Origin of the sequence: Ruegeria sp. R8_1 (assembly GCF_017743815.1) — a bacterium.
GTDB classification, from domain to species: domain Bacteria; phylum Pseudomonadota; class Alphaproteobacteria; order Rhodobacterales; family Rhodobacteraceae; genus Ruegeria; species Ruegeria lacuscaerulensis_A.
Genome location: NZ_JAGHRL010000001.1, coordinates 619,324 through 674,798 on the forward strand (window position 1 = coordinate 619,324; position 55,475 = coordinate 674,798).

At 59.4% G+C, this 55,475-nt stretch carries 59 protein-coding genes (2 of these 59 only partly in view); 30 read left to right on the forward strand and 29 right to left on the reverse strand.

Translation table 11 applies throughout. The features are described 5' to 3' along the window. The 3 genes from prfA to J7380_RS03145 form a co-directional block, all read left to right on the forward strand. A protein-coding gene (gene prfA, locus J7380_RS03135; protein ID WP_209194435.1) for a peptide chain release factor 1 crosses the window boundary here: on the forward strand, positions 1-374 show its 3' end. It extends 682 nt beyond the left edge of the window; 374 of the gene's 1,056 nt are visible here — the last part of the coding sequence; its start codon lies off the left edge, out of view; it ends in the stop codon at positions 372-374. Continuing rightward, complete coding sequence (prmC, locus tag J7380_RS03140) at positions 371-1,216, forward strand: peptide chain release factor N(5)-glutamine methyltransferase (RefSeq protein ID WP_209194436.1); 846 nt, start codon at positions 371-373, stop codon at positions 1,214-1,216. The genes prfA and prmC overlap by 4 nt, the downstream gene beginning before the upstream one ends. 238 nt (positions 1,217-1,454) lie before the next feature. Next, positions 1,455-2,024, forward strand: a complete 570-nt coding sequence (locus J7380_RS03145) for a DUF4167 domain-containing protein (RefSeq protein ID WP_209194437.1) — start codon at positions 1,455-1,457, stop codon at positions 2,022-2,024. A 56-nt stretch (positions 2,025-2,080) separates the two neighbouring features. Here J7380_RS03145 and rsmA read toward each other — a convergent pair whose 3' ends face one another. From rsmA to lptG, 5 genes are all read right to left on the reverse strand, one after another. After that, positions 2,081-2,923 (reverse strand): 16S rRNA (adenine(1518)-N(6)/adenine(1519)-N(6))-dimethyltransferase RsmA, encoded by an 843-nt coding sequence (rsmA, locus tag J7380_RS03150; RefSeq protein WP_209194438.1) that lies wholly within the window; start codon positions 2,921-2,923, stop codon positions 2,081-2,083. 81 nt (positions 2,924-3,004) lie between these two features. After that, positions 3,005-3,970 (reverse strand): 4-hydroxythreonine-4-phosphate dehydrogenase PdxA, encoded by a 966-nt coding sequence (pdxA, locus tag J7380_RS03155; RefSeq protein WP_209194439.1) that lies wholly within the window; start codon positions 3,968-3,970, stop codon positions 3,005-3,007. Further along, on the reverse strand, positions 3,967-5,217 hold the full coding sequence (locus J7380_RS03160) for a peptidylprolyl isomerase (RefSeq protein WP_209194440.1): 1,251 nt from the start codon (positions 5,215-5,217) through the stop codon (positions 3,967-3,969). Before J7380_RS03160 ends, pdxA begins: the two co-directional genes overlap by 4 nt. Continuing rightward, the gene (gene lptD, locus J7380_RS03165) at positions 5,208-7,370 is read right to left on the reverse strand and encodes an LPS assembly protein LptD (RefSeq protein WP_209194441.1); all 2,163 of its coding nucleotides are present in this window, start codon (positions 7,368-7,370) and stop codon (positions 5,208-5,210) included. Before lptD ends, J7380_RS03160 begins: the two co-directional genes overlap by 10 nt. Then, on the reverse strand, positions 7,370-8,470 hold the full coding sequence (gene lptG, locus J7380_RS03170; protein WP_209194442.1) for an LPS export ABC transporter permease LptG: 1,101 nt from the start codon (positions 8,468-8,470) through the stop codon (positions 7,370-7,372). Before lptG ends, lptD begins: the two co-directional genes overlap by 1 nt. Positions 8,471-8,710: 240 nt before the next feature. On the opposite strand from lptG, the gene J7380_RS03175 reads away from it, so the two are divergent. The 3 genes from J7380_RS03175 to J7380_RS03185 are packed head-to-tail and all read left to right on the forward strand — an operon-like array spanning position 8,711 to position 11,719. Then, positions 8,711-10,177: a leucyl aminopeptidase gene (locus tag J7380_RS03175; RefSeq protein WP_209194443.1), complete on the forward strand. Its 1,467-nt coding sequence runs from the start codon at positions 8,711-8,713 to the stop codon at positions 10,175-10,177. 4 nt (positions 10,178-10,181) lie between these two features. Continuing rightward, the gene (locus J7380_RS03180) at positions 10,182-10,640 is read left to right on the forward strand and encodes a DNA polymerase III subunit chi (RefSeq protein ID WP_209194444.1); all 459 of its coding nucleotides are present in this window, start codon (positions 10,182-10,184) and stop codon (positions 10,638-10,640) included. A gap of 32 nt (positions 10,641-10,672) precedes the next feature. Then, positions 10,673-11,719, forward strand: a complete 1,047-nt coding sequence (locus tag J7380_RS03185) for an aldo/keto reductase (RefSeq protein ID WP_209194445.1) — start codon at positions 10,673-10,675, stop codon at positions 11,717-11,719. Between the two features lie 93 nt (positions 11,720-11,812). Here the strand turns inward: J7380_RS03185 and J7380_RS03190 are convergent, their stop codons facing one another. Continuing rightward, on the reverse strand, positions 11,813-12,799 hold the full coding sequence (locus J7380_RS03190; RefSeq protein ID WP_209194446.1) for a GlxA family transcriptional regulator: 987 nt from the start codon (positions 12,797-12,799) through the stop codon (positions 11,813-11,815). Positions 12,800-12,930: 131 nt separating this feature from the next. Here J7380_RS03190 and J7380_RS03195 point away from each other — a divergent pair, with 131 nt between their 5' ends. The 3 genes from J7380_RS03195 to J7380_RS03205 all read left to right on the forward strand — a co-directional run bounded on the left by J7380_RS03195 (position 12,931) and on the right by J7380_RS03205 (position 16,169). Beyond that, complete coding sequence (locus J7380_RS03195; RefSeq protein ID WP_209194447.1) at positions 12,931-13,845, forward strand: 3-keto-5-aminohexanoate cleavage protein; 915 nt, start codon at positions 12,931-12,933, stop codon at positions 13,843-13,845. A gap of 84 nt (positions 13,846-13,929) precedes the next feature. Further along, positions 13,930-15,411 carry a carnitine 3-dehydrogenase gene (locus J7380_RS03200; protein WP_209194448.1) on the forward strand — a complete coding sequence of 494 codons (1,482 nt, stop codon included), beginning with the start codon at positions 13,930-13,932 and terminating at the stop codon, positions 15,409-15,411. Continuing rightward, on the forward strand, positions 15,408-16,169 hold the full coding sequence (locus J7380_RS03205; protein ID WP_209194449.1) for an SDR family oxidoreductase: 762 nt from the start codon (positions 15,408-15,410) through the stop codon (positions 16,167-16,169). Before J7380_RS03200 ends, J7380_RS03205 begins: the two co-directional genes overlap by 4 nt. On the opposite strand, the gene J7380_RS03210 is transcribed toward J7380_RS03205, so the two are convergent. Together J7380_RS03210 and J7380_RS03215 are read right to left on the reverse strand one after the other, a co-directional pair. After that, positions 16,166-16,348: a hypothetical protein gene (locus J7380_RS03210; protein WP_209194450.1), complete on the reverse strand. Its 183-nt coding sequence runs from the start codon at positions 16,346-16,348 to the stop codon at positions 16,166-16,168. The two genes, J7380_RS03205 and J7380_RS03210, sit on opposite strands and share 4 nt — an antisense overlap. A 71-nt stretch (positions 16,349-16,419) precedes the next feature. Beyond that, the gene (locus J7380_RS03215) at positions 16,420-17,280 is read right to left on the reverse strand and encodes a helix-turn-helix transcriptional regulator (protein WP_209194451.1); all 861 of its coding nucleotides are present in this window, start codon (positions 17,278-17,280) and stop codon (positions 16,420-16,422) included. A gap of 106 nt (positions 17,281-17,386) precedes the next feature. Between J7380_RS03215 and J7380_RS03220 the strand changes: the two genes are divergently transcribed. From J7380_RS03220 to J7380_RS03230, 3 genes are read left to right on the forward strand one after another with little or no spacing between them, the layout of a single operon-like run. Then, positions 17,387-17,590 (forward strand): DUF2061 domain-containing protein, encoded by a 204-nt coding sequence (locus J7380_RS03220; protein ID WP_209194452.1) that lies wholly within the window; start codon positions 17,387-17,389, stop codon positions 17,588-17,590. Next, the gene (locus J7380_RS03225; RefSeq protein WP_209194453.1) at positions 17,583-18,461 is read left to right on the forward strand and encodes a fatty acid desaturase; all 879 of its coding nucleotides are present in this window, start codon (positions 17,583-17,585) and stop codon (positions 18,459-18,461) included. Before J7380_RS03220 ends, J7380_RS03225 begins: the two co-directional genes overlap by 8 nt. Positions 18,462-18,482: 21 nt before the next feature. Then, positions 18,483-19,385 (forward strand): DMT family transporter, encoded by a 903-nt coding sequence (locus J7380_RS03230; protein ID WP_209194454.1) that lies wholly within the window; start codon positions 18,483-18,485, stop codon positions 19,383-19,385. Here J7380_RS03230 and J7380_RS03235 read toward each other — a convergent pair. From J7380_RS03235 to J7380_RS03245, 3 genes are all read right to left on the reverse strand, one after another. Next, on the reverse strand, positions 19,382-20,785 hold the full coding sequence (locus tag J7380_RS03235; RefSeq protein ID WP_209194455.1) for a DEAD/DEAH box helicase: 1,404 nt from the start codon (positions 20,783-20,785) through the stop codon (positions 19,382-19,384). The genes J7380_RS03230 and J7380_RS03235 overlap by 4 nt on opposite strands. 184 nt (positions 20,786-20,969) lie before the next feature. Next, positions 20,970-21,908 carry a glycosyltransferase family 2 protein gene (locus J7380_RS03240; protein ID WP_209194456.1) on the reverse strand — a complete coding sequence of 313 codons (939 nt, stop codon included), beginning with the start codon at positions 21,906-21,908 and terminating at the stop codon, positions 20,970-20,972. Positions 21,909-21,926: 18 nt separating this feature from the next. Beyond that, positions 21,927-23,531: a peptide chain release factor 3 gene (locus J7380_RS03245; protein WP_209194457.1), complete on the reverse strand. Its 1,605-nt coding sequence runs from the start codon at positions 23,529-23,531 to the stop codon at positions 21,927-21,929. A 109-nt stretch (positions 23,532-23,640) separates the two neighbouring features. Between J7380_RS03245 and J7380_RS03250 the strand changes: the two genes are divergently transcribed. The 8 genes from J7380_RS03250 (at position 23,641) to J7380_RS03285 (ending at position 31,057) form a co-directional block, all read left to right on the forward strand. After that, positions 23,641-24,003, forward strand: coding sequence for a nuclear transport factor 2 family protein (locus tag J7380_RS03250; RefSeq protein ID WP_209194458.1), 363 nt, complete (start codon positions 23,641-23,643; stop codon positions 24,001-24,003). A 70-nt stretch (positions 24,004-24,073) separates the two neighbouring features. After that, positions 24,074-24,853, forward strand: a complete 780-nt coding sequence (locus J7380_RS03255) for an SDR family oxidoreductase (protein ID WP_209194459.1) — start codon at positions 24,074-24,076, stop codon at positions 24,851-24,853. A 3-nt stretch (positions 24,854-24,856) separates the two neighbouring features. Further along, positions 24,857-25,966, forward strand: coding sequence for a hypothetical protein (locus J7380_RS03260; RefSeq protein ID WP_209194460.1), 1,110 nt, complete (start codon positions 24,857-24,859; stop codon positions 25,964-25,966). A gap of 87 nt (positions 25,967-26,053) precedes the next feature. Further along, positions 26,054-27,112, forward strand: a complete 1,059-nt coding sequence (locus tag J7380_RS03265; RefSeq protein WP_209194461.1) for a methyltransferase domain-containing protein — start codon at positions 26,054-26,056, stop codon at positions 27,110-27,112. 80 nt (positions 27,113-27,192) lie between these two features. Beyond that, positions 27,193-28,278, forward strand: a complete 1,086-nt coding sequence (locus J7380_RS03270) for an ABC transporter ATP-binding protein (RefSeq protein ID WP_209194462.1) — start codon at positions 27,193-27,195, stop codon at positions 28,276-28,278. 121 nt (positions 28,279-28,399) lie between these two features. Next, positions 28,400-29,182, forward strand: a complete 783-nt coding sequence (gene surE / locus J7380_RS03275) for a 5'/3'-nucleotidase SurE (RefSeq protein ID WP_209194463.1) — start codon at positions 28,400-28,402, stop codon at positions 29,180-29,182. Next, entirely contained in the window at positions 29,179-29,829 is a 651-nt protein-coding gene (locus J7380_RS03280; protein ID WP_170752802.1) for a protein-L-isoaspartate(D-aspartate) O-methyltransferase, read from the forward strand. Before surE ends, J7380_RS03280 begins: the two co-directional genes overlap by 4 nt. 64 nt (positions 29,830-29,893) lie before the next feature. Then, on the forward strand, positions 29,894-31,057 hold the full coding sequence (locus J7380_RS03285) for a M23 family metallopeptidase (RefSeq protein WP_209194464.1): 1,164 nt from the start codon (positions 29,894-29,896) through the stop codon (positions 31,055-31,057). Positions 31,058-31,118: 61 nt separating this feature from the next. Here J7380_RS03285 and J7380_RS03290 read toward each other — a convergent pair whose 3' ends face one another. Both J7380_RS03290 and J7380_RS03295 read right to left on the reverse strand, forming a co-directional pair. After that, complete coding sequence (locus J7380_RS03290) at positions 31,119-31,790, reverse strand: YafY family protein (protein ID WP_209194465.1); 672 nt, start codon at positions 31,788-31,790, stop codon at positions 31,119-31,121. Between the two features lie 21 nt (positions 31,791-31,811). Continuing rightward, positions 31,812-32,117, reverse strand: a complete 306-nt coding sequence (locus J7380_RS03295; RefSeq protein ID WP_209194466.1) for a hypothetical protein — start codon at positions 32,115-32,117, stop codon at positions 31,812-31,814. 219 nt (positions 32,118-32,336) lie between these two features. On the opposite strand from J7380_RS03295, the gene J7380_RS03300 reads away from it, so the two are divergent. The 4 genes from J7380_RS03300 to J7380_RS03315 all read left to right on the forward strand — a co-directional run bounded on the left by J7380_RS03300 (position 32,337) and on the right by J7380_RS03315 (position 34,840). Further along, positions 32,337-32,552: a twin-arginine translocase TatA/TatE family subunit gene (locus J7380_RS03300; protein ID WP_209194467.1), complete on the forward strand. Its 216-nt coding sequence runs from the start codon at positions 32,337-32,339 to the stop codon at positions 32,550-32,552. A gap of 6 nt (positions 32,553-32,558) precedes the next feature. Further along, on the forward strand, positions 32,559-33,017 hold the full coding sequence (gene tatB / locus J7380_RS03305; protein ID WP_209194468.1) for a Sec-independent protein translocase protein TatB: 459 nt from the start codon (positions 32,559-32,561) through the stop codon (positions 33,015-33,017). Continuing rightward, positions 33,014-33,886, forward strand: a complete 873-nt coding sequence (tatC, locus tag J7380_RS03310; RefSeq protein ID WP_209194469.1) for a twin-arginine translocase subunit TatC — start codon at positions 33,014-33,016, stop codon at positions 33,884-33,886. The genes tatB and tatC overlap by 4 nt, the downstream gene beginning before the upstream one ends. A gap of 111 nt (positions 33,887-33,997) precedes the next feature. Next, entirely contained in the window at positions 33,998-34,840 is an 843-nt protein-coding gene (locus J7380_RS03315) for an ATP-binding protein (RefSeq protein WP_209194470.1), read from the forward strand. Between the two features lie 63 nt (positions 34,841-34,903). Here J7380_RS03315 and J7380_RS03320 read toward each other — a convergent pair whose 3' ends face one another. The 7 genes from J7380_RS03320 to J7380_RS03350 form a co-directional block, all read right to left on the reverse strand. Further along, the gene (locus J7380_RS03320; RefSeq protein WP_170354364.1) at positions 34,904-35,548 is read right to left on the reverse strand and encodes an SDR family NAD(P)-dependent oxidoreductase; all 645 of its coding nucleotides are present in this window, start codon (positions 35,546-35,548) and stop codon (positions 34,904-34,906) included. A gap of 41 nt (positions 35,549-35,589) precedes the next feature. Next, positions 35,590-35,838 (reverse strand): hypothetical protein, encoded by a 249-nt coding sequence (locus J7380_RS03325; RefSeq protein WP_170354363.1) that lies wholly within the window; start codon positions 35,836-35,838, stop codon positions 35,590-35,592. A 265-nt stretch (positions 35,839-36,103) separates the two neighbouring features. After that, positions 36,104-37,627 carry an amidophosphoribosyltransferase gene (purF, locus tag J7380_RS03330; protein WP_209194471.1) on the reverse strand — a complete coding sequence of 508 codons (1,524 nt, stop codon included), beginning with the start codon at positions 37,625-37,627 and terminating at the stop codon, positions 36,104-36,106. 626 nt (positions 37,628-38,253) lie between these two features. Next, the gene (locus J7380_RS03335; RefSeq protein ID WP_209194472.1) at positions 38,254-38,850 is read right to left on the reverse strand and encodes a CvpA family protein; all 597 of its coding nucleotides are present in this window, start codon (positions 38,848-38,850) and stop codon (positions 38,254-38,256) included. Positions 38,851-38,891: 41 nt separating this feature from the next. Beyond that, the gene (radA, locus tag J7380_RS03340; protein WP_209194473.1) at positions 38,892-40,253 is read right to left on the reverse strand and encodes a DNA repair protein RadA; all 1,362 of its coding nucleotides are present in this window, start codon (positions 40,251-40,253) and stop codon (positions 38,892-38,894) included. Between the two features lie 121 nt (positions 40,254-40,374). Beyond that, complete coding sequence (locus J7380_RS03345) at positions 40,375-41,157, reverse strand: DNA repair protein (protein WP_209194474.1); 783 nt, start codon at positions 41,155-41,157, stop codon at positions 40,375-40,377. Positions 41,158-41,313: 156 nt separating this feature from the next. Continuing rightward, positions 41,314-41,760 (reverse strand): paraquat-inducible protein A, encoded by a 447-nt coding sequence (locus J7380_RS03350; protein WP_209194475.1) that lies wholly within the window; start codon positions 41,758-41,760, stop codon positions 41,314-41,316. Between the two features lie 129 nt (positions 41,761-41,889). Here J7380_RS03350 and J7380_RS03355 point away from each other — a divergent pair, with 129 nt between their 5' ends. After that, positions 41,890-42,300, forward strand: a complete 411-nt coding sequence (locus J7380_RS03355; protein WP_209194476.1) for a hypothetical protein — start codon at positions 41,890-41,892, stop codon at positions 42,298-42,300. Here J7380_RS03355 and J7380_RS03360 read toward each other — a convergent pair. From J7380_RS03360 to alr, 3 genes are read right to left on the reverse strand one after another with little or no spacing between them, the layout of a single operon-like run. After that, entirely contained in the window at positions 42,297-43,043 is a 747-nt protein-coding gene (locus J7380_RS03360) for an ATP-binding cassette domain-containing protein (protein ID WP_209194477.1), read from the reverse strand. The two genes, J7380_RS03355 and J7380_RS03360, sit on opposite strands and share 4 nt — an antisense overlap. Beyond that, positions 43,040-43,822 (reverse strand): ABC transporter permease, encoded by a 783-nt coding sequence (locus J7380_RS03365; RefSeq protein ID WP_209194478.1) that lies wholly within the window; start codon positions 43,820-43,822, stop codon positions 43,040-43,042. Before J7380_RS03365 ends, J7380_RS03360 begins: the two co-directional genes overlap by 4 nt. Continuing rightward, positions 43,819-44,853: an alanine racemase gene (gene alr / locus J7380_RS03370; protein ID WP_209194479.1), complete on the reverse strand. Its 1,035-nt coding sequence runs from the start codon at positions 44,851-44,853 to the stop codon at positions 43,819-43,821. Before alr ends, J7380_RS03365 begins: the two co-directional genes overlap by 4 nt. Positions 44,854-45,071: 218 nt before the next feature. Between alr and J7380_RS03375 the strand changes: the two genes are divergently transcribed. Further along, the gene (locus J7380_RS03375; RefSeq protein ID WP_209194480.1) at positions 45,072-45,611 is read left to right on the forward strand and encodes an N-acetyltransferase; all 540 of its coding nucleotides are present in this window, start codon (positions 45,072-45,074) and stop codon (positions 45,609-45,611) included. Between the two features lie 3 nt (positions 45,612-45,614). Here J7380_RS03375 and J7380_RS03380 read toward each other — a convergent pair whose 3' ends face one another. The 6 genes from J7380_RS03380 to J7380_RS03405 all read right to left on the reverse strand — a co-directional run bounded on the left by J7380_RS03380 (position 45,615) and on the right by J7380_RS03405 (position 51,570). Then, complete coding sequence (locus tag J7380_RS03380) at positions 45,615-47,105, reverse strand: replicative DNA helicase (protein ID WP_209194481.1); 1,491 nt, start codon at positions 47,103-47,105, stop codon at positions 45,615-45,617. Positions 47,106-47,329: 224 nt separating this feature from the next. Continuing rightward, complete coding sequence (locus J7380_RS03385) at positions 47,330-48,010, reverse strand: orotate phosphoribosyltransferase (RefSeq protein WP_209194482.1); 681 nt, start codon at positions 48,008-48,010, stop codon at positions 47,330-47,332. Between the two features lie 129 nt (positions 48,011-48,139). Then, positions 48,140-49,321 (reverse strand): ammonium transporter, encoded by a 1,182-nt coding sequence (locus J7380_RS03390; RefSeq protein WP_209194483.1) that lies wholly within the window; start codon positions 49,319-49,321, stop codon positions 48,140-48,142. 151 nt (positions 49,322-49,472) lie between these two features. Further along, positions 49,473-49,949, reverse strand: coding sequence for a CinA family protein (locus J7380_RS03395; protein ID WP_209194484.1), 477 nt, complete (start codon positions 49,947-49,949; stop codon positions 49,473-49,475). After that, positions 49,946-50,443: a phosphatidylglycerophosphatase A gene (locus J7380_RS03400; protein ID WP_209194485.1), complete on the reverse strand. Its 498-nt coding sequence runs from the start codon at positions 50,441-50,443 to the stop codon at positions 49,946-49,948. The genes J7380_RS03395 and J7380_RS03400 overlap by 4 nt, the downstream gene beginning before the upstream one ends. Further along, positions 50,440-51,570 carry a bifunctional 2-C-methyl-D-erythritol 4-phosphate cytidylyltransferase/2-C-methyl-D-erythritol 2,4-cyclodiphosphate synthase gene (locus J7380_RS03405; RefSeq protein ID WP_209194486.1) on the reverse strand — a complete coding sequence of 377 codons (1,131 nt, stop codon included), beginning with the start codon at positions 51,568-51,570 and terminating at the stop codon, positions 50,440-50,442. Before J7380_RS03405 ends, J7380_RS03400 begins: the two co-directional genes overlap by 4 nt. Before the next feature lie 183 nt (positions 51,571-51,753). Between J7380_RS03405 and dusB the strand changes: the two genes are divergently transcribed. The 4 genes from dusB to J7380_RS03425 form a co-directional block, all read left to right on the forward strand. Next, the gene (gene dusB / locus J7380_RS03410; protein ID WP_209194487.1) at positions 51,754-52,737 is read left to right on the forward strand and encodes a tRNA dihydrouridine synthase DusB; all 984 of its coding nucleotides are present in this window, start codon (positions 51,754-51,756) and stop codon (positions 52,735-52,737) included. Next, positions 52,734-53,801: an ATP-binding protein gene (locus tag J7380_RS03415; protein WP_170354346.1), complete on the forward strand. Its 1,068-nt coding sequence runs from the start codon at positions 52,734-52,736 to the stop codon at positions 53,799-53,801. The genes dusB and J7380_RS03415 overlap by 4 nt, the downstream gene beginning before the upstream one ends. A 34-nt stretch (positions 53,802-53,835) precedes the next feature. Next, positions 53,836-55,203 (forward strand): response regulator, encoded by a 1,368-nt coding sequence (locus J7380_RS03420; RefSeq protein ID WP_209194488.1) that lies wholly within the window; start codon positions 53,836-53,838, stop codon positions 55,201-55,203. Positions 55,204-55,302: 99 nt separating this feature from the next. After that, on the forward strand, positions 55,303-55,475 hold the 5' portion of the coding sequence (locus J7380_RS03425) for a PAS domain-containing sensor histidine kinase (RefSeq protein ID WP_209194489.1). Its footprint extends 2,116 nt past the window's final position; 173 of the gene's 2,289 nt are visible here — the first part of the coding sequence; its start codon is at positions 55,303-55,305; its stop codon lies beyond the right edge, outside the window.

Consider the following 55,475-nt stretch of genomic DNA (forward strand, 5'->3'; position numbering starts at 1 on the left):
GACAGCACGTGAACACCACCGACTCGGCGGTGCGGATCACTCACTTGCCGACAGGGCTGGTTGTGACCAGCTCCGAGAAATCGCAGCACCGCAACCGAGAGATTGCGATGCAGGTTCTGAAAACGCGCCTCTATGACCTGGAAAGGCAGAGAATCGACAGTGAACGCTCGGCTGACCGGGCCAGTCAGGTGGGGTCCGGGGACCGCTCCGAGCGGATCAGGACGTATAATTTCCCGCAGGGCCGTATGACCGATCACCGCATCAACCTGACCCTGTATAAGTTGGATCAGGTGATGCAGGGCGATCTGGATGAGGTGATCGACGCGCTGACCGCCGATGATCAGGCGCGCCTGCTGGCCGAGATGGCCCTATGAACGGTCTGCAAACAGCGGCTCAGGCGATGGTGGCAGCCACGTCTCGCCTGCGGGCTGCAGGGGTCGATGATCCGGCACGCGATGCGCGCGTCCTGCTGGCACACGCTGCCCGAATCGAAGCCAGCCGGGTCACCCTGATTGCGCCGGAAGAACTGTCGCACGAGATCGCCGAACGCTATGATCAGCTTATTTCGTTGCGCGCCATTCGCGTTCCCGTGTCGCATCTGCTGGGCGAACGTGAGTTTTATGGCCGCAGGTTTCGCGTAAGTCGTGATGTTCTGGATCCGCGCCCTGAAACCGAGATTCTGATCGAGGCCGCGTTGAGCGCACCGTTTGATCATCTGTTGGATCTTGGAACGGGTTCGGGCTGTATCCTGATCACACTGTTGGCCGAACGCGAAAGTGCTTCGGGTGTTGGAGTTGATCTAAGCGAGGCCGCCTGCCTGCAGGCGAGCGCCAATGCGGTTCAACATCAGGTCCAAACCCGAGCCGAGATACAGCAATCAGATTGGTTTGAGAGCATAGAGGGGCAATTTGACCTTATCGTCTCGAATCCGCCCTATATTTCGCTGACAGAGATGAATGATTTGTCACCCGAAGTCCGCGAGCACGAGCCGCGCATGGCGCTGACGGATGAAGGGGACGGGTTAGGAGCCTATCGTCGCATTGCTGCCGATGTCCCGGATTATCTGGTCCCCGGCGGTCGGGTGCTGGTGGAAATCGGCCCGACGCAGGGTCACGCGGTTGCCGCGCTATTTCAGGCGGCTGGGCTGGCAGAGACTCGGATTATTCCTGATCTGGATGGCCGTGACCGTGTTGTCTTGGCCAGAATGCCTGGGTGACGGCACGTACTGAGGCTGAAAAGCGCCGATTGATGTAAAAAAGCTGCGAATTTTGGGATAAAGCCCTTGTCTGAACGCGCAGGACATGTTTACTCAAGATTAGTCGGAGAGGTTGACGCTATTGCAGCGCACCCCTGACGCCAAGCCCAAAAAAGTCGACATCGCGTTCCGGCTAAAGCCTTTGAGCAATGCAAGATGCGACGTGATCGACAGTGAATGACAAGGCTGACGAAAGTAGATGAGATCTTCCAAATCCCGCTCGCGGGCCAAGAATAACCGCAATCGTCCTTCTGGCGGCAACGTTGTAAACCGGGTCTTTGACAGCTCGGGGCCGGAAGGCAAAGTGCGCGGCACGCCCCAGCAGATCATTGACAAGTACAACCAGCTTGCCCGCGACGCGCAGCTGTCCAACGACCGTGTGGCTGCTGAGAACTTTCAGCAACACGCCGAGCATTACCTGCGTTTGCTGAGCGAAGCGCAGCGTGAAATGGAAGCGCGTCGGGAAGAGCAGGAGCGCCAAAACCGCGAACGGCAGGCCGAACGCGACCGAGAACGCGCAGAGCGTCAGGAACGTGAAGCGGCCCGTCAGGCAGATCCAGCCGAAGCACCGCAACCAGACGTCATGGATTTCAACGCCGAAGCGACCCCGGAATCCGGTTTGGTGGAAACGCCCGAGGCCAAGGGGGCTGATGTTTCGGAAAAGAAAGAAAAGCCTGCTCGCAAACCGCGTGCGCGCAAGCCTAAACCAGCACCTGCCGCTGAAGAGGCCACCGCCAACAAAGGTGATGCACCTGAGGCGGCCGAGTAAGCTGCGTTGGATATAGAATGGAAAGCCCTGGTCAAGCGACTGGGGCTTTTTTGTTTTCAGCCCGCGCGGATTTGGCGCGCCAATGCGCAGAAGGCTTCTAGCGGGATTTGTTCAGCCCGCTCGGTTGGTTGAATACCGGCGGCCAATAGGCGGTCTTCGATATCGGAAGCGACCCCTTTCAACGAAGCGCGCAGCATCTTGCGGCGTTGGTTGAATGCGGCGGCGACGACACGCGACAGGGTTGCGGCATCCGCGGGATGCCGAGGTTCGGACAAGGCGGTCAGGTGGACAACGGCGCTTGAAACTTTCGGCGGCGGGGTGAAAGCCCCGGGCGGTAAAGACATGGCGATACGCGCATCTGCCCGCCATTGCGCCAGGATGGCCAGTCGGCCATATGCCTTGCTGCCGGGTTGGGCAACAATACGCTCGGCCACTTCGCGCTGAAACATCAGAGTCAGGCTTTGCCAGAATGGCGGCCACTGCGGAGGTGTCAGCCAGCGGACCAGCAGTTCGGTACCGACGTTATACGGCAAGTTGGCTGCAACTCGAATCGGCGGGCTGAGATGCGCCATGGGGTCGATTTCCAGCGCATCACCGTTGATGATTTCCAGGCGTTCGGGGTAGGCGGCAGCAATCTCGTTCAAAGCTGCGATACAGCGCGTGTCTTTTTCGACTGCCACAACCTTGCGCGCGCCCTCTGATAAAAGCCCACGGGTCAAACCGCCGGGGCCGGGGCCGATTTCGAGAACGTCACAGGCACTGAGATCACCGGCCTGCCGCGCGATTTTTGCCGTCAGGTTGAGATCCAGCAGGAAGTTCTGCCCCAACGACTTGCGGGCCGAAAGCTGGTGCGCGGCGATGACCTCGCGCAGGGGGGGGAGTGTGTCGATTGCGCTCATGATCCGATTACCGTGGCGCGGGCTGAGGTAAAGCGCCAGTTTTTTTGCCTCTGGCGGGGATATTTTTAGCCAGGTGAAGGATCAAGCGCTTTTTGCCATGCGTTGGGCCAGTTTAAGGGCTTCGATCATGCTGGATGGGTTGGCAATGCCTTTTCCGGCAATATCCAGCGCCGTGCCGTGATCCGGCGAGGTGCGTATGAACGGCAATCCCAGCGTGACATTCACGCCCCGGTCGAAATCGAGGGTCTTTATCGGGATAAGCGCCTGATCGTGATACATCGCAACTGCCGCGTCGTACCTGGCGCGGGCCGCTGCGTGAAACATCGTGTCGGCAGGATGCGGGCCGGTGACCGTGTAGTCATCTTGCGGCAAGGCCTGGATCAGCGGCGCGATCCAGTCAAGCTCCTCATGTCCCATTTTACCGCCTTCGCCTGCATGTGGATTCAGACCAGCCACACTGATGCGAGGTTTTCTAATGCCGAATTGTGCACGCAGACCTTGGGCTGTGATCTCGATCGTTTCGCGCAAAAGATCTGGTGTCAGAGCGGCAGGAACGCGAGACAGCGGGATGTGGATCGTGGCAGGCACCACTCTAAGTTGCTCACTGGCCAGCATCATAACGACGCGTTGCTGTCCTGCGAGGGCTGCAAGAAACTCGGTATGTCCGGGGTAAGCAAAGTCCGCGCCTTCCATCAGGGCCTTTTTATGGATCGGTGCCGTACAAAGCGCTGAGGCTCGACCGGACTGAACCATAGAAACGCCGAGTTCGATCGCGTCGACGACGCTGGGCGCGTTGGCCGCAACGGGTTGGCCTGGTGTGTTGGCAGACGGAAAATCAAGGTGCAGCACAGGCAAGGCCGTCGCGCAGATCGCGGTCGCCTCAGAAAAATCTGTGATCCTCTGAATGGGCGTACCGGTAGGAAGATGGTTGGCATCTCCAATGTAGACAAGGGGGCACGTTCCGCGTAGCTCGGCCCAGGCTTTTGCGGCGATCTCTGGGCCTATGCCTGCGGGATCGCCACAACTCAGCGCGATTGGGGCTATCATTGCTCGATGATCGTTGCGTCCGCACGCAATTGCTCGAGTAGGCTTTCGGCAAAGGCAGTCAGACGTTGCTGGGTCAGAGCATTGGCGACATCCGCGCGCGAAGTTTCCTCGCCCCGGTCCAGAGTACGTGTGCACAGCATCAGGAATTTCAGCGTCTGACCATTGTTGCCGGTCAGCGCCGTCGAGACCTCGTTCAAGTCCAGCTTCGACAATTCGAGTGCGACATCGCGAGGGATTTCCGACGGGCTGGCTTCAATCCGTTGCAGAACGTTTTCGGGTTGGTCTTTTGCAAGGCCATAGAGATCATCGCAAGTATCGATCTCTTCGCGCAGATCGGCAGCACGGGCCAGTGTTTCCGCGCTGCGGCCACCGGGAAGGTTGTAGATCGCGTAGTCGATTTTTGAATAGGTCGGAGTACCCGACGCAACTTCGCGCAGGCCCCGAAGCTGAAACAGAGCGACTGCGTTTGGCAAAGAAATGGGTTGCGTTATTTCGCCATTCTTCAGACCGATGATCACCGGTTGCAGGGCGGGTGGCAGGTCGGTCAGGTTCAGCCAGTCCAACTGCCCCCCGTTGGTCCGGGTACCTGCCGCAGAATACTGCGTCGCAGCTGCCGAGAACGCATCGAATCCTTCCAGAAGTGCGATCTCTTCAGCCAACAATTCGACCTGTGCAACCGTTTGCTGATTTACGGGGATAATGACTTCGGACAGCAGAACTTGCAGCCCGCCACTGCCCGATTGACCAAGAGCGCGGTTGACCTCGTCTTCTGATGGGCGCGCCTGCGACAGGAATCTCGCGCTGATAAAGTCGCGCCACGACAGTTGGTCGGCCACAAAATCGCGGACGGTCTCGCGCGAAACACCTGCCTCGGACAGAAGCTGAAGGAACTCATCCGTCGACAAGCGACCGCGGGCAGCAAATTCGTCAATGCCCAGTTGAACGGCCTCGGGGCTGGCAGATATTCCAGCCGCGCTCATGGCTTGTTTGCGCAGACGATCGTCGATCAGGGCTTGGCGCACCTCGGCGTCTGACGCTCCGGGCGCACCAAGAACGGTCAAAAACTGCTGGCGCTGCTCAAGTTCGTACCATGTGACGATATCCTGATTGACCTTGATGGCTGGGGAAAACAGGCTCTGGGCCAGGCCCGGCGACACGCTCAGACACAACGATACGACCGCAACATAGGCGATTGGCCTGATCACAGCGGATCGGATGAGATTGGAGAAACCTGAAATCAACTGCATCTTCTCTTGAACTCTTGGCCACCACCTTCAACGGAGTATCCCGTCAGGGCTACCGTAAAGCCGAATTCAGTGGAAGGCTCAATACTAGATGACGAAGTAAAACGTCTGCTGACGGTCATGTTAACCTGCACGCACTCATTCTGGTACGTAACACCCAAGCCATACCGAATGGGTTCGGACTCGCTCAGATCGTAACGGGCGGCGGCTTGGGTTAGCCAGTTCTGGTCGACCCTATAGCGCCCATCCAATCGAATTTCGGATATTTCATCGTCCACGTTCTCGTCTGGGTCTGGCTCCTGCCAGATATAGCTGCCCGACAACCCAACGGTTTCTTGCTGCCAGGCCGCGCGCATTTCGGCCTTGGCAAAGCTGAAATCTCCGTTCAGCAAGCCGCGGCCTGCAAGTGACCACCCATTTGCGGTTTGCAATTGACCTGCAAGCAGCAGATCCGACGATGTTCCCTGCAGTCCCGATGTCAGATTGAACTCTGGGTCGGGATCTGCGCGAAACACTTGCCCGACTGTGGCCAAAGCCCGGCGTCCGTTCGCTCCGTAGCGCGCCCAGTTGACACCAATGACGCCGGTTGCCCCATCTTCGCGTCGATCCGGGGCTGGAAAACGGGACAGCGACAGCAAGTTGCCCTGATCGAATTCCTGAAACGTACTTTCGTCGATTGGCACATCATTGGTCGAGACTTGCGTCCAACCGATCTGAGCAATTGGCTCCAGCACCTGCGTAGCCCCGGATTGCTCGCGCCGTGCCATGGGATAGCGCAGGGTCAACGCCGCCCGGGGGGTGGTGCGGGTTTCTTGATCAGGGAAATTGCTGTCGTGGCGGATGTTGAACGTGTCAATCGAGGCCCCGAACCGTGCGTCCGCACGCAGACCCGAGTTGAAGATCCAACTGCGCAGCCATTCCGCGTCAAAGGTTGCTCGGGCCACATCGCGACCAACGACATCCTCGTCACTTGTGCGTTCATGGGCGTGTGTAATGAAACTCAGCCGTGTTTCGCCGCCGATCGACGTCGGAAAGTGGCGTTTCTGATAGTACAGATCGAATACACGAGATGGAATTTCGTCCTGATCTTCGCTGTCGCGCAAGGTTTTGTAATGGATAAAGCTGGTGCGGAAGGCGGTGTCGCGTTTGATCCGCTCTAGCGCAACTTCGCTGCGCAGGCGGTCGAAATCGGGCAGGCCATAATCGGCCAGGTAGGCGTCATCGGACGTGGTTTTAATATCGAACGTGAACCGATAGCCGTCATTCAGATTGAAAAAGCCATCTGCGAAGAAGTAGCCGCGATCCTCTCCGGGCTGAAGATCGTCACGGGTATGTGCGCCCAACAAGCGGAGTCGGCCACGCTTGAACGCCTGACGATACCGATACCCCAGCGTCCGAGTTTTTGAGGACAGATAGGGCGTCAATGTCAGGTCTTTGTGGTCTCCCAGCTTGAAGAAATATGGAACCTGAACCCCCGTGCCCAACTGCGACGTTGTGCGAATCGAAGGCACCAGGAAACCAGTCGCCCGGTCCAGAGTGGGGTCAGGCAGACGCAAATAAGGGAAATAGAAGACCGGCAGGTCCAGAATTCGGAATTGTGCGCCCTCGAAATACAGTTGTCGTTCAAGCTGATCGTGGGTGACCTTACGGGCCCTGATTTGCCACAAAGGCGGTCTGCCATCAGAACAAACATGACATGACGTGGCCGATACCTTGCTGAACTGTGTGTATCTGCCACCTGCGCGCGTTGCCTGAACCGATGCGACTTGGACCTGTTGGTCAAACACCATCCGCGCACCGATCAGCAAGCCGTTTTGAATACCGTCGTCCAGTTCAGCCGAATCCGCCAGAATCGTGGTAGAGCCGCCCTGATCAATGCGCACGGGGCCGTCCAGGGTGAGTTGCCCGGTGTCACGGTCATATGTGACCCGTTCAGCGGTAATTTTTGCATCGCCCTGAAATGCCTCGACATTGCCATCGGCGACCAGAACACGTTCGGGCGTGATGAAAATCCTGTCCGCAACCAGCAGGGCTGGCTGCTCTTCCTGTGTGGCTTCCGTAGGTGCGTTCACACCTGTTGGGGATTGTGCGTAGATCGTCGCGGGCAAGGTGATCGCGATGGCCGCCGACAACAGAAGGCTGGGAAGCAACCGCATCAGCCGTCCTCCGCGTGAAGCAAGAGACCAAGCGACAACAGTATGGCAGCGAAAGGCGGAGCCCAGGCCGCGACGATAATAGGCAATTGACCGTTTTCCCCTAATATTTGGGCAAAATTGCGCACGAAATAAATCGCGAATCCCAGAAGAACTGCAGACAGAACCGCAATTCCCGTGCCGCCGAATCTTACATGGCGCATGGTGAAGGCCGCGCCGATAAGAACCATCGAAACCAGAAAGAAGGGCCGCGCCAGTTGCACTTGCAACCAAACTTCATATTGCTTGGTTGAAAACCCGGCCTCGCGCAGATCCCGGATCAGCTCGGGCAGATCATAAACCGAAACCGATCCCTGCTGCCCCAGCGTGTCGAGAATGCGCTGCCGTGTAAGCGACGTCGGAACCTCGAGCTGTTCGTGAACGACCGAGTTGCTCTCGGGGTTTGTGTCTTCCGCGAAGGACCAGACCTTGGCATTGTCCAATACCCATTTGCCCGGCCTCAGTTCGGCACTATCGGCCGAGACCTGCTGAGTCGGGGTTCCTTCCTGTGAGAAAGTGATGATCGTCACGTTATTTAGCTTCAGTGTTTCACCGTTGGACGTACCTTTGGCGTGAATTACGGACTGACCGTTCTGCGATCCTTGGCGTAGCCACAAGCCCTCGCTGCTGATCGAAAACGCTGACGTGCCGTTGTTGCGGTAAGAGTCGGACAGGCGATTGTATTCCTCGGACGTCGCCGCAGAGATCGGGTTCAGCAGAGCTACGGCCATTGCTCCGATCAATAGGGCCAATGCGACCGGCGCTAATAAAGACCGTATGCCTGAGCGACCAATCGCGCGGGTAACGACCAGTTCAGAACTGCGCGCCAGCCCAACGAACAGCGCGATCGTTGCAAGGATAACCAGCAAGGGCAGCATTTCGCTGATCGCAGCTGGTGTGTTCAGCAAGGTCAGATGCAGCAAGCGTCCGAATGAAAGATTTTCGTCGTCGAACCGGCGCACCTGTTCGATCAGGTCGATTAGAATCAGCAACGTCAGGAAAATGCCGCCGATCACCAGAAAGTTCTGCAAGAAGCGGCGGGCAAAGTATCGGTCGAGGATCACGGCAGAACCCTCGCCATTCCTGCTAACGCGAAAAAACAACTAGCCCTCAGGTCAGAATCACAACCGTTCGCGCCTTGCCGCGACGGCATATGCCTGCCCTGTCTTGCCACTTTGTTCTCCCCCGAACCTGCCGGAATTTTTTCTGGACTGTACTGCAATTGAAGTGCGGGGAAAACTGCTATCTGGTCAAGTTGATCGGGGCGGGCTAGGTCTTGGGTCACAGATTTTCAGGAGTTCCCAATGAGCAGTCTAATCCCGATCCAGTTTCAGACTTTTGACGTGGACATTATGGCGCAAGCCGAGGGCCGAGTCGCGATCATCGTTTCTGACGACGGCAAGATGGGTCCTGCCGCGCGTCGGGCCAATCGCCTGACCCGCGGTGCTGTCGCGCGGCTGGTCGAAAGCGAACAGTTCGAAAAGGTGAAGTCGGGCGAGGTGATCTCGTTGGCATGGCCCGGTGGCATGGCGGCCGAGGCGCTGGATATTCTGGTTCTGGCGCGCCGCCCGGATGTGGCCGAGGCCCGCAAGGCTGGTGTCGCGCTTGCGAAACTGGCCGGTGGCAAGGCGCTGCTGGTGATGGCGGCCAACCAGACCCGCTCCGAGGATCTGGCCATGGGGATCGCCCTGCGCAGTTATGAGTTCGACGCGCACAAGACTAAAGACTCTGATCCAGCCGCGACGGTCACTATTGCGCATCAGAAATCTGACGAGGTCGAAGCCGCCTTTGCGCCGCTCTATGCTATTGCCGACGGCGTGCGTATGACGCGTGATCTGACGAATGAGCCCGCCAATATCCTGACGACAACAGAATTCGCTGACCGCTTGGCCGAGATGAAGGATCTGGGCCTCGAGGTTGAGGTTCTGGAAGAAGACAAGCTGGAAGAGCTGGGAATGCGCACATTGCTGAGCGTCGGTCAGGGCTCGGTCAGTCCGTCGAAGGTTGTGGTGATGCAATGGAACGGTGGCGACAAGGGCGATGCCCCGCTGGCACTGGTGGGCAAGGGCGTTGTGTTCGATACCGGTGGGATTTCGTTGAAGCCTGCGGGTGGCATGGAAGACATGACCATGGATATGGGCGGCGCAGGAGTTGTTGCGGGCACCATGCGCGCGCTGGCCAAGCGCAAGGCCAAGGCCAATGTGGTCGGGCTGGTGGGGCTGGTCGAGAATATGCCCTCGGGCAATGCCACGCGCCCCGGCGATGTGGTCAAGTCGATGAAGGGAGACACGGTCGAGATCATCAACACCGATGCCGAGGGTCGTTTGGTTCTGTGCGACGTGATGTGGTACGCGCAGGAGCGGTTCAGCCCTGTGGGCATGGTTGATCTGGCGACCCTGACTGGAGCGATCATCATTGGTCTGGGGCATGAGAATGCGGGCGTCTTCTCGAACAATGACACCTTCTGCGAGGCCTTCCTGAAATCGGCCAAAGCCGAGGACGAAGGCGCGTGGCGGATGCCCTTGGGCGCGGCATATGACAAGCAGTTGAAGTCTCGCATCGCTGATATGAAGAACGTAGGTGGGCGGCCTGCGGGCTCGATCACCGCTGCGCAGTTCCTGCAGCGTTTCGTGAAAGAGGAAACGCCGTGGATTCACCTGGATATTGCCGGTGTTGCCTCGGTGGCGTCCGAGACGTCCTATGCTCCGAAAGGTGCAACTGGCTGGGGCGTGCGCGCGTTGAGCCGTTTTGTGCAGGACAATTTCGAGTAATCGGATGGGTGCCGTCTATTTCTACCACCTGACCCGGCAGCCGCTGGAATACACGCTGCCGGTTTTGCTGGAGAAGGCCCGGCAGGCCGGGTGGAAGATTGTCGTGCGGGGAACAGATCCCGCACGGATGGACTGGCTGGATGAAAAACTGTGGCTGGGGCCGGATGACGGGTTCCTGCCGCATGGGCTTGCCGGTGGGCCGCACGATGCGGCGCAGCCCATTTTGCTGACGACCGGACCGGATGTGTCCAATAACCCGGCCTGCGTAATGGCGGTGGACGGTGCGCAGGTAGGGCCGGACGAAGTGAACGCTATGGAACGGGTCTGTATCCTGTTCGACGGCAATGACGAACAGGCGGTTCAGCATGCGCGCGGGCAGTGGAAGGCCCTGACCGGCGCAGGGTGTTCAGCGCAATACTGGTCCGAGGAAGCGGGCCGTTGGGAAAAGAAAGCCGAGGCTTAAGCCTTGTGCGCTAGTTTTCAGGAGATCGATACATGGAAATGAAGCCCTTGGGCCGAACAGGCGTTATGGTGACCGACCTGTGCCTCGGAACAATGACTTTTGGATCGCAGACATCCGAGACGGACGCTCATCGCCAGATGGATATGGCGCTGGATGCTGGGATCAATTTTGTCGATGCGGCCGAAATGTATCCGGTCAACCCCATCGCCAAGGAAACCATCGGACGCACCGAAGAATACCTTGGCAACTGGAACGCAGCCAATGCTGCGCGTCGTGAGAGTTATGTTCTGGCGACCAAGCATTCGGGCGCCGGCATGGTCCATGTCCGAAACGGCGCGCCGATCACCGGTCAGACGATCCCTGAAGCCATCGAGAATTCTCTGCGACGATTGCAGACCGATTACATCGACCTCTACCAGTTCCACTGGCCGAACCGGGGCAGCTATATGTTCCGCCAGAACTGGAATTACGCTCCGTCCGGCAAGAACACGGCCGATGTGCTGGACAATATGTCGGAATGCCTCGAGGCGCTGCAGGCGCAAGTTGATAAGGGCAATATTCGTGCTTTTGGTCTGTCGAACGAAAGTGCATGGGGCACCGCGCAGTGGCTGCGTCTGGCCGAGGCAGGCGGCGGGCCGCGGGTGGCATCGGTTCAGAACGAGTATTCATTGCTGTGTCGGCATTTCGACACTGACATGGCCGAATTGAGCGCGCATGAAGACGTTGGATTGATGGCGTTTTCGCCTCTGGCGGCAGGGTTCCTGACGGGCAAGTATCAAGAGGGCGCAGTTCCCGAGGGCTCGCGCATGTCCTTCGTGCCCGATATGGGCGGTCGCCACCGTGATCGGGTTTTCACGGCGGTGAATGCCTATCTGGACATCGCCGAGAGACATGGATTGGACCCGGTGCATATGGCATTGGCTTGGTGCCGTACGCGCCCATTTGTGATGACGGCCATATTCGGAGCGACAACAGTCGAGCAACTTGCCCATATTCTTGACGGGAAAGAGCTGAAACTTTCCAAAGAGGTGATGCGCGAGATTGGCGATGCGCATCGGGCACATCCCATGCCGTTCTAAAGTCTTTCCGGAGGTGGATGGGGGGCTCTGCCCACGCCGCCCGTTCCGGGCGACTCCCCCGAGATATTTTTAGCCAGATGAAGGGGGATCCGGTCAGTGATGGGTGGGGTGCGCGCGCTCTTGCCTGAGATCGCGGGCCGACAGGCCGTGGGCGGTGCGAAAGGCGCGGGCAAAGCTGGATTGCGACGCAAAGCCCGTGGCCAGCGCCACATCCATCAGTGACATATCAGTGTCGGTGACCAGGCGGCGGGCCTCGGCCAGGCGCAGTTGCAGGTAGTGGTCCTGCGGTGTGGTGTTCAGGCGCAGGCGGAATTGTTGCTGTAGGGTGCGGGGGCTGGTGCCTAGTGTCTCGGCGATATTGGCCAGCGGCAGCGGGTCATCCAGCGCGGATTGCATCAGGCTGTTTGCCTTGGCCGTAAGGGTCGTGTGACGGTGCGGCGCGCCGGTGCGGCTTTGCGGTTTGGCGGGGTCGGGGGCGCCGTCATAGAGGAACAGGCCAGACACGCGCGCGGCAAAGCCTGCGCCGTGGCGCGCGGCTATGATATGCAGCATCATTTCGACCGCTGGGATTGCGCCGCCTGAGGTGAGGCGGTTTTGCGAGACGGTGAAGCGGTCGGGGCGCACGTCGACCTCGGGGAAACGGGCTGCAAAATTATCCAGGTCTTCCCAATGGGTTGTTGCGGCGTGGCCGTCCAGAAGGCCCGCTTCGGCCAGTAGCCAGGGGCCTCCGTCGATGCCGGCCATTGTGGCGCCGGTGTTTGCGATCCGGCGTAGCCCAGCCAGCAGGCTGGGGGTGGCGTGGCGTGCCAGTTGGAACCCGGCAACCACAATCATCAGGTCGCAGCCTTGCAGGCGGGCCAGAGGGATGCCCGGCACGGTAAGGGCGCTGGTCAGCATCGCGGGCTGGGCCGTAGCGGTGACATAGTCCCAATCAAAGGCGGGGCGATCGGCCAGACGATTGGCTGCGCGCATGGGGTCTACAGCGGATGCAAAGCTGAGCGTGTTGCAGTCATCCAGCACCAGCACCGCCGTTTTCAGGGCGCGATGTTCGGGTTGCAGTATGTTTTTTGCGGATTTCATCAAGTTCGATTCGCATTCTGGCAAGTGTTTCCCCAAGGCTGCGTCAGAGTCGCAGGCAACGCAAATCGATTGCCGGGGAGAAGTCTGGGGAAAACTCAGGGCAAAACCGGGTATAAGTTGGGGAGAACGCCATGCCTTTAGAAATGAACCGCGAGGTCTTTATCACCTGTGCCGTGACCGGCTCGGGCGGGACGCAGGATCGCAGCCCGCATGTGCCGCGCTCGCCGCAACAGATTGCCGACAGCGCGATTGCGGCGGCTAAGGCCGGGGCGGCTGTGGTGCATTGCCATGTGCGCGACCCCGAGACGGGTGCGCCCAGCCGTCGGCTGGACCTGTATCGCGAGGTGACAGACCGGATTCGCGACGCGGATGTCGATGTCGTGCTGAACCTGACCGCCGGGATGGGCGGGGATATCGTGTTCGGTGGCGTCGAGAGCCCGTTTCCGGTGGCCGAGGGCACCGACATGATCGGTGCGTCAGAGCGCGTGGCGCATATCGCGGAGTGCCTGCCCGAGATCTGTACGCTGGATTGCGGCACCATGAATTTTGCCGAAGCCGACTATGTCATGACCAACACCCCCGGCGCGCTGCGGGCGATGGGGCAGATGATGACGGATATGGGTGTGAAGCCCGAGATTGAGGCTTTTGACACCGGTCATCTGTGGTTCGCCAAACAGTTGGTGAAAGAGGGAATTCTGGAGCCGAACGCTCTGGTTCAGCTGTGTATGGGCGTGCCGTGGGGCGCGCCGGATGATCTGAATACGTTCATGGCCATGGTGAACAATGTGCCCGATGACTGGACGTTCAGCGCGTTTTCGCTGGGGCGAAACCAGATGGCTTACGTGGCGGCCTCGGTGTTGGCGGGCGGCAACGTGCGCGTGGGGCTTGAGGACAATCTGTGGCTGGACAAGGGTGTTCTGGCCGAGAACTGGCAGTTGGTCGAGCGTGCAGGGACGATCATCGAGAATATGGGCGCGAAGGTCATTGGGCCTGCTGAGGTGCGTGAGAAGCTTGGTTTGGTCAAGCGTGCGCCGGTGGCGACGTAAGCGCGGATTGGGGGCCAGCCCCGTCGCCATCTGGGCTTGAACCAGTGGCGCCACATATGGCGACCCCGGGATATTTTTAGCCAGATGAAGAGGCGGATCGACGTGAAAACAGCGGCAATCATTGGTGGTGGTGTGATCGGCGGCGGTTGGGCCGCGCGGTTTTTACTGAACGGGTGGGATGTTCGGGTTTTTGACCCTGATCCTGAGGCGGAGCGCAAGATTGGGGAGGTTCTGGACAATGCGCGGCGGTCGCTGCCGGGGCTGAGTGATGTTCCGTTGCCACCCGAGGGTTCTCTGAGTTTCCATGAAGATATGGCCGAGGCTGTGCAGGGCGCGGAGTGGATACAGGAAAGTGTGCCCGAGCGGTTGGACCTGAAGCTGAAGGTTTACAAGGGGTTGCAGGAGGCGTGTGATCCGGGCGCGATCATCGGCTCGTCGACCAGCGGGTTCAAACCCTCGGAACTGCAGGAAGGCGCGCTGCGGCCCGAACAGATCGTGGTGACGCATCCGTTTAACCCGGTTTATTTGCTACCGTTGATCGAACTGGTGCCGACCGACAAGAATCCGTCCGAGTTGGTCGAGCGCGCGCAGGGGCTGCTGAAATCGGTGGGTTTCTTTCCCCTGCATATCAAGAAAGAGATCGACGCGCATATCGCTGACCGTTTCCTTGAGGCCGTCTGGCGCGAGGCGCTGTGGCTGGTCAAGGACGGCATCGCCACCACCGAAGAGGTGGATGAGGCGATCCGCATGGGGTTCGGCATCCGCTGGGCGCAGATGGGCCTGTTCGAGACCTACCGCGTGGCCGGAGGCGAGGCCGGGATGCGGCACTTTATGGCGCAGTTCGGGCCAGCGTTGAAATGGCCCTGGACCAAGCTGATGGACGTGCCCGAGTTCACTGATGAACTGGTCGATATGATCGCCGATCAGTCGGATGCGCAATCGGGGATGCATTCGATCCGCGAGCTGGAGCGCATTCGCGACAACAACCTCGTGGGGATGATGCGGGCGCTTAAGGCGCAAGATTACGGGGCAGGGGCGGTGCTGAACCAGCATGACGCGCTGCTGAAACGCGGTGCTCTGCCGACGATGGAGGAGGCCGATCTGAGCCAACCGATCCTGACCTTGTCGCGCGCGGTGCCGCTGGATTGGACGGACTACAACGGCCACATGAACGAGGCGCGTTATCTGGAAGCCTTCGCCGCCGCCACGGATCGGTTCATGGAGATCATCGGTTGTGATGCGGACTATATCGCGTCGGGTGGCAGCTATTTCACGGCTGAAAACCACATCCGCTATGTGGATGAGGTCCATGCAGGCGCAAAGATTCAGATGCGCACGCAGATGCTGTTGGGGCAGGGCAAGAAGCTGCACGTTTTCCACAGCATGTATGAAGGCGACAAACTGCTGGCCACGGGTGAAAGCTTTCTGCTGCATGTCAGTCTGGAGACACGCCGCCCCAGCGCCCCATCACCACAAATTGAGGCGGCCATGGCCCGTATTGCCGAGGCGCAGGCCGGGTTGCCTTATCCCGAGGGCGCGGGGGCGGCGATCCGCAAACCTGCATGAGCGGGCGGGTTCTGATCACGGCCGGGGCCTCGGGCGTCGGTCGCGCCATGGCCGAGGCGTTCGACGCCGCAGGCGCGCAAGTTTGGGTGGCCGATCTGGACCCAGAAGCGTTGGCCGCGTGCCCGAGCCATTGGAACCGGTCGCAGGTGGATGTTGCGGATGAACCCTCGGTTGCGGCCCTGTTCGCCGAGATTGCGGCGCACTGGGGCGGGCTGGATACGCTGTGCGCCAATGCCGGGATCGCCGGGCCAACGGCGTTGGTCGAGGATGTGGCGCTGGAAGACTGGCGCGCCTGTCTGGCGGTCAACCTTGAGGGCGCGTTTCTGTGTGCGAAATACGCCGCACCGATCCTCAAGCGTCAGGGCCGTGGGGCGATCATCGTCACCTCGTCTACGGCCGGGCAATACGGCTATCCGAACCGCGCGCCCTATGCGGCGGCGAAATGGGGTGTCATCGGGCTGGCCAAAACGCTTGCGATGGAGCTTGGCCCCCACGGCGTGCGTTGCAACACGATCTGCCCCGGCGCGGTTGAAGGCCCCCGGATGGAGGGTGTTCTGGCCCGCGAGGCCAATGCCAAAGGCATGACCCGCGATCAGGTGTATGACGGCTATGCCGCAGGCACCTCGATGGGGCGGTTTGTCGAGGGGCGCGACATTGCCGATATGGCCGTGTTTCTGGCGTCAGACGCGGCGCGGCTTGTCTCTGGGCAGGTGATCGCGGTCGACGGGCATACCGTCAACCCCGACCCCAAGATCTAGCCCTGATTGGGACCACGAATCTGGCGGATGGTCTGGCGGACCGCCTGCCAATCCTGCGCCTGTTGTATATTCCCGGCGGCCTCGCATTCGCGCATCTTCTGCGCGGCTTCAGCCTCGGCTCTGTCTCCGTGGGCGGAATATAAGGCCCGTGCGTATTGGGCGGTTTGCATTGCGTCCATTCCTGTGCTCCTCCGTTCATAATCGGAATGCGAAAGGGTTCGCGCCCAGTGACGTTAGCACAGGATTGAGTTCAACGCATACTGTCACGTAATGCGCGCAGATGGCCGGGAAAATCCCGCGCGGTGACGTCGGCTTCACGGATCAGAGTGTCAAAATGCCGGGTGAACGTTTCGATCCGGTCGCGGTCGCGGAACGCCATATAGTGGCTGCCCGCATAGAACACGCAGAGCAATGGGCCAAAGATCGTGACTGGTGCCGAATAAAGCCTTTTTGCATCAAACAGATAGATGCGCAGGCGGGGATAGAGTTGGTCGCACAGCGCCAGTAGGTGGTCGATCTGATCCTGACGTGTTTGCAGATTTAGCCCTCGGTAGTACCCGGATGCGCTTGCGAAGCTTTCGATTTCAAACAAAGGCATGGCAATTTCGTAGTCCGATTGCGCCCGGCGCATCCAGGTTAACCGGTCTTCAGATGCGCCAATGGCCTGATCTGCAGTCCGCCCCAGATGTGGTGCATACTCCCATTCCAGCACGGCACGGGTCTTTAACATATCCGGCAAAGTCGCTGGAACGTAACGGATTTTGTATCCGGCCGCCTCTTGATGCCATTCGAAAATCCGCTCATCCACCAATGCGCGGGCGGCCTCGGTCACGGTTAACGCACCCGCCAAAAGTTCGGCCGCGCTTTCGGGTCGGTCCGAGAGCGACAGGAGCCAATCCGCCGAAACCCCCAGCGCTGACGCGCAGCCGCCAACCACATGCGCATTCGGCAACCGAGCTCCATCGCCGGTCAGCAGTTGCGACACGGTCGAGCGATCAACGCCGATGTTTCGCGCCAGAGCGCTTTGGCTAACGTGCCGCTCCTCCATCGCGCGGGCAAGGCGGAGGCGGAACTGTGCGGCTCGATCTCGTTTGTCGATTTTTTCTGACATGTGTTTGATTTTATCACAAATGATGAATTTTGTTAATCACATTCAGAATGTTCACCACCTGCGTGATCCGTGATTCTTGAGCCATAACAAAAATATGGGTGACGGAATGGAGACACGACGCAGATCAGTCGTGAAGGCCGTATTGTGGAATGCGGTGGGCCTTGTCGTGATGAGTTTTGTGGGGTTTATCGCAACCGGATCAGCCGCGATCGGGGGCGGCTTGGCTTTGGTCAATACGGCCATCGGCCTGACGCTCTACGTGATTTACGAACGTATTTGGGCAGGTATCTCATGGGGTCGTAATGTCTGAGCGTACAGGGCCTGAATGGGGCACTCTTGCGCTGATCCTTGGGTGCTATGGGGCGTGGTTGGCGGTGCTGTTTTACCCACCGTTATGGGCTGCGGTACCAGTGGCCGGCGTCGTGGCGGCATTGCATTCTTCGTTGACGCATGAAGCAATCCACGGCCATCCCTTTCGGCAAAAGGCTTTGAATGAGGCGTTGATGGCGTTGCCGTTGACGCTGTTTATTCCGTATCGCCGGTTCCGGGACCAGCATCTGGCGCATCATCGTGACGCGACGCTGACCGACCCCTATGATGACCCGGAATCGAACTATCTGGACCCAAAGGTCTGGGCAGGTTTGCGCGGTTGGCAGAAACGTTTGTTGGCAGTGAACAACACGTTGCTGGGGCGCATCGTTCTGGGTCCGGCTATTGGTCAATTCGCGTTCGTTCGGAATGAGTTACGGTGCATTTTGCAACCAGATATCCTGCTTGCCTGGGCATTGCATCTATGCGGTGTTTTGGTGGTGCTGTGGATTGTGTCGCTGTCGCCTATGCCGATCTGGGCCTATGTTTTGGCCGCCTATCTGGGGCTCGGTTTGGTGAAGATCCGAACCTTTCTTGAGCACCGCGCCCATGATCGGGCGTCTGCCCGTACGGTGATCATCGAAGATCGGGGGCCTTTGGCATTTCTCTTTCTTCACAACAACCTGCACGTGGTTCATCACATGAATCCAGCGGCGCCGTGGTACCGGTTGCCCGCCTTGTATCGCGCAGGGCAAGACGCGTATCTGGCGCGGAACGAGGCCTACGTTTATCGCTCTTACGCACAGGTGTTTCGGGCCCATTTCCTGCGGGCCAAAGACCCAGTGCCCCATCCACTCTGGCCAAAGGGGTAAATTGCGGCCACAAGGGGCGGTATGAGCCTCTGGATACCCGTCACTATCGCCGCCGCCTCGTTTCAGACCGTGCGGTTTATGCTGCAAAAATCACTGAGCAGCGTGAAATTGTCCGCCGCAGGTGCGACCTTTGCCAGATTTGCCTATTCGATGCCACTGGCCGTTCTGGCGTTGGGTGTTGCGTTGAAGCTCAGCGATTTGACTTTGCCTCCGATGCCGCCGCTGTTCTGGCTGTTCGCGGCGATTGGCGGCACGTCGCAGATCTTGGCAACGATCTGTGTGGTCGCCTTGTTCAAGCAGCGCAACTTCGCGGTCGGGATTACCTTCAAGAAAACCGAGGTCATCCAGACTGCTATTGTCGGTTTCCTCGTTCTAGGTGATCAGATTTCAGCCGGAGCGTTGGTCGCCATTCTGATGGGCCTGACCGCAGTTTTGCTGCTGTCGAAAAACCCCGGAGGGGACGGCGCGTGGTGGAAACACCTCACCAACCGCGCGTCGCGGCTGGGGCTGGGGTCGGGGGTTCTGTTCGCCGTTTCCTCGGTAAGCTACCGGGGCGCATCACTACAGCTGGGCGAGATCGACGCATGGTTCCGCGCGCTGGTGACGCTGGCCGTTGTTGTGACATTCCAGTTCGTCAGCATGGGGCTGTGGCTGCTGTGGCGAGACCGCGCCGAACTGCGCGCGGTGTGGGAGACGCGGCGTACCGGCATTTTCGTCGGACTCACCAGCCTGAGCGGGTCGTTTTGCTGGTTCTTCGCCTTCACATTGCAGAATGCGGCTTATGTGAAGGCGCTGGGGCAGGTCGAACTGATCCTCAGCCTGTTTGCCTCGATCCTGTTCTTCCGCGAAACCATCACCCGGCGCGAGATCGCCGGGATGGCATTGCTGGGGGCCTCAATCCTGGCCTTGGTGCTAACGATTTAAGAGGCGTCCGCCTCGGCCAGCGCCGTTACGCCTGCGCGGCGTTCGTCGAAGCTCAGCGCGATGAAGCTGGGCAGGTGATCGCCCATGCCAACAACCGCCGGACCTGAATCATTGCGGCGACCACGGCCACGCGGTTCCTTGTCCTTTCGGCGGTCCGAGTCCTTCTTGCGCTCGGGCTTTTTGTCGACCTTTGCCTCGTCGGTCGGCTTGGCCTTTCTTTCGCGCTTGGGCTTTTCGTCCTTGGGTTCTTCCTTGACCGGATTGTCGAGCCGGGGAATGTCCTTCTGGATCAGCTTCTCAATCGCATCCAGCGCCTTTTCATCGCGGCCCGAGCAGATTGTGATCGCCTTGCCCTCGCGCCCCGCGCGACCGGTGCGACCGATGCGGTGAACGTAATCCTCGGCATGGCCGGGGACGTCGAAGTTGAACACATGGCTGACCGAGGGGATATCCAACCCCCGTGCCGCCACGTCCGAGGCCACCAGCAGGCGCAGCGACCCGTCGCGGAACCCGTCCAGCGTTTTCATCCGCTGCGACTGATCCAGATCGCCATGGATGGCAGCTGCGTTATAGCCGTATTTCTTCAGCGATTTGGCGCAGATATCCACGTCTGTCTTGCGGTTGCAGAAGATGATCGCGTTTGTGCACTTTTCGCCCTCGGCGTCGATCAGCGCGCGCAGAACCTTGCGCTTGGCGCTAGCCTCGCGGTCGCGGCGACCGCCTTTAAACATGACCACGCCCTGTTCAATCGTCTCGGATGCGGTAGCCTGACGGGCAACCTCGATCCGGGCAGGGGCAGACAGGAAAGTGTCGGTGATGCGCTCAATCTCGGACGCCATGGTGGCCGAGAAGAACAGCGTCTGGCGCGTGAACGGCGTCAGCGAGAAGATGCGCTCGATATCGGGGATGAACCCCATATCCAGCATCCGGTCGGCCTCGTCCACCACCATGATCTGAACGCCGGTCAGCAGCAGCTTGCCGCGTTCGAAATGGTCCAGCAGACGGCCCGGTGTGGCGATCAGAACGTCTACGCCCCGATCAATCAAAGCCTCTTGTTCCTTGAAGCTGACTCCGCCGATCAACAGCGCTTTGGTCAGTTTCAGGTGCTTTGTGTAGGTGTCGAAGTTCTCGGCCACCTGCGCGGCCAGTTCCCGCGTCGGGCACAGCACCAGCGAGCGCGGCATCCGCGCACGAGCGCGGCCACGGGCCAGCAGGGTGATCATCGGCAGGGTGAAGCTGGCGGTTTTGCCGGTGCCTGTCTGGGCGATGCCCAGCACATCCTTGCCTTCAAGCGCAGGTGGAATCGCTCCGGCCTGAATCGGGGTGGGGGTTTCATATCCGGCTTCCTCAATGGCTTTGAGGACCTTCGGGTTCAGGTTCAGTTCGTTAAACTTTGTCATGTATGTCCGGTTCAAGCGGACACTCGACCTGGCCCGCGCGTATGAATGTGTGCCGGGCCCGGATGGCCATGCGCATCCCGCGCATTTCGGCTGAAGCGGGACATAACAAAAACGAAGGGCGGGGTCAAATGAAGAGGATTTCAGACCCCTGTGCTCTGATACTGTGCAGATTTAATGCAACAATTCAGATGCTTCCAGGGAAGTGTTTCGCAAACTTCCGGTCCAGATCCAGTGGCCGATGCCGGATCAACCCGTGTTGTTCAAGCCGTGCCCGCGCGTCGGGGTGCGCGCCGCTGATCTCATCGAAAAACGCGTGCAAGCCGTCGATACCGTCCTCGGCTTCGATCCAGCTGAGCAGTTCGTTCATGTTCATCCCGCCCTCATCCCGCGGGACATTTGGCGTCATTCCGGGCTTGTATGACCCGCGCTCAAGCCGGAACCGGTAATGCGCCAGCCAGTGGTCCCAATCCGGGGCGTGCCGGTGGCACAGCGCAGCCTCGGCAAGTTCCGCTTTGCAGATCAGGCGTTCGCCGTGCTGGAACAACCCGTGAATGCGGAAGTTGATGCCCGGCAAACCGGTGCGGGCAAACACCTTGCCTTGCAGGTGACTGAGGAACCCGCCCTTCACGAAAGACCCATAGTTGGGATAGAGCGCCTGCACCGTCGCGGCGCGATCAGGCCCGGACGGGATATAGGCTTTGTACAGGTCCTCGGCTTCGGCCACAGCCTCTTCCGGGCGGACGCGGATATAGGGCGTATCCGGTGCAACTTCGGCCAGCAGATCGACCACCGGGCGGTCGGGCCACAGAAACTCGTCCAGATCGATATGAAGCAACCAGTCTTCGCTGGCCTTGCGATAAGTGAACGAGGCGTTGGCGGTCTGGCGAACCTGATGTTTGTCGGGGCGCGCCCGCTGACGATTGGCCCAGAACCCGTCGTCGCAATTGCGGACCTCAACCTTTGGGTGGCGATTCAAGGCATTGAACGCCTTGGGGCAGGGCTCGTCCAGATAGACATGCATTCGATCAACCCCAAGGTCGAGGTGATAGGCCACGAAACGCAGGATGTCCGGGGCCGTCCCCCGGACCGTCGAGACGATACCCCAGCTCGGTTTAGCGCCCATGCGCGGCCCTTTGGCCGGTCACGTCATCATTTCCTTGGTCGCCGTCAGGTTCAGTTCGGGATAGTCGCGCACAACCCGGTCGATATCCCATTGCAGACGTGTCAGGTAAACGATGTCGCCGTCATGATCATGCGCGATGTGCTGCTTGTTGGCGTTGACGAACTTGTCCACCGCCAGCTTGTCCCCGCTGACCCAGCGGGCGGATGTGAACTGAGACGCCTCAAACCGCACGGGCAGGCCGTATTCCATCTCGATCCGGCTGGCGAGCACTTCGAATTGCAGCGCGCCGACGACGCCGACGATAAAGCCCGACCCGATCGAGGGTTTGAACACTTTGGCCGCGCCTTCCTCGGCGAATTGCATCAGGGCTTTTTCCAGATGCTTGGCCTTCATCGGGTCGCCCGCGCGCACGCCTTGCAGCAATTCCGGCGCGAAGGACGGGATGCCAGTGACGCGCAGCGCCTCACCCTCGGTCAGCGTGTCGCCGATGCGCAGCTGGCCATGGTTAGGGATGCCGATGATGTCGCCGGCCCAGGCTTCCTCGGCCAGTTCCCGGTCGGATGCCAGAAACAGCACCGGGTTTGAGATTGCCATGGGTTTCTTGGACCGCACATGGGTCAGCTTCATGCCGCGCTTGAAGTGACCGCTCGCCATCCGCACAAAGGCCACCCGGTCGCGGTGTTTGGGGTCCATGTTGGCCTGCACCTTGAAGACAAAGCCCGCGACCTTCTTTTCATCCGGCGCGATCTGACGTGGTTCGGCCGATTGCACCTGAGGCTGCGGGCCATAGGCGCCGATGCCCTCCATAAGTTCTTTGACGCCAAACGAGTTGATCGCCGAGCCGAACCAGATCGGGGTCATGTGCCCCTCAAGCACCGCCTGAGGGTCCAGAGCGGGCAGCAATTCGCGCGCCATCTCGACCTCTTCCAACAGCTTCTCAAGAAGGTGCTCGGGCACGTGTTCGGCCAGTTTAGGGTCGTCCAGACCGTCGATCTGAATGCTTTCGGCCACTTTGTTGCGGTCGGCGCGGTCCATCAGCTCCAGCCGGTCGCGCAGCATGTCATAGCAGCCGATGAAATCGCGCCCGACGCCAATCGGCCACGCGGCGGGCGTGACGTCGATGGCCAGCATTTCCTGAATTTCGTCGATGATCTCGAACGTATCGCGGCTTTCGCGGTCCATCTTGTTACAGAAGGTCAGGATCGGCAGATCGCGCAGGCGGCAAACCTCGAACAGTTTCTGCGTCTGGCTTTCCACACCTTTCGCGCCGTCGATCACCATGACGGCGGCGTCCACCGCCGTCAGCGTGCGATAGGTATCCTCGGAGAAATCCGAGTGGCCGGGCGTGTCCACCAGATTGAACCGGAAATCCCCATAGTCGAACGACATCGCCGAGGCCGAAACTGAGATACCGCGATCCTTCTCCATCTGCATGAAGTCCGAGCGCGTGCGGCGCGCTTCGCCCTTGGCGCGCACCTGACCAGCCATCTGGATCGCGCCCCCATAAAGCAGGAACTTTTCCGTCAGCGTCGTCTTGCCCGCATCGGGGTGCGAGATGATCGCGAAGGTCCGGCGACGGGCGATCTCGGGCGGCAGGGTGGGTTGGTTCGAGGTATCAAGCATGACCGCGCGTATAGGCGGGGAAACCCGCCGAGGCAAGACAAAGGGGGTGGTTCGAATCGAGCACCTATGGCAATAAGAACATATAGTGAACAAATAATGGAGAGGATCAATGAATTTGAACGAAATCGCCGCCGAACTGGTCGCGGGTTGCCGCGAAGACCGCGCCAAAGAAAATCTGGATACACTTTATGCCGAGAATGCCGTCTCGGTCGAGGCGCAGGACTTCATGGATATGGGCCGCGAAACCCATGGCCGCGACGCCATTCGCGGCAAGCATGAATGGTGGGAAGGCGCGCATGAGGTCTCGGGCGCGTCGGTCAGCGATCCGATGCCCCATGGCGAAGATCGCTTTGCTGTGATCTTCGAGGTTCAGGGTAAGGTAAAAGAGACCGGCGAAGCCTTTGATATGAAAGAGGTTGGTGTCTATCATGTCGCAGGTGGCAAGATCGTGCGGGAAGAGTTCTTTTACTGATCGCTAACGACTGGTTTTCCCCATCTGGCCAGTGCTAGACATGTGGGCAACAACAGATGGGGAGGATCAGATGGATCTGGGTATCAAAGGAAAACGCGCTCTGGTCTGTGCCAGCAGCAAGGGTTTGGGTCTGGGCTGCGCCGAGGCTCTGGCCGAGGCCGGTGTCAATCTGGTGATGAACGCCCGCGGAGCCGAGGCCCTTGAAGCCGAGGCCGCGCGTTTGCGGTCCGAGCACAGCATTGATGTGCAGACGGTGGCCTGCGATGTGACCTCGACCGAGGGGCAGGCGCAGGTGATCGAAGCCGCGCAGGGTGTTGATATCCTTGTGACAAATGCGGGCGGGCCGCCTCCGGGCATGTGGTCGGATTGGGAGCGTGAGGATTTTATCAAGGCTCTGGATGCCAACATGCTGACGCCGATTGCTTTCATGAAGGCGCTTCTGCCGGGAATGATGGACAAGGGCTGGGGGCGTGTGGTGAATATCACCTCGCAATCGGTGCGCGCACCGATTGCTGTGCTGGGGCTGTCGAACGCGGCACGGACCGGGCTGACGGGGTATGTGGCCGGAACCGCGCGTCAGGTGGCCCCGCAGGGGGTGACAATCAACAATCTGCTGCCGGGTATCCACGCTACCGACCGCGCGGATGCGCTGGACAGCGGGGTTTCCTTGCAAAAGAACATTTCGATGGACGAGGCGCGTGCCGAACGCGCCGCCACGATCCCCGCGCGCCGCTATGGCACACGGCAGGAATTCGGGGCCGCCTGCGCCTTTTTGTGTTCGCAACATGCGGGCTTTATCGTAGGCCAGAACATTTTGTTGGACGGCGGCGGAACTAACTTGACGATGTAGGCGATGGCGCAAAATTTTTCACTGAAAGACCAGCTGTTTAACGCAGAAAAGACCCGCTACTTGGCGGGGCTTTTTGCGGCGGCGGATGCTGATTTTGATGCAAAAGCGTTCGAGGTGCAGGTCATGTCCCGCCTGCTTGATCTGGAATTGAAAGAGCGCATGGCGTGGATCGCGGAGTGCCTGCAACAGGCCATCCCCGGCGCGCTGCCGGACATTGCGCCTATGCTGCTGCGCGCGCTGCCGCCGCCACTGGATCCGACCAAAACGGATGATGATTTCGGCGATTTCATCTTTGCACCCTTGGGCGATTGGGTAGTGGCCGTTGGCCTCGACCATCCCGATCTGGCGCTGGATGTGCTGGAGGAACTGACGCAGAGATTCTCGATGGAATGGGCCATTCGACCATTCCTGAACGCCCACCAAGATAAGGTGCTCGACAAGATGCAGGCATGGTGCGCGCATGACAACTATCACGTGCGCCGACTGGTCAGCGAAGGCACCCGTCCGCGCTTGCCATGGGGGCAGGCGGTGGGCCTGGAACTGACTGACCCGTTGCCTTTGTTGGACCGTCTGCACAGCGATCCGACGCGATACGTGACGCGCTCGGTCGCGAACCATCTGAACGACATCACCAAGAAAGACCCGGATCTAGTGCTGGACCGTCTGCTGCAATGGCGCGAGGGCGGGCAGAATGCGGATGAGTTGCGCTGGATGACCAGCCACACCCTGCGTGGATTGGTGAAATCCGGCCATCCCGGTGCGATGAAGATGCTGGGCTATGATCCTGACGCGGCGATTTCGGCCGATATTCAGGTGCAAGGCGATGCCCGGATCGGGGGCGCGCTGAATTTCGATGTGGCGCTCTGTGGTGCCGCAGACCAGCCCGTTCTGGTGGATTATATCATTCACTTTCAACGCCCTGGCGGTAAAACCTCGGCCAAGGTGCACAAGTTGAAGCAGACCGCGCTGCGGGATGGCGCACTGACGCTAAGCAAGACCCACAAGCTCAAGGGCAATGCTACCACGTTCAAACTGATGCCCGGTCCGCACCGGCTGGAGGTTCAGGTGAACGGGCAGGTGCGCGCTGCCGTGGATTTCGACCTGCTCGGGTAACGCTTTTGTAAAATCGCGCATGTGCGGATTGCGTCACGTCCCTTGCTGCATTAGCTGATCCCCTAACAGACACAAGGGATACCTTCGATGAAGCATGAATCGGTGCAGAACTATTACGGTGACGTCCTTCAAAGTAGCGCGGATTTGCAGACCAATGCTTGCTGCACACCCGATGACATGCCGGATCATGTGAAGAAAATTCTCTCAAAAATTCATGATGATGTGCTGACGCGCTATTATGGCTGCGGTCTGATTGCACCGCTGGATCTGGAAGGGATGAGCATCCTTGATCTGGGCTGCGGTGCCGGGCGCGACGTCTATGCTCTGTCGGCAATGGTCGGCGAAAAAGGCCGCGTGGTTGGCGTGGATATGACGCCCGAGCAGTTGGATGTGGCCCGCGCTCATCAGGATTACCACGCGCAGACATTCGGCCATGGCGCGTCGAATGTGGAATTCCACCACGGCTATATCGAAAAGCTGGATGAGTTGGACCTTGAGCCCGGTTCCTTCGACATCATCGTTTCGAACTGCGTGATCAATCTGGCCACCGATAAAGAGGCCGTTCTGCGCGGCGCACACCGTCTGCTGAAAGATGGTGGCGAGATGTATTTCTCGGACGTCTACGCTGATCGCCGCATCCCTACTGCGATGGCTGAGGATGAGGTTCTGTATGGGGAGTGCCTGTCGGGCGCGCTCTATTGGAATGATTTCCTGTCGATCTCGCGCAAGGCCGGGTTTGCGGATCCGCGCCGAGTGACGCATCGCCTGCTGACCATCGAAAACCCGGTTCTGGAAGAGCGCGTCGCGCCCTTGAGCTTCCTGTCGGCCACGTATCGTCTGTTCAAACTGCCCGAACTGGAACCGGCCTGCGAGGATTACGGCCAGGCTGTGATCTACAAAGGCACGATCCCCAACGCGCCGCATCTGTTCGAACTGGATGACCACCACGCGATCGAGGCCGGTAAGGTGTTTCCGGTCTGCGGCAACACCTGGATGATGCTGAAAGACACGCGATTTGCGCGCCACTTCGAGTTTATTGGCGATTTTTCGACCCATTACGGCATCTTCGAAGGCTGCGGCGGCGAAAGCCCGTTCGAGGCCACAGGTGCCAGCACCGGCGAGGCCGCCTCGGGCGGGTGCTGCTGATCGCTTGCGCCTGACGGGCGGGGTTGCTATCCCCGCCTAAGCCCGATGGAATTGATCGGGAAAGGCTACGGGGTCCTTCGGTGACAGTGAAATCAACTCCTCCACGTCTGGAAATCCGCAATCTGGTCGCCCGGTACGAAGGGCGCGTGGTGGTGGATGACGTCTCGCTAAGTGTTCAGGCGGGTCAGGTGACGTGTCTGCTGGGGCCGTCGGGCTGCGGCAAGTCGACCACCCTGCGGATGATCGCCGGGGTCGAGATGCAGGAATCCGGTGAAATCTATGTGGATGGAAAGCTGATCTGTGACACGGTGTTTCGCGTCCCGCCCGAGCGGCGCGAGATCGGGTTGATGTTTCAGGACTTCGCCTTGTTTCCTCATCTTAGCGTGGCCGACAACGTGGCTTTTGGTCTGAAGGGCCACAAAGATGAAAAGCGCGCGCGGGTCGAGGAATTGCTGACCAAGGTCGATTTGATGCGCTTCGTCGACAGCTATCCGCATCATCTGTCGGGCGGCGAACAACAGCGGGTTGCACTGGCGCGGGCTTTGGCGCCGCGTCCCCGGATCATGTTGATGGATGAGCCGTTCTCGGGGTTGGATAACCGTCTGCGCGACGGTATCCGGGATGAGACGCTGGCGATCCTCAAAGAAGAAGACGCCGCCGTGGTTCTGGTGACGCATGAGCCGGAAGAGGCGATGCGCATGGCCGATGAGATTGCCCTGATGCGGCGGGGCAAGATCGTGCAGCAAGGCGCGCCTTATAACGTCTATACCCGTCCAGCGGATAAGGCGGCTGTGGCATTCTTTAGCGATGTCAATGTGTTGAGGGCGCAAGTTAACGGCGCTCTGGCAGAGACTCCATTCGGCCGCTTTTTGGCTCCGGGTGTACCTGATGGCACGAATGTCGAAATCGTCTTCCGTCCTCAGCACGTGAAGCTGGATTTCGACCGTAACGGCAAAGGGCCTCTGCCCACGCCGACCGATGGGGTGGCCGCGCGTGGTGTGGTGCAGCGGGCGCGGTTTTTGGGCAATGAAAGCCTGATCGAGTTCCGCATGGACTATGACGGTTCAATCCTGAAGGCCACCGTGCCGAATGTCTTTGTGCCGCAGCCGGGGCGCGTTATGTGGCTGACCATCCGTCGTGATCGGTGCTTTGTTTTCCCGGAATAGTTCCTGACGTGGCAATTTAGACCCAGCTGATGCGCGAAAGCCGCAGTTTGCGTGTGCGCGTCGCTTGCCGAGGCGAGGGGCCGGGTCTATCAAGGGAAAAACGCAGGGATGGATGGGGCATATGCGTATTCTTCTGACCAACGATGACGGCATCAATGCACCGGGTCTTATCGCGCTTGAGGCGATTGCCGCCGAGCTTGCCGGGCCGGACGGAGAGATTTGGGTCGTTGCGCCCGCGTTCGAGCAATCCGGCGTCGGGCATTGCATCAGTTACACGCACCCGATGATGGTCGCTAAACTGGGTGAACGCCGATACGCCGCCGAGGGCTCGCCCGCTGATTGCGTGCTGGCTGGTTTGCATGACGTGATGAAGGATGCGCCGCCCGATCTGGTGTTGTCAGGGGTAAACCGGGGCAACAACTCGGCTGAAAACACGCTGTATTCCGGGACGATCGGTGGCGCGATGGAGGCCGCTTTGCAGGGTGTCCCTGCGATTGCCTTGTCGCAATACTTTGGCCCGCGCAATTTGGGGCTGGATGACCCATTCGAGGCCGCAACGCGGTTTGGGGCCGATCTGGTGCGCAAAATCTTGGATGCGACGCCAGCCGAGCAGGGCGATTATCGTCTATTCTACAACGTAAATTTCCCGCCTGTTCCCGCGGACGAGGTTCTAGGCACTCGCGTTGCGGCTCAGGGGTATCGTCGTGACACAAACTTCTCGGTCGAGCCGCACAGCTCGCCCTCGGGGCGTCGGTTCCTGTGGATCAAGGGCGGGTATCAGCATAACCCGACCGCGCCGGGTACGGATGCGGCAGTCAATCTGGCGGGTTACATTTCGGTCACACCGATGCGGGCGGATTTGACAGCGCATGACACGCTTGAGGCACTGAAGACAATCGAATGACCGGGTTGAGCGCAGAAACAAAGATGCAGTTCCTGTTTGCCCTGCGCTCTCGCGGGGTGACGGATGCGCGCGTATTGGCAGCGATGGAGCAGATTGATCGCGGCAAGTTCGTCAAGGGTTTGTTCGCGGACCGAGCTTATGAGGACACGCCGCTGCCGATTGCTTGTGGCCAAACGATCAGTCAGCCTTCGGTCGTGGGTCTTATGACGCAGGCGCTGGACGTGCGACCTCGGGATACGGTGCTCGAAATTGGGACCGGGTCCGGGTATCAGGCGGCTGTCCTCTCCAAACTGGCACGCCGGGTCTACACGGTCGAGCGACACAAGCGGCTGGTGCGCGAAACCGGCGACCTGTTCCGCGAGTTGGGCCTGACCAATGTGACCGCGATGCTGACCGATGGATCATTCGGTTTGCCTGAACAGGCTCCGTTTGATCGTATCATTGTGACTGCGGCCGCCGAGGACCCGCCAGGGCCGCTCTTGGCGCAGCTCAAAATCGGCGGTATCATGGTTTTGCCGGTGGGGCAGTCGGATACGGTTCAAACATTGATCCGGGTTCGGCGAACGGAAACCGGCCTGGACTATGATGAATTATTGCCCGTTCGGTTTGTTCCCCTGCTTGAGGGATTGGGCAAGGACGAGGCGTAGAGGCTTTTTTGAAAACCCACCGGAACCCCGGCCAACAGGGGCAGGTGATGAGGACAGAAAAAAGATGAGAGCAGTTTCCAAATCAGCGATGATGCGCTGCGCGACCGGGATGGTTGCGCTGGCCGTACTAGCCGGGTGCGAAGGCCCGCTTGACTATGATCTTCGCGGTCAGATCGGAGGGTTTTCCACCACGGATGCGGTCCAGACGGCCACCACGAACCGCCCGCCGCCGGATGCACGCGGTGTGATCACCTATCCGACCTATCAGGTTGCCGTTGCGCGCCGGGGTGACAAGGTCAGTGACATCGCAGCGCGGGTGGGGCTACCCGAAGCAGAGCTGGCCACGTTCAACGGTCTCAAACCCACTGATACGTTGCGGGACGGTGAAGTAATCGCTCTGCCGCGCACGGTCAGTTCGGCAAGCTCGGTCGATATTGCGACAATCGCAGGGACCGCCATCGATGAGGCACCAGCGGATGGCTCGGTCCGCACGTCGACCTTGGCGCCTGCGCAGCCTACCGCGACACCAGCACCTCCTGCTGCGCCGCCGGGACCCGAACCCATCAGGCACAAGGTGAAACGCGGCGAGACTGCGTTCACGATCTCGCGCCTCTATGACGTGCCGGTGGACGCGCTGGCGGATTGGAATGGTCTGGATTCGGACTTTACGGTTCGGGAAGGTCAGTTCCTGTTGATCCCGATCAAGACGCAGCCCGCGCCGCAACAGGCCGCTGTGCCAGCAACCAACGTCACGCAGCCGGGGCAAGGATCACCCACTCCAACGCCGCCAAGTGCGACTCAGCCTTTGCCAGACGAACAGGTCGCTGCGCCGGTTCCTGCGCCGGATGTTACGGCTGAGGCACCGACCAATCAGAGCAACTCGGCGCTGGGTTTGCCGGTGACCGGGACAATCATTCGGACCTATAAGAAAGGTCAGAACGAAGGCATCGATATCGCTGCGGCGCCGGGCACTGCCGTTAAGGCCGCCGAGGCCGGTACCGTGGCTGCGATCACCGCAGATGCCGATCAGGTGCCGATCATCGTGGTCAAGCACAACAATGACCTTCTCACTGTCTATGCAAATGTCGAAAGCATAACAGTCGAAAAAGGCGATCGGGTGCGGAGAGGCGAGAGAATTGCAGCCCTAAGGGATGGTGACAATGCCTATGTCCATTTCGAAGTGCGCAAAGGGTTTGAGGCAGTCGACCCCGAGCCGTTTCTGAAATAGGGGATGGCCGTGTCCGGGCCATGCCTCCGGCGGGGATATTTTTGGCCAGATGAAGGGCGGATCACGCTTTGGGGTCGAAGTCGCTCAGGCGTTTGCCGGGTTCATCTATGAAAAGTTCGGGCAGGGGGCGGATAGCTTCGATCAGGTCAATGCGGAAAACGCGGAAGCTGTCTCGCAGCTCACACCATGCGGTGAGTGTCCAGACGCGGCCCCAGTATTCCATATGAAGCGGGCGGATCGTGCGCTCGGTCAGCAGGCCGTCGATGCGGCGGTAGTTGAGGTGCAGTTTCTGGCGTGATTTGATGGCGGCGCGGATCGGGGCCATATGCGCCAACCCACGCGCAGCATCGGCAAAGGGGTAGACGGCGAATTTCCAGGTATCCGCTTCGGCGACGACTTGCGTGGGCAGCACGGCGTCGATCTTGTCGGCCAGCGTCTCGGCGGCGGCTTTCAGCTCGGGGTCGGCGGCTTGAGCCACGATGGCCATGCCGAGGTTCAGCGCCTCAAGTTCGGCTGGGGTCAGGTTTACCGGGGGCAGGGTGATCTGCTCGCGCACCATGTAGCCGACGCCGCGCTCGCCCTCGACCGGGACGCCTGAGGCGACAAGTGTATCCATGTCGCGATAGATTGTGCGGACCGACACCTCGAGCCGGTCCGCAATGTCCTGCGCGCGGTGCAGTTTGCCGTCGCGCAGGATTTGAATGATGTCAAAAAGGCGATCCGTGCGGCGCATGTCACGCCGTCCGGACCGCGTTTAAGCGGTCATGTTCCATAGCACTTTCTCGTGACGCATCTGGATGCTGTCGGGCTTGATCGCCGTCATCAAGGCAGCGGCGAAGTCTTGTTGCGGGAACTGCGCGGCGGCGTCCTGTGCGGCTTTCATATCGGTCCAAACCACGTAGTCGGTCCAGCGGCCATCCTCGCCCTGGCTCAGCTGCCGATGCGCAAAGCCGGGGGCCGCGCGCACGAAGGCTTCGGTGGATTGGCTGAGCTTCACGAACGCCTCGGGCGTGGTGCTGTCTGCGAGGGAAAAGGTGACGATTTCGGCAACATGGGTCATTTCAATCTCCGTTGACCAGGTTTCGATGATCTCTTCCTAGTCAAATGCAACTGACATAAACCTGTCAGTTGAAAAAATCCAGAGCCCAAAAAACGCGTGAAGAGGGCGAATTCGAACGCGGATTTGATCTGGCGCACTGTTGTCCACCGCTCGTCAGGCGTAGACACATGGCCAAACAACATTCCCGACGCGTGGCGTCGATGTAGAAGGAGACAAGACATGCTTAACAATATCGGCCTTCCCGGCCTGCTGCTGATCGCCGTTGTGGTTCTGGTTCTGTTTGGCCGCGGCAAAATCAGCTCGCTGATGGGCGAAGTGGGCAAAGGTATCACCTCGTTCAAGAAGGGCGTTCGTGAAGGCGCAGATGAACTGGAGCAGGACGCGTCCGAGATGGCCAAGGACGTCACCCCCGAGACCGACAAAGACAAGGCCTAAGCGCAGATGTTTGATCTGGGCTGGACCGAGCTTCTGGTCATTGGCGTTGTTGCCCTGATCGTTGTGGGGCCAAAGGACCTGCCGGTGCTGTTCCGCAATGTGGGGCGGTTTGTTGGCAAGGCCCGCGGCATGGCGCGCGAGTTTTCCAGCGCCATGAACGAGGCTGCTGACCAGGCGGGCGTCAATGACATCAAGAAGGGTCTGAACGCGGCCACCAACCCTGTCGGCAGCGCCATGGATGGCGTGAAAGAGGCCGCGCAGGACTTGGCGAAAAGCATCGACCCGACCAAGTTCGACCCCGACAGCGAAACCGGCAAACTGGCAGCCGAACGCGCCGAACAGGCTAAGAAAATTCAGGCCTCGACCGCACGCGCCGCCGCCGACCGTAAGGCGAAAGAGGCCGCTGACGCCCTGGCCAAAGCCGAAGAGGCCGAGGCCGCGTTGAAAACCGAAAGCAAGACATGACCAAGACCGACGAGATCGAGGACAGCTCGGCCCCATTGATCGAGCATCTGGCGGAACTGCGCACGCGCTTGATCCACTGCGTTGTGGCGTTTCTGATCGGTATGATCATCTGCTTTACCGTGGCCACGCCGCTGTTTAACTTTCTGACGCGACCGTTGTGTGACGTTCTGGCTGAACGCGGGCAGGATTGCGGGCTGATCTTCATTTCGCCGCAGGAAGGGTTCTTTGTGGCTATCAAGGTCTCGCTGCTGGGTGGGTTCATTCTGGCCTTTCCCTATATCGGGATGCAGATGTGGCGGTTCGTGGCTCCGGGTTTGTATAAGTCTGAAAAGAACGCGTTCCTGCCGTTCATGCTGGCCTCGCCCTTCATGTTCCTGTTGGGGGCCAGCTTTGCCTTTTACGTGGTCACTCCGCTGGCTTATGACTTCTTCCTTGGCTTCCAGCAGTTCGGGGCCGAAGGGGAGGCCGTGACCGATGGCGCAACCGCCGCACCGCTGAGCGTGGTCTTTCAGGGCTCGGCGCAGGAATATCTGAACCTGACGATCAAGTTCATCGTGGCCTTTGGTCTGTGTTTCCAGCTACCGGTTCTGCTGACGCTGATGGGCAAGGCGGGGCTGGTAACGGCCGAAGGTCTGGGCTCGGTTCGTAAATACGCAGTGGTCGCCATTCTGGTGCTTGCCGCGTTGGTAACACCGCCCGACGTCATCACGCAGGTGATCCTGTTCGTGGTGGTCTACGGACTGTACGAAATCTCGATCTTCCTTGTGGCCCGTGTCGAGAAAAAGCGCGAAGAACAACTGCGCGCTGACGGCTACTATGACGACGAAGAAGAGGCTGATGCCGAAATCGTGGACGAAGAAAGCAAGTAAACCGGCTTAACCCGGATCAGGCGCGCCCATTCGTGGCGCGCCTTTTTTATGCGCGGGTCTTGCCGCCTGCATCTGATCATGGTTTGAACCCCAAAACAGTCGGAGGCCCTGATGGATGACCAAGCCCTGAACCGCATTGCTGATGCCTTGGAGCGCATGGCTCCGGCCCCCTTGGCAGCACCGGATTTCGGCGCGGCCCCGGCTTTTGTCTGGCATGTGGACCCCGACCGGCTGGAACCGGTGACAAAGGTTAACCGGGTCGATTTGGACCTGCTGGTGGGCATCAACCGCTCGCGCGACACGCTTCTGGACAACACACGGCGCTTTGCAGCGGGGTATAAGGCAAACAATGCGTTGCTCTGGGGTGCGCGGGGTATGGGCAAGTCCAGCCTTGTCAAAGCGGCCCACGGGAGTCTGCAAGATGAATACCCCGATCTGAAACTGGTTGAACTTCAGCGCGAAGATATGGGCTCGGTTGCCCGCCTTCTAAACCATCTGCGCGCCGCGCCGCACCGGTTCATCCTGTTCTGCGATGATCTCTCGTTCAGCCATGATGATCAGCACTATAAGTCGCTAAAGGCCGTGCTGGACGGCGGTATCGAAGGCCGCCCGGAAAACGTGGTGTTCTACGCCACCTCGAACCGCCGACACCTGATGCCGCGGGACATGATCGAAAACGAACGCTCCAGCGCCATCAACCCGTCCGAGGCGGTCGAGGAAAAAGTCTCACTCTCCGACCGCTTCGGCCTTTGGCTGGGCTTCCACCCCTGCGATCAGGACGAATACCTCGCCATGATCAACCGCTATTGCGCCGCCTATGGTGTCACCGTCGACCCCGACACCCTGCGCGCCGAAGCCATCGAATGGCAGGCCACACGCGGCGCACGTTCTGGCCGCGTAGCGTGGCAATTCTTCGTCGATCTGGCCGGGCGCACCGGCGCGCATATAGGCTGATCCGCCCGCTTCATCTGGCCAAAAATACCTCCGCCGGAGGCATGGCCCGCAAGGGCCATTCCCTTATAGAGACGCCAAAATCCGGGCCGCCTCATCCGCAGGGCTCGTCAAAGCATCACGGTCCTCGCCGGGGTGGAACCGGGCGCGGACGGCGGTGGGCATGGGGGCGGGCTCGACAATCGACACACGTGGCCCTGTGCGCTCGGTCTCAGCCGCCCAACTGCGGGCCAACGCCATCTGAGCGCCCTTGGTCGCGCCATAGATGCCATAGAACTTGTCGCCCGCTTTGGGGTCGTCAAAGAACACGGCATGACCGCTCTCGCCCAGCAACGGAGCGATATAGGGAATCAAAACCGAAGTCGCCGTGGCATTCACATTGACGGCCTTTGCCCATTCCTTCGGGTCGATAAAATGCGCAGGCGTCAGAGCTGAGCTGTGAACAGCTGTGTGCAGCCACAGATCCACCTTGCCCCAACGATCATGAATACCCCGGCACAGCGTCGCCATGGCGTTCGGGTCGGCGATGTCCATGGGGGCCAGCGTGGCCGCGCCGCCTTTGGCCTGAATACGGTCATCCAGCTCTTCCAGCCCACCGGTGGTACGGGCGACAGCGACAATGTGGTACTCGGGGGCCAGCGCCTCGGCCAGAGCAGCGCCCAAGCCCCGTGACGCCCCAGTGATTAGGGCAATTTTGGTCTGATCGGTCATGACAGCGGTTTGAACCCCCGCAGGCAGGGCGTCAAGACGGTTTAGCTGCCGGGAATGACGATGCGCCGGGTCTGGCCGCTTTGTCGCAGCATCACGCCATCCGGATCAATTGCCACCACAGTGCCCGAGGATACGCGGCTGCCGGGCTTGACCTCTTTCACACGTCCCGACGACATTCGCATGAGCGCGCGCAAATCCGATTTCGGGCCAAAGACCCCAAGGAGGGATACAGAGTTCTTTTTAAGCGCGCTTTTTTGCGTGGCCGCGCTTTTGACAGTGGCGTTCGACATAAATTTCGGCCGGGCCGCAGCGGCCCGATCCCTTGTTGTGAGTGCTTGGTAGGCGGGGCCTTAACAAAGCCAACCTGTAAGAAAAACCCCCCTGGGGGATCACGAAAACGACAGCGAATGTGCCCGTGGAGAAGCCCTTGAGCTTACGTTTTCTTCGCCGCAGAGTTGTGGGCGAAAACCCACCGATTCAGTATGCACGGGCAAAAAGAAAGCCCGCATCACTTCGGTGACGCGGGCCTTCGTCATTACCGATTCGGCAGATAAACTAACCCGAGGCCAGTTTTGCGGCGTTCCACGATCCGCCGGGTACCTGCATATCCTCGCGTTTTTTGCTGACGCGGCTACTGTTTTCCAGCGTGTCCAGGTAATCCCCGCTGACGCTGCCAGTGATGTAATTGCCGTCGAAACACGAACAGTCAAAAGCCTCGATCTCGGGGTTTCCTTCCTTGGCCGCCCAGATCAGATCGTCGAGGTTTTGATAAAACAATGCATCCGCGCCCAGTTCCTGCCGGATTTCTTCAATATCCTTGCCGTTAGCGACCAGCTCATGCTTGGTGGGCATGTCGATGCCATAGACATTGGGATATTTCACAGGCGGCGAGGCGCTGGCGATATAGACTTTCTTCGCTCCGGCCTCGCGGCACATCTGCACGATTTTCTTGATCGTGTTGCCGCGCACAATGGAATCGTCGATCAGCAGCACGTTGTGACCTTTGAACTCCAACGGAACCGCGTTCAGCTTGCGGCGTACAGATTTCTGACGCTCTTCCTGACCGGGCATGATGAAGGTCCGGCCCACATAGCGGTTCTTAACCAAACCCTCGCGGTATGGGATGCCAGTTGCCTTGGCGACCTCCAGCGCGACGGGACGGGCGCTGTCGGGCACAGGAATAATACGGTCGATATCCAGACCGGCGGCCTCGATCTGCCGGGCCAGCGTTTGACCCATGCGCATCTGGGTTTTGTAAACTGAAACCCCATCCAGCAGCGAATCCGGGCGCGCCAGATAAACATACTCGAAAATGCAGGGCGTCAGTTGCCCCTCAACCGCCTGGAATGTGTGCATGTTGCCGTCCAGATCGATCAGGATCGCTTCGCCGGGTTTCACGTCTCGTAGTTTGTCAAAGCCGTTGATGCCAAAGGCCACGTCCTCAGAGGCAAAGGCATAGTCGTCACCCTTTCCATCCACATCACGCTTGGCGACCGAAAGCGGGCGGATGCCATAGGGGTCACGGAAGGCCAGCATTCCAACGCCTGCGACCAGACAGATCACCGAATAGGCGCCCTGTACCCGCTCCATCGTCATTTTGACGCCGGCAAACAGGTTGCGGATCGGTTCTGCATTGCCGTTGACCTTGATCGCATCGGCGACCTTGTCGGCCAGCACGTTCAGCAGGATCTCGGAATCCGAAGTGGTGCGCAGGTGGCGGCTGTATTTAGCGGTCACCTTTTCGCGCTGTTCGGCGGTGTTGGTGATGTTGCCGTTATGGACCAGATAGATGCCGTAAGGCGCATTGACGAAAAAAGGCTGTGCCTCGGCCGCGCTGAGCGAGCCTGCGGTCGGATAGCGTACATGGCCCATGCCAACCTTGCCCAGCAAGGTTTCTGCGTCCTTGGCGTTGAAGACGTCTTTGACCAGACCGTTGGCCTTTTTCTCTCGGAAGAACTCTCCGGTATATGTGACGATCCCCGAGGCGTCTTGCCCCCGGTGCTGCAGCATCAGCAGCCCGTCATAGATTTCCGCAAAGACATCATGTGTCCTGCTTGCGATCCCCAAAATCCCACACATGTACGGGCTCCAATTTTCTATGACGATTTGAGAGGTTTCGGTGACTGGTGGTGCTGGATGGCAGTATCTGAGGACTCGATCGCCTGACAGGCGTTGAATGCGCGCGCTTTGTCCTTTGCAGGGGCGGGCACGTGAGAAAACAGATACAGCAAGATCGGCAGCTCCGATTCCATGTCAGTTCGGCTCTCACATAATGCCTTACGGTGCCTGTGTCATCAAAGGATCACAATTGCGATTTGACGCAGGTGGTTTTTGCGGGAATTGCGCTTCAAACAGTGACAGGTCAGGCCGCATGTGCTGTCATTTCTATGATTACCAATTTTCTGTTTTGATACCATTCGGACGGACCTACCCATGTGGCAACACAAACAAGGACAAAAAAAAGAAACACAGCCAAAACGCAGATGTCACCGATGCCGTGGCATGGGGCGGTCTCCCTGTCCGATTTGCAACGGCGCGGGCGAAGTTGTCAAAAGCCGAGACATTCACGGAAAACCAATCTTTACACGGTGTACCGGGTGTTTTGGGCTCAAAAACATCAAATGCACGGTCTGTGCGGGTGAAGGGTTCACCTGAGCAATACAGTCTTGCCGAAAAAAAAGCCCGGTCCAAGCCGGGCTTTTCTCTTATTCTGTGGTTGCCGGGGCGGCTTCGGGTGTGACCTCGCCGCCTTCTGTGCAGCTTGCCACCAGCTCCTCGTATTGGCGTGTCACCCAACCGAGCGCTTCTTCGGGGTTCTGTTCTTCGATCTGACCGCTGAACTGGTCAAACACCTTAGCCGAACGGCTTTCATCGACGATCGTATATGACTGACCTGTCATAACGGTATCGTAGACAAAGAATGCGATTGCGACCAGCAGGATGCCGCGCGCGATCCCGAAGAAGAAGCCAAGTGCTTGGTCCAAACCACCCAGGGCCGAGCGTTGCACCAGCGACGAAAATAGAGGGGTGAAAATGCTGACCACGATCAGCGCCACCGCAAAGACCGCCGCAAAACCGGTGATAACAGACAATTCACAACTGTCTCGCAGGAAATCTCCGACGACCGGAATCTCTTTCACCAATGGCACTGCTTGAGGTGCAAAAATAAAGGCCAGTACCGCGGCGGCGACCCATCCCGCAATTGCCAGAATCTCACGCAACAAACCGCGGGAATAGGCCAGAAGGCCCGACACCACGATGATCAGGGCAACCACCCCGTCAATAATTGTAAAACCTTCCATGGCCCTCGCCTGTAATTTTTTCAGCCTCTTAAGGCGTTACCTTAACCTGCTCCGAAGGTTTCGCCAACAAACCCTACCAAATCAGAGGGGCGGGTGAGTGTCAGACCTGCCACAGTGCCGGTTTTGCCACCTGCCGGAGCTATGGCTGATGTGAAACCAAGTTTCTGGGCTTCTTTCAACCTATTTTCGGTTTGTGCAGCTGGTCTTAGGGCACCTGACAGAGAGATTTCCCCGAATACGACGGTGTCTGAAGGCAGAGCTGTATCCTCGCGCGCGCTCAGCAAAGCCGCAGCAACAGCAAGGTCAGCCGCAGGCTCGCTGACTTTTAGTCCGCCCGCCACATTCAGGTACACGTCCAGCCCGGTGAAGGGGACACCGCAGCGGGCTTCTAGGACTGCGAGGATCATGGCCAGTCGACCGCTGTCCCATCCCACGACCGTGCGACGCGGTTGCGAATGAGGTGATGGCGCGACAAGTGCTTGTAATTCCACCAGAACCGGGCGGGTGCCTTCGATCCCGGCAAACACGGCAGAGCCAGGGCTGGGCGTTCCGCGCTCGGACAAAAACAAGGCAGAGGGGTTGGTGACCTGGGCCAGTCCTTTACCCGTCATTTCGAAAACGCCGATCTCGTCCGCAGGACCAAAACGGTTCTTCACCGCACGCAGGATACGGAACTGATGGCCACGTTCCCCTTCAAAATAGAGCACAGTGTCAACCATGTGTTCGACGACACGGGGGCCTGCGATCTGACCCTCTTTTGTGACATGGCCGACCATGATGATCGAAATGCCATATCGTTTCGCAAACGTGGTCAATTCATGTGCTGCGGCCCTTACTTGTGACACCGATCCGGGGGCACTTTCGACATTGTCCGCCCACATGGTCTGAATCGAGTCGATAATGGCAAGGCCGGGCTTTTCTGCCTCAAGCGTGGTCAGGATATTGCGCAGGTTTGTTTCGGCCGCCAGTTGCACCGGGGCGTCCTCCAGCCCCAGACGGCGGGCGCGCATCCGCACCTGCGCGCTGGCCTCCTCGCCTGAGACATAGATGGTCTTGACGCCAGCACGAGCAAACCGGGCGGCTGCCTGCAACAAGAGTGTGGATTTGCCGATGCCCGGGTCGCCGCCCACAAGCAGGGCCGAGGCGGGGACAAGGCCACCGCCCAGCACACGGTCCAGTTCCTCGACCCCACACAATGTGCGAGGCGGAGGGGTTTCCTCGGTCGACAGGTCCGTGAGTGCGATGGTCTGGCCCCGCTTGCCGCCGAGGGATTTCTTGGCCGGGCCAGCCGAAAGGGGGGCTTCTTGTATGATCGTGTTCCACTCGCCGCAGCCGTCACAGCGGCCGGACCAGCGGGAATGCGTGGCGCCACAGGCCGAGCATGAAAAAGTCGTCTTTGCCATGCGGCCCTTGGTGCCTTAGGTGGGGCGGTTCTTCAAGCCCTTGCAGGCTTTCATCGCCGCCGGTGGGATGCCGCGTCCTCAGGCCCGTTGGGCCATCGTCCGCGGCGGGCGCCTGTGGCGCCTATTCAGCGGCGCGAGGAGGCGACATCGCGATGACACTGGATTCGGTGGACTTGTGCTCGTCCGACTGCGATTGCAGTTGCGTGGACAATTCGGGCAACAGGTCGAACAATTCGTCCCGCAGGCGTGCCAGTTGAGATTTGGCGATGGATTCTTCGATCTCGACATCGCGGGTCCATTGCCGCAGTTCTTGCTGGATGGTTTGTGCGTCACCGATGCGCTGCTGGAATTGCTCGATCTCTTCTTGGCGCTGCTGGAGGAACGTACGTGCCCGCGCCACGCGTTCGTCGCTGTAGGTGACGGCGAGTTCGTGGCTGATCTGGCTCATTTGCGCGGCCAGTTCGAGGATTTCCGGCTCCAGCGATTGGAGGTCGGGATGTTGGCGCAGAAAAGCAATACGCTCTTTGACCGCGTCGAATTCAGACGACATCATGAACGTGTCACCTCGGTCCGCGGCATGGGCCATTTGGTAGGCGTAGGTGATGTCGTGCATGTTCATCGCGAACTTGCGATGCGCATTCTCAAGCGCCATCATGCGTCCGTTTGCGGGCAGATAGAAGGCCAGCATGAGAATCAGTGCGGTCAATCCGATCTGGATAAACATGCCCGCATCTATAGCCGGTGCGGTGCCGAATCCGGCCTGCATGGACAGCCAGGGCAGGACCCCAAATACCGATAAAGCGGTGGTCGTCACGGCCGCAAGCGCAGCCGCGCAGATTACGAAAAAGGTCAGTCTTAAAAAGGCATTCTGAAATTGCAATGTTATGTTTTGGAGGGCGGCCATGGTTGTCGATCTCCTTCTAGAACCGGAACACACCGGAGCCGAAGCGGAGTAGACTTAACGTACAGACAGAGATCCGCCACGGACCCGAAAACTACTATTTGTTGCTGCTCGAAATATTAAGATGATACTTGGGTAAATGTTTTCAATCAATTAGCTTTAAGCTTTTCGTGAGGCGGATGTCATCTCTGTAATATGTCCCAATGCCAGCGAGGCCAGAATGCAGCCCGTGAACAGGTAAAGACCCCATGCGGTCTCAACGGTCGCGTAGGAGATGCCCTTGGCCAGCGTGATGTAGAGCGCGATGAGGAAGATATCGGCCATGGCGAGCTTGCCCAAGATGTTCAGCGCAGGTTGGACGCGGGGATCCAGCAGGTCCCATTGGATCAAGGCGGTGCCGATGGTTTTGACGAAAGGTGCCACGAGGGCGAAGACGGTGACGACCAGCGCAAGAAAGACGTCCGAGTGCCACAGGGATTGCAGGCCGGTGATGACGCTGATTTCGCTGAGGCCGAAGATCGGCAGGAGGCCCGCACGCATCAGCGGGGCGAACCACGCGATGGGGTACAGGATCAGGAGCGAGAGGGTGGCGAGGCGGAGGGTCATTGCATTGGTAAATCCGGTTCTTGTTGCCAACATCTATGGGCCGACAAATCCAGTCGCAAGTTTTTCATTGAGGTCGCAATTGCCCGTGTTTAAGTGTTTTAGGGCTTAATTATTCTTCTTGGAGTTGCAGTGCCTGATCCTGTGATAAAAATTGTATACGGTCCGTCTGCACTGAGCAAAGGTGTCTCAAATGCGTCGTCAGGAGGACTAGGCGCTCTTCTGTCCGCCGGCAGTTCGGCTGCTGACAGATTGCCCTTCGACCGGGAGCAACTTTTTGGAGTGCTGCATTTCCGGTTGTACGAAACCAACCGTGCTAGACAAAGGGCCAATTGGTTTGGAGGACGGGTTTACAATAAGTTTTCTGGTGAAGATCCCGATTATATTCCAGTTTCGGGAACGCATTTGACGCAAACACTGGATGCAATCCGAATTCAGGCTCCGGACTTTGTAGTTGCTAGCGGTCACTACCTGCTGAGATATGACTACGCCAAACGGGCCTATGATCAATTGAAAAGCGAACGGCAGCAGGAAGGCAACTAACGCACCGCTTCAATCGGCCCCTCGGCACTCCCACTAATGAACTGCTCGACATAGGGATCACCCGACGCATCCATCTGCTCAACGGGGCCGGTCCACTGGATGACGCCTCCGTGCAGCATGGCGACGTTGTCCGCAATTGCGCGGACCGAGCTCATGTCGTGGGTGATGGTCATGGCCGTTGCGCCCATCTCGGTCACGATCTCGCGGATCAGGTCGTTGATGACGCCGGACATGATCGGGTCCAAACCCGTGGTGGGCTCGTCAAAGAAAATGATCTCGGGCTCGGCGGCGATGGCGCGGGCGAGGCCCACGCGTTTTTGCATCCCGCCCGACAGTTCCGACGGAAAGCGGTCGGCTACATCTGATTTCAGGCCAACGCGGCGCAGTTTCTCGATGGCGATCTCGCGGGCGTATTCGGCGGGGCGTTTCAACGGGCCGCGCAACAGCCGGAAAGAGACGTTCTGCCAGACGGGCAGCGAGTCAAACAGAGCCGCCCCCTGAAACAGCATCCCGAACCGGGCCAGAAACGCATCGCGGTCGCCCTTGGCGGCATCCTTGTCATCCACATAGATCATGCCGCTGTCGGGTTTGATCAGGCCGAGAACGCATTTCAGCGCCACAGACTTTCCGGTTCCCGAACCGCCTATGATCACCATCGACGTGCCCTTGGGGATATCGAGGTTCATGCCTTGCAGGACACGGTTATCACCGAAGGCTTTGTGTACATTCTCCAGCCGTATCATACCGAAAAGAACACCCCTGTGAGAATGAAGTTGGCGGCCAGGATCAAGATCGCCGCCGCTTCGACCGAGGATTTGGTCGCACGGCCCACGCCCTGCGCGCCCCGGCCCGAGTTCATGCCATAATAGCAGCCCATCACGGCCGTGATGAGGCCAAACGTTGCACCTTTGACCAGCGATGAAATCACGTCGTGCAATTCCAGAAAATTGACCGTGTTCTGAAGGTAAGCGGCAGAGTTGAAACCTAGGTTCTGAGTGGCAACCACGTAGCCGCCTGCGATGCCAATCACGTCGCCCACGGCAACAAGCACTGGCACGGTCAATATGGCTGCCAGAACACGCGGTGCGGTTAAGTATTTCATCGGGTGCGTAGACAGGGTGACCAGCGCGTCGATTTGTTCAGTCACTTTCATCGTTGCGATCTCGGCCGCGATCGAAGAGGTCACGCGTGCCGCGATCATCAGACCACCAAGAACTGGTCCAAGCTCGCGTACCATGCCGATGGCCACGATCTGAGGCACCACGGCCTCGGCGTTGAAACGGGCGCCGCCAGCATAGATTTGCAGCGCCAATGCGCCGCCGGTAAAAATGGCGGTCAGGCCGACCACGGGCAGAGAAAGCCAGCCGATATTCATCAGCGCAACGACAAATTCGCGTGGATAAAACGGAGGGCGGAAGACGTGCGATATCGAATCCACTGTAAACAGTGCCACCTTTCCAAAGGTGGCAAACACAGTCAGGACGGCACGGCCTATACCGCCCAGCAATCTCAAAGGGTTCATTCCACGTAACCTCGGGAATAGCGCGCACCGAGCGACGTGAGGATCTCGTAGCCGATGGTGCCTGCGGCCTCGGCGAGGTCGTCTACGGTCTGGTGGCCGTTGAGAATGCGCATTCGTTCTGGGTCCTCAGGCAAATCAGTGACATCCACGGTGATCAGGTCCATGGAGATACGCCCAACGACGGGGCAGGGTTGACCACCTGCGAACGCATCAATGCCGCCCCCGATCGCGCGGTGCAGACCGTCAGCATAGCCCGCTGCAACGGTCGCGATACGTGACGGACGGCGCGCGGTCCAACTGTTGCCGTAGCCAACAGTCTCGCCCTCGGCCAACTCGCGGACCTGAATAACGGGGAGGTCCACAGTCACCACAGGTTTCGCGTCGGCAAAAGGCAGACCGCCGTACAGACCGACACCGGGCCGGCAGAAGTCGAAATGGAATTCCGGCCCCAAAAGTAACCCTCCGGTCGCAGCCAAGGACCGTTGGGCCGAGACTCCATTAGTCATATCTCGGAAAGTCTTGAGTTGTTGCCGGTTCATCGGGTGATCCGGCTCGTCCGAGCAAGCCAGATGCGACATGACAACCACCGGGTTCAGATCCTCAACCCGCGTGCGCAGCTCGGCCCAATCGGATGGTTCAAAGCCAAGTCGGTTCATGCCGCTGTCGAGCTGGATGCCAAATGAATGCGAGGGCAGGCTTTGTTCGTGGCGCAGAAACTGCTCGGGCGAGTTCAATAACGGTGTCAGGTCGTTCCCGCGCAGCAGTTCGGTATCGCCTTCCATATGCCCTGAAAAGACGCCGATCATCGGACCTGGGCCAACAGCTTCGCGGACGGCTGCGCCTTCTTCGGCGACGGCAACAAAGAACTTGCGAACACCTTCTTCGGCGAGGGTGTCCGAGACAGGACCCGCACCCAAGCCATAGGCGTCTGCCTTGACCACGGCGCCGGTCTCGACATTCGTTTTCGTATCTAGTGCGCGCCAGTTGCTGGCGAGCGCATGCAGGTTGATCGTCAGACGTGCGGTACTCATGGAACTGTTCATGACATTGGATCGCTGCAGGTCAAGGGGGTACGCACCGTTTATTGCCGGTTTGACGTGAACGTGGGCGAGGAATGGCTTGTCAGTATGGCAAACAAGGAACCTATGCGCCTAAAAGATCAGGGCTTATTGTCTTCACTGCGTCATCAACACAAGATTGGTGCAAGAATCATTTACGCTCATCCTGGGCGTCGGCAGGAGTAGATTTTGTGCAGTTTTCATCAGGTGTTACCGGCATGGAAGCCGAAATCCCCGAGTTCTTCCGGGCTGTTTTCAGCGCATCCGAAGGGTCGGATGAAGGCGAAGCGTTGAAGGCACTGACTGTTGCACTGATCAAGACCACTGAGGCAGATGATTTGCTGTGCGTGACAGCGCATATATCCGAGGGCCTGTGCGGGTGCATTTTCTTTTCTCGCCTTACCTATGACGAAGACCCGCGCAAGGTGGTGCTGATGTCTCCGGTTGCGGTTGCTACAGATCGTCAGAAGCAAGGGATCGGACAGAAGTTGATCGCGTACGGGTTGGAGCAGGTTCGCCAAGCAGGGGCCGAGGTCGCGGTGACTTATGGTGACCCGGCCTATTACGGTAAGTCGGGGTTTCAGGCGATGACACCAGAGTTCGCGCGACCGCCCCACGATCTGAGCCAGCCGCATGGGTGGCTTGGCCAATCGCTGAACACCAAGGAATTCAGGCCAATAGTCGGGCCATCGCGCTGTGTGCCAGCCTTCGATCAGCCCGGGTTGTGGTGACTGTCAGTAGCCTTCGATCTGGCCGTCCTGCTGCCAGGGTTTGACCAGGTTGCCAAAGCGGGTGAACTGCGCCTCGAACGAGAGTTCAACCGTGCCAATGGGGCCGTGACGCTGCTTGCCGACGATGACCTCGGCCTTGCCATGCAGACGGTCCATCGCCTGCTTCCACTCTTCCATCTTTTCCAGCTCATGATCGCCGGGCTTTTCGCGCTCTTTGTAGTATTCCTCGCGAAACACAAACATCACCACGTCGGCATCCTGTTCGATCGAGCCCGATTCCCGCAGGTCAGACAGTTGCGGGCGCTTGTCGTCGCGGCTTTCGACCTGACGCGACAGCTGAGACAGGGCGATCACCGGAATGTTCAACTCCTTGGCGATGGCCTTCATGCCCATCGAAATCTCGGCAATCTCGTTGACGCGGTTGTCGGACATGCCCCGACACAGTTGCAGATAGTCGATGACCAGCAGGTCCAGCCCATGCGTCCGCTTGAGCCGCCGCGCGCGGGCGGCAAGCTGCGAGATCGGCAGGGCGGGGGTGTCGTCGATGAACAGCGGGCAGGCTTCCAACTCCTTGGCGGCGTCCACGAACCGGCGGAACTCGGATTCGGTCATGTCGCCTTGACGGATCTTGTGGCTTGAGATCTCGGACGCTTCGGCCAGAACCCGGCCCGCCAGCTGCTCGGCGCTCATCTCCAGTGAAAAGAAGCCGACCACGCCGCCATCCACGGCCCCTTCGGACCCGTCCGATTTGGTGCCGCGTTTATACGCCTTGGCCACGTTGAACGCCACGTTGGTCGCCAATGAGGTTTTCCCCATCGACGGACGACCCGCCAGAATAATCAGGTCGGATGGGTGCAGGCCTCCAAGCTGTTTGTCCAAGTCGGCCAGACCGGTGGAAATCCCCGCCATGCCGCCACCGCGCTGATACGCTTCGTTGGTGACGTTGACGGCTTCTGTGACCGCCTTGAGGAAGGATTGAAATCCCTGTTCGGTCTGGCCCTGCTCGGATAACTGGTAAAGCTGTTGCTCAGCCTCGACGATCTGTTCCTTGGGCTCGCTGGACACATCAACCCGTGCCGCCTTGTCCGAGATGTCGCGGCCCAGCCGGATCAATTCGCGCCGGATGGCGAGGTCATAGATCATCTGGGCATAATCATGCACCGCAAACGCACTGATCGAAGCACCCGCCAGTTTGACCAGATAGGCGGGGCCACCCAACTCCTTCAGGCCCTCATCCTCGGCCATGAAGGACTTCAGCGTCACGGGCGAGGCCAGCGCATTCTTGGCGATGCGATTGGCCGCGACCTCATAGATGCGGGCATGGACCGGATCATAGAAATGCTCGGCGCCAATGATCGAGGCCACCCGGTCATACAGATCGTTGTTCGTCAGGATGGCACCCAGAAGCTGCTGTTCGGCCTCAATGGAATGCGGCATGGTTTCGGCGTTCTGAATCTGCGCCGCTGCCTGCTCGATACTGCTTATCTCGTTCATTTTGTCCCCACTGCCCTGATGAGGTTCTACACGCGAATGCCCGTCCCAATCCATCTGGAAATCCCTGTGGTTAACTTGGGGTAAGACCTAGGGATAAGTTTCCAGACAGATAGTATATCTGAATATGTATCGCTTATTATGTAGGAGGCGCCAGGAAAGTCACCATATATCGCGCTTGGTGCGCCGATTCTTCCGGGCTTATCCCCAAATTACCCACAAGAGGTTTATGTGGATTTATTGGCTTCCTGCCAACCGCGCGGGTCGTTCAGGAAAGCCTCGACCCCGTCAAGTGTCTCAGCGTCAAAGGCTTTCTGCGCCTTGGCCTCAGCCAGAACATCCCACCACGTACACAGGGAATGCAGCTTCACGCCATGGTCGCCCAGCGTTTTCTCGGTCTCGGGGAAAATGCCGTAGTAGAAGATCACCGCCGTATGACCGCAGGTCGCGCCGGTGTCGCGGATCGCATCCACGAAGGACAGCTTTGATCCGCCATCGGTGGTCAGATCTTCGACCAGCAGAACGCGCTCACCCTCGGACATTGCGCCCTCGATCCGGGCATTGCGGCCATAGCCCTTGGGCTTTTTGCGCACATAGGTCATTGGCAAGGCCATGCGCTCGGCAACCATGGCGGCAAAGGGGATGCCTGCGGTTTCGCCACCGGCGATGTTGTCGAACGCCTCGAACCCGGCATCGCGCATCACGGTGACGGTCAGGAAATCCATCAGGGTCGAGCGGATACGTGGGTATGAGATCAGCTTGCGGCAGTCGATATAGGTGGGGCTGGGCAGGCCCGAGGCCAGCGTGAACGGTTCGCGCGCATTAAAGTGGACGGCCTTGATCTCCAGCAGCATGCGCGCGGTCAGGCGGGCGATTTCGGTGCTGTCGGGGTACGAGCTGGGGATCATGATGCAAACCTCTGGGCTGAAAACAGGTTGCGGGCTGATAACGCGCGGCACCCCCCAGAGTCGAGAGGGCGGGCAAAAGAAAAGCGGACCCGCATGGGGCCCGCTTTGCACATTCCATATGGCGCGCGATCAGCTTGTCATGTCATAGGCGCGTTCACCATGCACCGACAGGTCGAGGCCATTTGTTTCTGTCTCGGCATCCACACGCAGCGGCGTGATCAGCGCGACCAGTTTGATCAGAACAAAGGTCACGACGGCGGTGAAGACACCTACGATGACCAGGCCACCCAACTGTGCTGTCCAGGCGCCAAGGCCAAAGACGGCGATCATGATGGTGCCAAAGATGCCTCCGACACCATGCACGGCGAACACATCCAGCGTATCGTCGATTTTCAGAACGTTGCGGATGACATTGACGGCTTCCTGACACAGCACGCCTGCCACGGCACCGATGATCAGCGCCTGAACCGGATCCACATAGCCCGAGGCGGGGGTGATCGAGGCCAGACCAGCGATCGTACCTGTCACCAGACCGACCATCGACGCCTTGCCGTATTTGATCCGCTCGTACAGCGCCCAAGTCAGAGAGGCGGTCGCGGCCGAGATATGCGTCACGGTCATCGCCATCGCAGCTCCTCCGTCAGCGGCCAGTTGCGAACCGCCATTAAAGCCGAACCAGCCAACCCACAGCATCGCGGCACCGATCATGACAAAGCCCGGATTGTGCGGCGGCGTTGTGCGGTTGCGGCGCGGGCCCAGAACTACTGCAATGATCAGCGCGGCCAGACCGGCGGTTTCATGCACCACGATGCCGCCTGCAAAGTCGCGCACGCCGACCTCACCCAGAATGCCACCGTCGGTCAGGATGCCTCCACCCCAGATCCAATGCACCACCGGCGCATAGCACAGCAACATCCACAGGGCCGAGAAGGTCAGCACAAAGCCAAAGCCCACGCGCTCGACATAAGCGCCGACGATCAGGGCCGGGGTGATGATGGCAAAGGTCATCTGAAACGCGAAGAACAAAATCTCGGGCAGCGTGCCTGACAGGCTGTCTGCATCGACACCGTTCAGAAACGCTTTGCCCAGGCCGCCCCACAGGCCCGATCCGCCGTCACCAAACGCGATGGAATAGCCCGCGATCAGCCACAGGATGCTCATCAGGCAGGCGATGCTGAAACAGTGCATGAAAACGCTCAGCACATTACGGGCGCGCACGAGGCCACCATAGAACAGGGCCAGGCCCGGAAGTGTCATAAACAGGACCAGGGCGGTTGCCACTATGATCCAGGCGGTATCGGCTCCATTCATCAGCCGCTCTCCTCTTCAGCTTGCGTGGCGGGGCTTGAAGCGGAGTGTGGGTGGGGAAAAAAGAGGCAATCGTTAAAAAAGACGCCTATTTATGGGGCTTTTGCTTAAGTGATGATTAAATGTGCGTCATGTTTACAGGATTGCGAAAAAATTAGGCGGTATAAGAAAGCGCATCTGACAACAAATTCAGCGCGTGATCGCGCGCGGCCAGTCGGACGGCGTCACGGCCGAGTGCGCCAAATTCGATGGTTTGCGTTTGGGTTGGCTGCCCTGTAGCGGCGATTCCGAAGCAGACGCGCCCCTCGGGTTTGAACTCGGACCCACCTGGGCCCGCGATGCCGGTGATCGATACGGCCAGTTGCGCGTTGGAATGGTGCAGGGCGCCTTCGGCCATCTCACGGGCAACCTGTTCCGAGACCGCGCCGTGCGCGTCCAGCGTCCCGGCCTGTACGCCCAACATCTGCTGTTTTGCGGCATTGGTGTAGGTCACGAAACCTCGGTCCACCACGGCCGAACTGCCGGGGATGTCAGTCAGCGCCGCGGCGACCATACCCCCGGTGCAACTTTCAGCGGTGGCGATCATCACTCCCTGCGCCTTGGCGCGGTCCAACAACGCGGCGACGGTCATAGCCCCAGAACCCCATGCGCAATCCCGGCCAGGATCAACACGCCGATGGCGGCAAAGACCCCGGCGATCACATCATCCAGCATCACGCCCATCGCATCCCCCTTGCGGTCGGCCCAGCCAACCGGGCCGGGTTTGGTAATGTCGAACAGACGGAACAACAGGAACCCTGCAACCCAGCCGGGCCACAGCGCCGTGATCTCGATCCCATGCGCCCACGAGGGGTATGAGATCGCCCACAGCGCGATGAACTGGCCTGCGACCTCATCTACGACGATCTCGGACGGGTCGTGGTCCTCTTGCCCTGCGGTCATCACGCGGGTCGCCCAGAGCCCGCCAAAGAACACCGCAAACGTGGCGATTACCAGCAGGGGGAAACCGCCCAGCGTGTGCAGCAGCCATGCCAAGGGTAGGGCGGCCAGCGACCCCCACGTGCCCGGTGCGGGGCGCAGATAGCCCACACCACAGACGGTTCCGATCAATTGTGCGGCGCTCATGATTTCACCAGACAGGCCGTGGCAAGCGAGGCAATCCCTTCGCTGCGGCCCGTGAAACCCAGCCGTTCGGACGTTGTCGCCTTGACCGAAACCTGATCGGTCCGCAGCCCCATGATCCGGGCCATCTCGGCCCGCATCGCCTCGGCGTGGGGGCCGATCTTGGGGTATTCGCAGACCAGCGTGCAATCGACATTCGAGATCGCGTATCCCATCGTCGCTGCCAATTCGACCGCGTGGCGCAGGAAAATCTCGCTGGCGGCTCCTTTCCATTGTGGGTCCGAGGGCGGGAAGTGCTGGCCGATATCGCCCTGCGCCAGCGCGCCATAGATCGCATCGGTCACAGCATGCATCCCAACATCGGCGTCCGAATGCCCCTGAAGACCACGATCATGCGGCACCTGCACGCCGCACAGGATTACATGATCCCCGTCGCCAAACCGATGCACGTCATACCCGTTGCCCAGCCTTACATCCATATTCGTTCCCAATATGCGTTCCGCCCGGGCAAAATCCTCGGGCCTTGTGATTTTGATGTTATCCGCATCGCCCGGCACGATGGCGACGTCCAGTCCTGCGGCGCGGGCAACCTCGACATCGTCCGCCGCGCCGCCCGCATGAGCGGCATGGGCCGCGACGATGGTGCTATAGTGAAAACCCTGCGGTGTCTGTGCGGCGAAAAGGCCGGAGCGATCCTGCGTCCCGGTCACCGTTTGCCCGTCTCCGGTCCAAAGCGCATCCGTGACTGCCAAGCCGGGCGCGGCAGCGGGGCTGGCTTCGAGCGCCTGCAACACGTTGTGAATAGTCTGAGCGCTGACACAGGGACGGGCGACATCATGGATCAGAACGCGGGTGACATTCAGATCGCTCAGGGCGGCCAGCCCGTTGCGCACCGAACCCGTGCGATCAGTGCCACCTGCGGTCAGGATCAGATCTGAAGCGGCAAATTCTTCCCATGCGGTGCTGTCCTCGGGGGACAGGACCAGCACGATGTGATCGACTTGCCCGCGAAACCGCTCAATCGTCCAGTCCGCGACGCGGCGTCCGCCTAGCGGTCGCCATTGTTTCGGGATACCCCCTCCGACGCGCAGGCCACGTCCTGCGGCAACGATTAGGGCTGCGGTGGTCATGGGCGGTGTCTCCGATAAATTCGGGGCAATGTTTAGGGTGCGGTGAATGCAGAGGCAATCACCCGCGTTAAGCCGCCTAAAAATTAAGCAAGTGATGATTTTGCGGGCTTTTCAGCTGCCGTTTTGTTGTTCATATACGCTCAATTCGATATCTAAGTCGCAACTGCCCAAGGATTAAGCACGTTGACTCTTCAACTCGCAGACAAAGACCTGACCCCGCCGGTGCTGTTGGCCCCAATGGCTGGAATCACCGACCGCCCGTTCCGCGATCTGGTGCTGCGCTTTGGTGCGGGCTTGGTGGTCAGTGAGATGGTAGCCAGTCAGGAAATGGTTCAGGCCAAGCCCGGCGTGCGCGAACGGGCCGAGCTGTCGGCCGACGTGGAAAACACCGCTGTCCAGCTGGCTGGGCGCGAGGCGCATTGGATGGCCGAGGCCGCCCGGCAGGTCGCTGATCGGGGCGCGCGGGTGATCGACATCAACATGGGGTGTCCGGCTAAGAAGGTCACGAACGGCTATTCCGGCTCGGCGCTGCTGAAAACGCCGGATCATGCGCTGACATTGATCGAGGCGGTGGTCGCGGCGGTTGATGTGCCGGTCACGCTTAAAACGCGGTTGGGGTGGGACGACAAATTATTGAATGCGCCGGACGTCGCGCGGCGCGCGCAGGAGGCAGGGGTGCAGATGGTGACGATCCACGGGCGCACGCGCTGTCAGTTCTATAAGGGGCAGGCGGATTGGCAGGCGATCCGCGCAGTGAAAGAAGCGGTCGATATCCCCGTCATCGCAAACGGAGATATCGTGGATACCGGTGCTGCACGCACGGCGCTGGACCAATCGGGCGCGGATGGCGTCATGATCGGGCGGGGTGCTCAAGGTCAGCCTTGGGTTTTGGCGCAGGTCTGCCACGATCTTTATGGCGCGCCCGCGCCTGTGGTACCTCAGGGTGATGATCTGACTGAGATGGTTCGCGCGCATTATCAGGCGATGCTGGGCTTTTACGGCACCGATCTGGGGCTGCGCGTCGCGCGCAAGCATCTGGGATGGTATATGGATCAGGCTGGTACGCCCGCAGCCTTGCGCCGCGCCGTTCTGACCTCTCGCGATACCGACGAGGTGATCCGCCTGCTGGGTGACGCCTTAAGCACTGAGGCGGAGGCTGTCGCATGAATTCGGACCAGAGTATTTGGACTTCGCTTCCGGTGCCTGCCTTCATAATTGATGGCGATGATCGGATATCCGATGTCAATTCAGCCGGCGAAGGATTCCTGAACGCCTCGCGTAAATCGGTGATTGGGCACCCGGTTTGGGATCAGATTGCGGTCGACGCGCCATTGGAAGAGGCGTTCGAGCGCGCTCGGGCGCAGGGAACACCCTTGTTCGTGAATGATGTAGATGCGGGCTCGGGCAATCGTGCGCCGCTGCAATGCGCGCTGCAGATTGCACCACTGGTTGGCCATCCGGGTTCAATGATCATGATCATCTCGCCGCGAGAACTGGCAGGACGGATGACGCGGGGCAATACGGTCAAATCGGCGGCGCAGTCGGCGATCGGCATGGCCGAGATGCTGGCGCATGAGATCAAGAATCCACTGGCTGGTATCACTGGTGCGGCGCAACTTCTGAGTATGAACATCTCACAGCAAGATCTTGAACTTACAGACCTTATCGTGGCTGAGAGCCGTCGTATCGTTAAGCTGTTGGAACAGGTCGAGCAATTCGGAAACCTGTCGGAGCCTGATTTCAAGCCAGTGAATATTCACGATGTTCTGGACCGGGCACGCCGGTCGGCATTGTTGGGCTTTGGTGCGCATATGAAAATCATCGAGGAATACGACCCTTCGTTGCCGCTGGCCTATGGTGATCCGGATCAATTCCTGCAAGTTATTCTGAACTTGTTGAAAAACGCGTCTGAAGCTGCTGATCCCAAAGGTGGAATAATTCGCATCAGGACGTATTTCGAACATTCCTTCCGACTTCGGCGCAGTGACGGTTCAGGCCATTCCCTGCCATTGCAGATCGAGATTATCGACGACGGGCCGGGCCTGCCCGAGAAAATCCGCAGCGATATCTTCGACCCGTTCGTGTCGGGCAAGGAAAACGGCACCGGCCTGGGGCTGGCGCTGGTGAGCAAGATCATCTCGGACCATGACGGCTGGATTTCCGCCGACTCGGTGCCGGGCCGTACGGTGTTCCGCATTTCGCTGAGGCGGGCACCGAAGGATGCAACATAAGACAAGGCCGACAAGAGCTTAAGGAGAGCACCAAATGGATGGAACAGTTCTGGTCGCAGATGACGACCGCACGATCCGCACCGTTTTGACACAGGCCCTGACGCGAGCAGGATGCAAGGTGCATGCGACCTCTTCGCTGACCACGCTGATGCGCTGGGTTGGTGAGGGCAAGGGGGACGTGGTGATCTCGGATGTTGTCATGCCGGACGGCAACGGTCTGGAAATGCTGCCAAAAATCGCTCAGGATCGTCCAGGTTTGCCGGTCATTGTGATCTCGGCCCAGAACACAATCATGACGGCAATTCAGGCGGCCGAGGCGGATGCCTATGATTATCTGCCCAAGCCCTTTGACCTGCCGGACTTGATGAAGCGCACTGCGCGTGCGCTGGAGCAGAAACAGCGCGTTCAGACTGAAGTGGCGGAACCTGCCGACGAGCGTCCGGAAGAATTGCCTTTGGTCGGACGGACACCGGTGATGCAAGCGCTTTATCGGCTGGTTGCGCGGGTGATGAACACCGATCTTTCGGTCATGATATCTGGTGAAAGTGGAACTGGTAAGTCTTTGATTGCAAGGGCAATTCATGATTTCTCGGATCGTCGGACGCTGCCATTTGTAACTGCAACTGCGGCCGATCTGCGGGATCTGGAAGGCCCCGCGCGGGTGATGGCCCGTGTGCGTGGCGGCACGTTGCTGATTGATGAGATTGCCGATATTGAGGATGAACTGCAGGCCCGTATCGTGCGCATGATGGACACGCCCGGCGATCACGTCCCGCGCTTTATGGCAACCAGCCAGTCCGACCTGACCGAGGCGATGGAGAGTGGGCGTGTGCGTCAGGATCTCTACTACCGTTTGTGCGGCGCGACCATTCATGTGCCAGCATTGCGGGAACGGGTGGATGACATCACCTTGCTGGCCGATCACTTTCTGGCACGGGAAGAACGTGAACACGGCACCAAGCGCTGGCTTAGCGCTGACGCGGTGGAACTGGTTCGACGCTATTCATGGCCGGGCAACGTGCGGCAGCTTGAAAACGCAATCCGCCGCCTGAGCCTGACCAGCCGCGCCGATGAAATCTCGAAAGCCGAGGTTGAAATGGTGTTGGGCAGTCAGCCCGAAGCTGAACCTGTTCTGGGTGACGGCGAGCGCGAAAAACTATCGGCTTCGGTTGCGCGTCATCTGAGGCGGTACTTTGATCTGCACGGTAATTTGCTGCCACCTCCGGGTCTCTACCAACGCATTCTGCGAGAGGTCGAAGCCCCGCTTATCGAACTGGCGCTGGATGCAACTGGTGGAAATCAGGCAAAATGTGCTGATCTTCTGGGGATTAACCGGAATACGCTGCGGAAAAAGATTACAGACCTCGATATTCAGGTGACACGCAGACGCAAACTGATGTAATATGGCCACACAAAGCGTGGCATCCGGGTTCAGACCCGGCAAAGACCACGAATTATGGCGGTTAGCCGCGAAAGCGGCGCATCAGGATGAGGGCAGACGGTGGCATCCCGAGCACAGAGCGGGCTGATCCTATCGATTAATCGGTGGCGAAAATCCCGAAAGCTGCGCAATTTTAGCACCTTGGGTCTGGTTCTGCTGGGTCCTGCTTTGGCGTTGGCGACCTATCTTGTGATCGGCCCCTTTGACCTTGGGGCTTCTGCGCCAACTCTGCG

Bases quoted from the DNA above. Each gene is read 5' to 3' on its own strand.
- rsmA (WP_209194438.1), bottom strand. From the start codon at position 2,923: ATGAGCGCAATCGACACACTCCCCCCCCTGCGCGAGGTCATCGCCGCG.
- J7380_RS03400 (WP_209194485.1), bottom strand. From the start codon at position 50,443: ATGAGCGCCGCACAATTGATCGGAACCGTCTGTGGTGTGGGCTATCTG.
- J7380_RS03300 (WP_209194467.1), top strand. From the start codon at position 32,337: ATGCTTAACAATATCGGCCTTCCCGGCCTGCTGCTGATCGCCGTTGTG.
- J7380_RS03280 (WP_170752802.1), top strand. From the start codon at position 29,179: ATGACCGGGTTGAGCGCAGAAACAAAGATGCAGTTCCTGTTTGCCCTG.
- lptD (WP_209194441.1), bottom strand. From the start codon at position 7,370: ATGCGGTTGCTTCCCAGCCTTCTGTTGTCGGCGGCCATCGCGATCACC.
- J7380_RS03385 (WP_209194482.1), bottom strand. From the start codon at position 48,010: ATGATCCCCAGCTCGTACCCCGACAGCACCGAAATCGCCCGCCTGACC.
- J7380_RS03145 (WP_209194437.1), top strand. From the start codon at position 1,455: ATGAGATCTTCCAAATCCCGCTCGCGGGCCAAGAATAACCGCAATCGT.
- J7380_RS03415 (WP_170354346.1), top strand. From the start codon at position 52,734: ATGAATTCGGACCAGAGTATTTGGACTTCGCTTCCGGTGCCTGCCTTC.
- J7380_RS03290 (WP_209194465.1), bottom strand. From the start codon at position 31,790: ATGCGCCGCACGGATCGCCTTTTTGACATCATTCAAATCCTGCGCGAC.
- tatB (WP_209194468.1), top strand. From the start codon at position 32,559: ATGTTTGATCTGGGCTGGACCGAGCTTCTGGTCATTGGCGTTGTTGCC.
- J7380_RS03210 (WP_209194450.1), bottom strand. From the start codon at position 16,348: ATGGACGCAATGCAAACCGCCCAATACGCACGGGCCTTATATTCCGCC.
- J7380_RS03315 (WP_209194470.1), top strand. From the start codon at position 33,998: ATGGATGACCAAGCCCTGAACCGCATTGCTGATGCCTTGGAGCGCATG.
- J7380_RS03180 (WP_209194444.1), top strand. From the start codon at position 10,182: ATGGGTGCCGTCTATTTCTACCACCTGACCCGGCAGCCGCTGGAATAC.
- J7380_RS03365 (WP_209194478.1), bottom strand. From the start codon at position 43,822: ATGAACCCTTTGAGATTGCTGGGCGGTATAGGCCGTGCCGTCCTGACT.
- J7380_RS03190 (WP_209194446.1), bottom strand. From the start codon at position 12,799: ATGAAATCCGCAAAAAACATACTGCAACCCGAACATCGCGCCCTGAAA.
- pdxA (WP_209194439.1), bottom strand. From the start codon at position 3,970: ATGATAGCCCCAATCGCGCTGAGTTGTGGCGATCCCGCAGGCATAGGC.
- J7380_RS03255 (WP_209194459.1), top strand. From the start codon at position 24,074: ATGGATCTGGGTATCAAAGGAAAACGCGCTCTGGTCTGTGCCAGCAGC.
- J7380_RS03175 (WP_209194443.1), top strand. From the start codon at position 8,711: ATGAGCAGTCTAATCCCGATCCAGTTTCAGACTTTTGACGTGGACATT.
- J7380_RS03220 (WP_209194452.1), top strand. From the start codon at position 17,387: ATGGAGACACGACGCAGATCAGTCGTGAAGGCCGTATTGTGGAATGCG.
- J7380_RS03345 (WP_209194474.1), bottom strand. From the start codon at position 41,157: ATGGCCGCCCTCCAAAACATAACATTGCAATTTCAGAATGCCTTTTTA.
- J7380_RS03405 (WP_209194486.1), bottom strand. From the start codon at position 51,570: ATGACCACCGCAGCCCTAATCGTTGCCGCAGGACGTGGCCTGCGCGTC.
- radA (WP_209194473.1), bottom strand. From the start codon at position 40,253: ATGGCAAAGACGACTTTTTCATGCTCGGCCTGTGGCGCCACGCATTCC.
- J7380_RS03245 (WP_209194457.1), bottom strand. From the start codon at position 23,531: ATGCTTGATACCTCGAACCAACCCACCCTGCCGCCCGAGATCGCCCGT.
- J7380_RS03260 (WP_209194460.1), top strand. From the start codon at position 24,857: ATGGCGCAAAATTTTTCACTGAAAGACCAGCTGTTTAACGCAGAAAAG.
- J7380_RS03195 (WP_209194447.1), top strand. From the start codon at position 12,931: ATGCCTTTAGAAATGAACCGCGAGGTCTTTATCACCTGTGCCGTGACC.
- J7380_RS03265 (WP_209194461.1), top strand. From the start codon at position 26,054: ATGAAGCATGAATCGGTGCAGAACTATTACGGTGACGTCCTTCAAAGT.
- surE (WP_209194463.1), top strand. From the start codon at position 28,400: ATGCGTATTCTTCTGACCAACGATGACGGCATCAATGCACCGGGTCTT.
- J7380_RS03215 (WP_209194451.1), bottom strand. From the start codon at position 17,280: ATGTCAGAAAAAATCGACAAACGAGATCGAGCCGCACAGTTCCGCCTC.
- J7380_RS03420 (WP_209194488.1), top strand. From the start codon at position 53,836: ATGGATGGAACAGTTCTGGTCGCAGATGACGACCGCACGATCCGCACC.
- J7380_RS03285 (WP_209194464.1), top strand. From the start codon at position 29,894: ATGAGAGCAGTTTCCAAATCAGCGATGATGCGCTGCGCGACCGGGATG.
- J7380_RS03185 (WP_209194445.1), top strand. From the start codon at position 10,673: ATGGAAATGAAGCCCTTGGGCCGAACAGGCGTTATGGTGACCGACCTG.
- purF (WP_209194471.1), bottom strand. From the start codon at position 37,627: ATGTGTGGGATTTTGGGGATCGCAAGCAGGACACATGATGTCTTTGCG.
- J7380_RS03325 (WP_170354363.1), bottom strand. From the start codon at position 35,838: ATGTCGAACGCCACTGTCAAAAGCGCGGCCACGCAAAAAAGCGCGCTT.
- J7380_RS03295 (WP_209194466.1), bottom strand. From the start codon at position 32,117: ATGACCCATGTTGCCGAAATCGTCACCTTTTCCCTCGCAGACAGCACC.
- J7380_RS03380 (WP_209194481.1), bottom strand. From the start codon at position 47,105: ATGAACGAGATAAGCAGTATCGAGCAGGCAGCGGCGCAGATTCAGAAC.
- J7380_RS03320 (WP_170354364.1), bottom strand. From the start codon at position 35,548: ATGACCGATCAGACCAAAATTGCCCTAATCACTGGGGCGTCACGGGGC.
- J7380_RS03235 (WP_209194455.1), bottom strand. From the start codon at position 20,785: ATGACAAAGTTTAACGAACTGAACCTGAACCCGAAGGTCCTCAAAGCC.
- J7380_RS03250 (WP_209194458.1), top strand. From the start codon at position 23,641: ATGAATTTGAACGAAATCGCCGCCGAACTGGTCGCGGGTTGCCGCGAA.
- J7380_RS03230 (WP_209194454.1), top strand. From the start codon at position 18,483: ATGAGCCTCTGGATACCCGTCACTATCGCCGCCGCCTCGTTTCAGACC.
- J7380_RS03240 (WP_209194456.1), bottom strand. From the start codon at position 21,908: ATGGGCGCTAAACCGAGCTGGGGTATCGTCTCGACGGTCCGGGGGACG.
- J7380_RS03200 (WP_209194448.1), top strand. From the start codon at position 13,930: ATGAAGAGGCGGATCGACGTGAAAACAGCGGCAATCATTGGTGGTGGT.
- J7380_RS03225 (WP_209194453.1), top strand. From the start codon at position 17,583: ATGTCTGAGCGTACAGGGCCTGAATGGGGCACTCTTGCGCTGATCCTT.
- J7380_RS03360 (WP_209194477.1), bottom strand. From the start codon at position 43,043: ATGATACGGCTGGAGAATGTACACAAAGCCTTCGGTGATAACCGTGTC.
- prmC (WP_209194436.1), top strand. From the start codon at position 371: ATGAACGGTCTGCAAACAGCGGCTCAGGCGATGGTGGCAGCCACGTCT.
- tatC (WP_209194469.1), top strand. From the start codon at position 33,014: ATGACCAAGACCGACGAGATCGAGGACAGCTCGGCCCCATTGATCGAG.
- J7380_RS03395 (WP_209194484.1), bottom strand. From the start codon at position 49,949: ATGACCGTCGCCGCGTTGTTGGACCGCGCCAAGGCGCAGGGAGTGATG.
- J7380_RS03205 (WP_209194449.1), top strand. From the start codon at position 15,408: ATGAGCGGGCGGGTTCTGATCACGGCCGGGGCCTCGGGCGTCGGTCGC.
- alr (WP_209194479.1), bottom strand. From the start codon at position 44,853: ATGAGTACCGCACGTCTGACGATCAACCTGCATGCGCTCGCCAGCAAC.
- J7380_RS03160 (WP_209194440.1), bottom strand. From the start codon at position 5,217: ATGCAGTTGATTTCAGGTTTCTCCAATCTCATCCGATCCGCTGTGATC.
- J7380_RS03350 (WP_209194475.1), bottom strand. From the start codon at position 41,760: ATGACCCTCCGCCTCGCCACCCTCTCGCTCCTGATCCTGTACCCCATC.
- J7380_RS03335 (WP_209194472.1), bottom strand. From the start codon at position 38,850: ATGGAAGGTTTTACAATTATTGACGGGGTGGTTGCCCTGATCATCGTG.
- J7380_RS03390 (WP_209194483.1), bottom strand. From the start codon at position 49,321: ATGAATGGAGCCGATACCGCCTGGATCATAGTGGCAACCGCCCTGGTC.